Origin of the sequence: Methanoregula sp. (genome assembly GCF_028679125.1) — an archaeon.
Lineage (GTDB): Archaea > Halobacteriota > Methanomicrobia > Methanomicrobiales > Methanospirillaceae > Methanoregula.
The window spans coordinates 1-46785 of the sequence record NZ_JAJRCG010000022.1; the positions used below are offsets into that span (position 1 = coordinate 1).

The 46785-nt window shown below is 54.2% G+C and carries 51 protein-coding genes, 2 tRNA genes and 2 pseudogenes; 43 read left to right on the plus strand and 12 right to left on the minus strand.

The genetic code is table 11. The features are described from left to right. Nucleotides 1-234, minus strand: a pseudogene (locus LUQ43_RS11800) (30S ribosomal protein S7); the annotation flags it as partial. Between the two features lie 6 nt (nucleotides 235-240). Then, nucleotides 241-669, minus strand: coding sequence for a 30S ribosomal protein S12 (locus tag LUQ43_RS11805; protein WP_299967938.1), 429 nt, complete (start codon nucleotides 667-669; stop codon nucleotides 241-243). Between the two features lie 165 nt (nucleotides 670-834). Between LUQ43_RS11805 and LUQ43_RS11810 the strand changes: the two genes are divergently transcribed. Genes LUQ43_RS11810 through sepS form a run of 9 tightly spaced genes read left to right on the plus strand, consistent with a single transcriptional unit; the run spans nucleotide 835 to nucleotide 8984 of the window. Beyond that, on the plus strand, nucleotides 835-1239 hold the full coding sequence (locus LUQ43_RS11810) for a 6-carboxytetrahydropterin synthase (protein WP_299967940.1): 405 nt from the start codon (nucleotides 835-837) through the stop codon (nucleotides 1237-1239). Further along, a complete protein-coding gene (locus LUQ43_RS11815; RefSeq protein WP_299967942.1) occupies nucleotides 1236-1844 on the plus strand; it encodes a radical SAM protein in 609 nt (202 codons plus the stop codon). Before LUQ43_RS11810 ends, LUQ43_RS11815 begins: the two co-directional genes overlap by 4 nt. Continuing rightward, nucleotides 1844-2152, plus strand: coding sequence for a 7-cyano-7-deazaguanine synthase (locus LUQ43_RS11820; protein ID WP_299967944.1), 309 nt, complete (start codon nucleotides 1844-1846; stop codon nucleotides 2150-2152). Before LUQ43_RS11815 ends, LUQ43_RS11820 begins: the two co-directional genes overlap by 1 nt. Nucleotide 2153: 1 nt before the next feature. Then, nucleotides 2154-2651, plus strand: coding sequence for an NUDIX hydrolase (locus LUQ43_RS11825; protein WP_299967947.1), 498 nt, complete (start codon nucleotides 2154-2156; stop codon nucleotides 2649-2651). Nucleotides 2652-2653: 2 nt separating this feature from the next. Beyond that, complete coding sequence (locus LUQ43_RS11830; protein ID WP_299967950.1) at nucleotides 2654-3550, plus strand: alpha/beta hydrolase; 897 nt, start codon at nucleotides 2654-2656, stop codon at nucleotides 3548-3550. 37 nt (nucleotides 3551-3587) lie between these two features. Beyond that, nucleotides 3588-4859 (plus strand): peptide chain release factor aRF-1, encoded by a 1272-nt coding sequence (gene prf1, locus LUQ43_RS11835; RefSeq protein WP_299967952.1) that lies wholly within the window; start codon nucleotides 3588-3590, stop codon nucleotides 4857-4859. Then, the gene (gene argS / locus LUQ43_RS11840) at nucleotides 4860-6524 is read left to right on the plus strand and encodes an arginine--tRNA ligase (RefSeq protein WP_299967955.1); all 1665 of its coding nucleotides are present in this window, start codon (nucleotides 4860-4862) and stop codon (nucleotides 6522-6524) included. It begins immediately after the preceding gene. Further along, nucleotides 6505-7404 (plus strand): 4-demethylwyosine synthase TYW1, encoded by a 900-nt coding sequence (gene twy1, locus LUQ43_RS11845; protein ID WP_299967957.1) that lies wholly within the window; start codon nucleotides 6505-6507, stop codon nucleotides 7402-7404. Before argS ends, twy1 begins: the two co-directional genes overlap by 20 nt. Beyond that, the gene (gene sepS / locus LUQ43_RS11850; RefSeq protein WP_299967959.1) at nucleotides 7401-8984 is read left to right on the plus strand and encodes an O-phosphoserine--tRNA ligase; all 1584 of its coding nucleotides are present in this window, start codon (nucleotides 7401-7403) and stop codon (nucleotides 8982-8984) included. Before twy1 ends, sepS begins: the two co-directional genes overlap by 4 nt. A 2-nt stretch (nucleotides 8985-8986) precedes the next feature. On the opposite strand, the gene LUQ43_RS11855 is transcribed toward sepS, so the two are convergent. Further along, the gene (locus LUQ43_RS11855) at nucleotides 8987-10447 is read right to left on the minus strand and encodes a PAS domain S-box protein (RefSeq protein ID WP_299967960.1); all 1461 of its coding nucleotides are present in this window, start codon (nucleotides 10445-10447) and stop codon (nucleotides 8987-8989) included. Between the two features lie 88 nt (nucleotides 10448-10535). Then, the gene (locus tag LUQ43_RS11860) at nucleotides 10536-11501 is read right to left on the minus strand and encodes a phosphoribulokinase (RefSeq protein WP_299967963.1); all 966 of its coding nucleotides are present in this window, start codon (nucleotides 11499-11501) and stop codon (nucleotides 10536-10538) included. Nucleotides 11502-11673: 172 nt separating this feature from the next. Between LUQ43_RS11860 and LUQ43_RS11865 the strand changes: the two genes are divergently transcribed. Both LUQ43_RS11865 and LUQ43_RS11870 read left to right on the plus strand, forming a co-directional pair. Further along, complete coding sequence (locus tag LUQ43_RS11865) at nucleotides 11674-12060, plus strand: hypothetical protein (RefSeq protein WP_299967965.1); 387 nt, start codon at nucleotides 11674-11676, stop codon at nucleotides 12058-12060. Between the two features lie 74 nt (nucleotides 12061-12134). Then, nucleotides 12135-12368: a helix-turn-helix transcriptional regulator gene (locus tag LUQ43_RS11870; RefSeq protein ID WP_299967967.1), complete on the plus strand. Its 234-nt coding sequence runs from the start codon at nucleotides 12135-12137 to the stop codon at nucleotides 12366-12368. 10 nt (nucleotides 12369-12378) lie between these two features. Here LUQ43_RS11870 and LUQ43_RS11875 read toward each other — a convergent pair whose 3' ends face one another. Both LUQ43_RS11875 and LUQ43_RS11880 read right to left on the minus strand, forming a co-directional pair. Further along, nucleotides 12379-14691, minus strand: coding sequence for a DEAD/DEAH box helicase (locus LUQ43_RS11875; RefSeq protein WP_299967970.1), 2313 nt, complete (start codon nucleotides 14689-14691; stop codon nucleotides 12379-12381). Next, nucleotides 14678-15763 carry a ribonuclease H-like domain-containing protein gene (locus tag LUQ43_RS11880; protein ID WP_299967973.1) on the minus strand — a complete coding sequence of 362 codons (1086 nt, stop codon included), beginning with the start codon at nucleotides 15761-15763 and terminating at the stop codon, nucleotides 14678-14680. Before LUQ43_RS11880 ends, LUQ43_RS11875 begins: the two co-directional genes overlap by 14 nt. A 191-nt stretch (nucleotides 15764-15954) precedes the next feature. On the opposite strand from LUQ43_RS11880, the gene LUQ43_RS11885 reads away from it, so the two are divergent. Continuing rightward, nucleotides 15955-16719: a TIGR01458 family HAD-type hydrolase gene (locus tag LUQ43_RS11885; RefSeq protein WP_299967975.1), complete on the plus strand. Its 765-nt coding sequence runs from the start codon at nucleotides 15955-15957 to the stop codon at nucleotides 16717-16719. A 6-nt stretch (nucleotides 16720-16725) separates the two neighbouring features. Further along, entirely contained in the window at nucleotides 16726-17757 is a 1032-nt protein-coding gene (locus LUQ43_RS11890; RefSeq protein ID WP_299967978.1) for a hypothetical protein, read from the plus strand. Between the two features lie 21 nt (nucleotides 17758-17778). On the opposite strand, the gene LUQ43_RS11895 is transcribed toward LUQ43_RS11890, so the two are convergent. After that, a complete protein-coding gene (locus LUQ43_RS11895) occupies nucleotides 17779-18693 on the minus strand; it encodes a site-specific DNA-methyltransferase (RefSeq protein WP_299967980.1) in 915 nt (304 codons plus the stop codon). 118 nt (nucleotides 18694-18811) lie between these two features. On the opposite strand from LUQ43_RS11895, the gene LUQ43_RS11900 reads away from it, so the two are divergent. The 25 genes and pseudogenes from LUQ43_RS11900 to LUQ43_RS12010 all read left to right on the plus strand — a co-directional run bounded on the left by LUQ43_RS11900 (nucleotide 18812) and on the right by LUQ43_RS12010 (nucleotide 38891). Then, nucleotides 18812-19543, plus strand: a complete 732-nt coding sequence (locus LUQ43_RS11900; protein ID WP_299967982.1) for an ABC transporter ATP-binding protein — start codon at nucleotides 18812-18814, stop codon at nucleotides 19541-19543. Next, on the plus strand, nucleotides 19528-20643 hold the full coding sequence (locus LUQ43_RS11905; RefSeq protein ID WP_299967984.1) for a SufD family Fe-S cluster assembly protein: 1116 nt from the start codon (nucleotides 19528-19530) through the stop codon (nucleotides 20641-20643). The genes LUQ43_RS11900 and LUQ43_RS11905 overlap by 16 nt, the downstream gene beginning before the upstream one ends. 11 nt (nucleotides 20644-20654) lie before the next feature. Beyond that, nucleotides 20655-21308, plus strand: coding sequence for a protein-L-isoaspartate(D-aspartate) O-methyltransferase (locus LUQ43_RS11910; protein WP_299967987.1), 654 nt, complete (start codon nucleotides 20655-20657; stop codon nucleotides 21306-21308). Next, nucleotides 21308-21922, plus strand: a complete 615-nt coding sequence (locus LUQ43_RS11915; protein WP_299967989.1) for a cyclase family protein — start codon at nucleotides 21308-21310, stop codon at nucleotides 21920-21922. The genes LUQ43_RS11910 and LUQ43_RS11915 overlap by 1 nt, the downstream gene beginning before the upstream one ends. Next, entirely contained in the window at nucleotides 21919-22539 is a 621-nt protein-coding gene (locus LUQ43_RS11920) for a hypothetical protein (RefSeq protein ID WP_299967992.1), read from the plus strand. The genes LUQ43_RS11915 and LUQ43_RS11920 overlap by 4 nt, the downstream gene beginning before the upstream one ends. A 69-nt stretch (nucleotides 22540-22608) precedes the next feature. Then, on the plus strand, nucleotides 22609-23859 hold the full coding sequence (locus LUQ43_RS11925; RefSeq protein WP_299967994.1) for a phosphopentomutase/phosphoglucosamine mutase: 1251 nt from the start codon (nucleotides 22609-22611) through the stop codon (nucleotides 23857-23859). 23 nt (nucleotides 23860-23882) lie between these two features. Then, on the plus strand, nucleotides 23883-25082 hold the full coding sequence (glmU, locus tag LUQ43_RS11930; protein WP_299967996.1) for a bifunctional sugar-1-phosphate nucleotidylyltransferase/acetyltransferase: 1200 nt from the start codon (nucleotides 23883-23885) through the stop codon (nucleotides 25080-25082). A 7-nt stretch (nucleotides 25083-25089) separates the two neighbouring features. Next, complete coding sequence (gene glmU, locus LUQ43_RS11935) at nucleotides 25090-26244, plus strand: bifunctional sugar-1-phosphate nucleotidylyltransferase/acetyltransferase (protein WP_299967998.1); 1155 nt, start codon at nucleotides 25090-25092, stop codon at nucleotides 26242-26244. A gap of 1 nt (nucleotide 26245) precedes the next feature. Next, nucleotides 26246-27244 (plus strand): glutamine--fructose-6-phosphate transaminase (isomerizing), encoded by a 999-nt coding sequence (gene glmS, locus LUQ43_RS13405; RefSeq protein ID WP_363318521.1) that lies wholly within the window; start codon nucleotides 26246-26248, stop codon nucleotides 27242-27244. 12 nt (nucleotides 27245-27256) lie between these two features. Next, nucleotides 27257-27433, plus strand: a pseudogene (locus LUQ43_RS13410) (SIS domain-containing protein); the annotation flags it as partial. Further along, nucleotides 27434-27991 carry an SIS domain-containing protein gene (locus LUQ43_RS13415; protein WP_363318522.1) on the plus strand — a complete coding sequence of 186 codons (558 nt, stop codon included), beginning with the start codon at nucleotides 27434-27436 and terminating at the stop codon, nucleotides 27989-27991. It begins immediately after the preceding pseudogene. After that, nucleotides 27988-28587, plus strand: coding sequence for an acyltransferase (locus tag LUQ43_RS11945; RefSeq protein WP_299968000.1), 600 nt, complete (start codon nucleotides 27988-27990; stop codon nucleotides 28585-28587). Before LUQ43_RS13415 ends, LUQ43_RS11945 begins: the two co-directional genes overlap by 4 nt. Nucleotides 28588-28633: 46 nt before the next feature. Further along, nucleotides 28634-29767: a glycosyltransferase gene (locus LUQ43_RS11950; RefSeq protein WP_299968002.1), complete on the plus strand. Its 1134-nt coding sequence runs from the start codon at nucleotides 28634-28636 to the stop codon at nucleotides 29765-29767. A 63-nt stretch (nucleotides 29768-29830) separates the two neighbouring features. Beyond that, complete coding sequence (locus LUQ43_RS11955) at nucleotides 29831-32425, plus strand: oligosaccharyl transferase, archaeosortase A system-associated (protein ID WP_299968004.1); 2595 nt, start codon at nucleotides 29831-29833, stop codon at nucleotides 32423-32425. Nucleotides 32426-32530: 105 nt separating this feature from the next. After that, the gene (locus LUQ43_RS11960; protein ID WP_299968007.1) at nucleotides 32531-32824 is read left to right on the plus strand and encodes a DUF2098 domain-containing protein; all 294 of its coding nucleotides are present in this window, start codon (nucleotides 32531-32533) and stop codon (nucleotides 32822-32824) included. Nucleotides 32825-32996: 172 nt separating this feature from the next. Beyond that, a complete protein-coding gene (locus tag LUQ43_RS11965; protein ID WP_299968010.1) occupies nucleotides 32997-34232 on the plus strand; it encodes a translation initiation factor IF-2 subunit gamma in 1236 nt (411 codons plus the stop codon). Nucleotides 34233-34240: 8 nt separating this feature from the next. Beyond that, the gene (locus LUQ43_RS11970; protein ID WP_299968052.1) at nucleotides 34241-34612 is read left to right on the plus strand and encodes a PIN domain-containing protein; all 372 of its coding nucleotides are present in this window, start codon (nucleotides 34241-34243) and stop codon (nucleotides 34610-34612) included. Nucleotides 34613-34620: 8 nt separating this feature from the next. Beyond that, nucleotides 34621-35262 carry a DNA-directed RNA polymerase gene (locus tag LUQ43_RS11975; RefSeq protein ID WP_299968013.1) on the plus strand — a complete coding sequence of 214 codons (642 nt, stop codon included), beginning with the start codon at nucleotides 34621-34623 and terminating at the stop codon, nucleotides 35260-35262. After that, nucleotides 35246-35452 carry a transcription elongation factor subunit Spt4 gene (spt4, locus tag LUQ43_RS11980; protein ID WP_292415840.1) on the plus strand — a complete coding sequence of 69 codons (207 nt, stop codon included), beginning with the start codon at nucleotides 35246-35248 and terminating at the stop codon, nucleotides 35450-35452. The genes LUQ43_RS11975 and spt4 overlap by 17 nt, the downstream gene beginning before the upstream one ends. Further along, complete coding sequence (locus tag LUQ43_RS11985; RefSeq protein ID WP_299968018.1) at nucleotides 35452-35949, plus strand: GTP-dependent dephospho-CoA kinase family protein; 498 nt, start codon at nucleotides 35452-35454, stop codon at nucleotides 35947-35949. Before spt4 ends, LUQ43_RS11985 begins: the two co-directional genes overlap by 1 nt. A gap of 110 nt (nucleotides 35950-36059) precedes the next feature. Continuing rightward, nucleotides 36060-36356: a 30S ribosomal protein S24e gene (locus LUQ43_RS11990; RefSeq protein ID WP_299968021.1), complete on the plus strand. Its 297-nt coding sequence runs from the start codon at nucleotides 36060-36062 to the stop codon at nucleotides 36354-36356. 2 nt (nucleotides 36357-36358) lie between these two features. Further along, nucleotides 36359-36544 (plus strand): 30S ribosomal protein S27ae, encoded by a 186-nt coding sequence (locus LUQ43_RS11995; protein WP_299968024.1) that lies wholly within the window; start codon nucleotides 36359-36361, stop codon nucleotides 36542-36544. A 6-nt stretch (nucleotides 36545-36550) separates the two neighbouring features. Then, nucleotides 36551-38134, plus strand: a complete 1584-nt coding sequence (locus tag LUQ43_RS12000) for a bifunctional N(6)-L-threonylcarbamoyladenine synthase/serine/threonine protein kinase (protein WP_299968027.1) — start codon at nucleotides 36551-36553, stop codon at nucleotides 38132-38134. Further along, nucleotides 38131-38685 carry an RdgB/HAM1 family non-canonical purine NTP pyrophosphatase gene (rdgB, locus tag LUQ43_RS12005; protein WP_299968054.1) on the plus strand — a complete coding sequence of 185 codons (555 nt, stop codon included), beginning with the start codon at nucleotides 38131-38133 and terminating at the stop codon, nucleotides 38683-38685. The genes LUQ43_RS12000 and rdgB overlap by 4 nt, the downstream gene beginning before the upstream one ends. A gap of 59 nt (nucleotides 38686-38744) precedes the next feature. After that, the gene (locus LUQ43_RS12010) at nucleotides 38745-38891 is read left to right on the plus strand and encodes a 50S ribosomal protein L40e (RefSeq protein ID WP_299968030.1); all 147 of its coding nucleotides are present in this window, start codon (nucleotides 38745-38747) and stop codon (nucleotides 38889-38891) included. Between the two features lie 210 nt (nucleotides 38892-39101). On the opposite strand, the gene LUQ43_RS12015 is transcribed toward LUQ43_RS12010, so the two are convergent. After that, a complete protein-coding gene (locus LUQ43_RS12015) occupies nucleotides 39102-39752 on the minus strand; it encodes a putative phosphothreonine lyase domain-containg protein (protein WP_299968032.1) in 651 nt (216 codons plus the stop codon). Between the two features lie 170 nt (nucleotides 39753-39922). Here LUQ43_RS12015 and htpX point away from each other — a divergent pair, with 170 nt between their 5' ends. From htpX to LUQ43_RS12030, 3 genes are all read left to right on the plus strand, one after another. After that, the gene (gene htpX, locus LUQ43_RS12020; protein WP_299968034.1) at nucleotides 39923-40807 is read left to right on the plus strand and encodes a zinc metalloprotease HtpX; all 885 of its coding nucleotides are present in this window, start codon (nucleotides 39923-39925) and stop codon (nucleotides 40805-40807) included. Nucleotides 40808-40979: 172 nt separating this feature from the next. After that, a tRNA-Gly gene (locus LUQ43_RS12025) sits at nucleotides 40980-41050 on the plus strand. A gap of 2 nt (nucleotides 41051-41052) precedes the next feature. Further along, nucleotides 41053-41126: transfer RNA gene (locus tag LUQ43_RS12030), tRNA-Val, on the plus strand. 181 nt (nucleotides 41127-41307) lie between these two features. Here the strand turns inward: LUQ43_RS12030 and LUQ43_RS12035 are convergent. Beyond that, the gene (locus tag LUQ43_RS12035; RefSeq protein WP_299968037.1) at nucleotides 41308-41937 is read right to left on the minus strand and encodes a TMEM175 family protein; all 630 of its coding nucleotides are present in this window, start codon (nucleotides 41935-41937) and stop codon (nucleotides 41308-41310) included. Between the two features lie 596 nt (nucleotides 41938-42533). Next, nucleotides 42534-44237, minus strand: coding sequence for a solute carrier family 23 protein (locus LUQ43_RS12040; RefSeq protein WP_299968039.1), 1704 nt, complete (start codon nucleotides 44235-44237; stop codon nucleotides 42534-42536). Between the two features lie 176 nt (nucleotides 44238-44413). Between LUQ43_RS12040 and LUQ43_RS12045 the strand changes: the two genes are divergently transcribed. Further along, complete coding sequence (locus LUQ43_RS12045; RefSeq protein ID WP_299968042.1) at nucleotides 44414-45298, plus strand: MBL fold metallo-hydrolase; 885 nt, start codon at nucleotides 44414-44416, stop codon at nucleotides 45296-45298. A gap of 100 nt (nucleotides 45299-45398) precedes the next feature. On the opposite strand, the gene LUQ43_RS12050 is transcribed toward LUQ43_RS12045, so the two are convergent. Further along, on the minus strand, nucleotides 45399-46088 hold the full coding sequence (locus LUQ43_RS12050) for a transglutaminase family protein (protein ID WP_299968045.1): 690 nt from the start codon (nucleotides 46086-46088) through the stop codon (nucleotides 45399-45401). A 132-nt stretch (nucleotides 46089-46220) separates the two neighbouring features. Between LUQ43_RS12050 and LUQ43_RS12055 the strand changes: the two genes are divergently transcribed. Further along, nucleotides 46221-46409 carry a hypothetical protein gene (locus tag LUQ43_RS12055; protein WP_299968048.1) on the plus strand — a complete coding sequence of 63 codons (189 nt, stop codon included), beginning with the start codon at nucleotides 46221-46223 and terminating at the stop codon, nucleotides 46407-46409. A gap of 142 nt (nucleotides 46410-46551) precedes the next feature. Here LUQ43_RS12055 and LUQ43_RS12060 read toward each other — a convergent pair whose 3' ends face one another. Next, nucleotides 46552-46767 carry a hypothetical protein gene (locus LUQ43_RS12060; protein WP_299968050.1) on the minus strand — a complete coding sequence of 72 codons (216 nt, stop codon included), beginning with the start codon at nucleotides 46765-46767 and terminating at the stop codon, nucleotides 46552-46554. Nucleotides 46768-46785: the final 18 nt, after the last annotated feature.

Consider the following 46785-nt stretch of genomic DNA (forward strand, 5'->3'; position numbering starts at 1 on the left):
AAGCTGCTTCTTTCCGGTATTATTCTCGGTCTGCATAAGGCGGTTGATCAACCGCTCAACGATCATCATGTGGCTCTTACCGAATTCCTGGCGGGAAAACTTGCCGCAGGAGTGGGGGATGATCTGGTCGGTGAGAGTGACATAGCGTATAAGGCTCGGGTCGGTGACCTTGACCTCGGATGCGTCCCACTTGTTGAACAGGAGTTTCTTTCCGGCTGCTACTTCTTCTGACATCTAAAATCACCTGCGCGGTTTCTCCTTCCTGCCAATGACCATCTCATGGAGGCAGACGTTGTTCACCTTGGTGACGACATACCGGACGCCGGGGATATCTCCCATGGACCGGCCGAGACGGCCGCCGATACCTTCGATCTCGACTTCATCGTGTTCATCGATAAAGTTGATGGCACCATCGCCAACCGCAAATGCGCTGACCTGCCGGCCGTTCTTGATCAGCTGGACACGGACACACTTCCGGATTGCGGAGTTGGGCTGTTTTGCCTCGACACCGATCTTCTCAAGCACGATACCTCTCGCCTGCGGAGCCCCCTCAAGGGGATCCGACTTTACATCGAGATTGAGTTCGCGGCGTGCGTAGTTCTTGTCCGCCCACCGGAACTTATTTGACTCCCGAACCAGTTTTCTGGCTGCGAATTTACCCTGTCCCATTAAATAGCCTCATGTAAGTTGTTTTTGTGGTTATCGATAACCCACGCTGGGATATGTACTAACGCGGGCGATCGATTTATAAATTGTGGCCTTCCACCTGCCTGTCTTATACTATTGATGCTCAGCCATAATAACATTATATCCTCTCAGGGACAATGATGAGCAATGAAAACCGGGATCTATAAAGAGGTGCAGATTGACACCAGTCATCGCCTGCTCCACTACCAGGGGAAGTGCGCCAACCTCCACGGGCACCGGTGGAAGGTGGAGATCTGGATGGAGGGGGAACCGGACCCGTCAACGCAGATCCTGATCGATTTTGCTATGATCAAGAGAATCGTGGATAAGTACGATCATCAGATCATCTTAAACCAGGATGACCCTATGGTGCCCCGCATCCGGGAATTCAATCCGGTCATCACGACACCCGGGGATCCGACCAGCGAACTGATGGCCTCGATTATCCGAAATGACCTGTATACGTACTGCCGTGAACACGGGATCAAGGCAACCGTCCCTAAGATCCGGATCTGGGAATCCCCTACTGCCTTTGCAGAGCTTTCTGAATGAAGATTGTGGAGATTTTCCGGAGCCTCCAGGGGGAGGGAAAGAACCAGGGGAAGCCCTGTCTCTTTATCCGACTTGCCGGCTGCAACCTGAAATGCCGCTGGTGCGACACGCCAGCCTCCCGCAGTAGCGGGATCGAGATGAGCCTTGACACCGTCATGGAGCAGGTCTGGCGCATCAATCCCCCGTATGTCTGTGTCACGGGAGGCGAACCGCTCCTGCAGGCTGACGAACTGGAGCGTCTCCTTGTATCCATGAAGAAGCGGGGGACGGCAATCGATATCGAGACGAACGGCACCATCGACTTTTCCCGTTTCCAGCCCTGCGCCTCGATCTGCATGGATGTCAAGTGCCCGTCATCAGGAGAGCAGAGCGATCTCTCCCTGCTGGAGAAGATCCGGCCGGAGGACAGCGTGAAGTTCGTGGTGAAGGACGAGGCGGACTGCCGGTATGCACAGGAGGTCCTGAAGACACACCCGATCTCCGGGGAAGTCTTTCTCTCACCGGTATTCGGAGCGGATTACCAACCCCTCGTCAGATTCGTCCTTACGAACACCCTGCCCGTGCGGTTCCAGCTCCAGCTGCACAAGATCCTTGGAGTACAATAATGGAAGCTGTCTGTTCACTCTCAGGGGGAATGGATTCATCGACCCTTGCCGGTGTCACAAAGAGCAAAGGTTACGGTATTTCAGCCCTGCACAGGAACTACGGCCAGCGCATAGAAGGAACCGAACTCGTCTGTGCAAAGAAGATCGCTTCGCTGCTGGTGGCCGGGGCAAGCTGCCTCACCGACAGCCGTATGATTGTGGATGCGTTCAACCCGGAACGCCAGCACATTCCCAACAGGTATGTGCCATGCCGGAAAGAGGCATTCGCTGCGGCAGGTATCCGCGATCCAACCGAGTGCGGGGTGTGACATGGAGATCTTTCGCGGCAGGCGCCTCTGGATAGAGACAAAGACAATCCGGCTCCCGACCGGAATAGAGCGGGAGAAGGTGATCGTCCACCCTTCAAACGCGGTTGCGATCTTTCCGGTTGAGGGGGACCGGTGCAAGCTCCTGAAGCAGTACCGCTATGCGATTGACCAGTACATCATCGAGGCGCCGGCAGGGACGATGGAACAGGGAGAGGTACCGCTCGCCACAGCGGGACGGGAACTGATCGAGGAGACCGGCTTTGCGGCAGAAACGATAGAACCGAGAGGGTTCATCTATACGACCCCGGGGTTCACGGATGAGAAGATCTTCCTGTTCGAGGCCCGGAACCTCATCCCCTCGCAGGAATATGAGAAAGACGAGGATGAGGTGATCGAAGTGATCGATGTTGCCCTCCGCGACCTTCCAACAATGATCCGTGATGGCCGGATCATAGACGGGAAGACGATCTGCCTCATCCAGCGCTGCCTGGGGTGCTGATCGTGCGAGCGCCCCTGGTCCTCGTAGTAATGCTGGTCATGGCAGCAGCTTTCGCAGGATGTACCAATACTCCCGCAAAATCCACGTATTCCGTGGATGACAACGGCGTACTTTCCGTGACCTGCCTGCCGTCAGCCACTAGTGAGGAAGTCCTGTTCACCAACGAGACCTATACGAAATCAAGGATCGTCCTGCATACTCAGAAAGGGGATGTGGTCACGTATCTTGCCGCACCGGAATCACCGAAAGCAGCGATCGTCTACGTGCCGGGTGCCGGGGAGAAACTTGCCGGGCACGAAGAGCGCATGGTGAAGTATGCAGCGGCAGGGTACGCGTTCCTCTTTGTTGACACCCGGGGCAATGGCGGAGAAACTGCCGGCACACCCTTTGGCCAGCAGATGGTCCAGCAGGACTTCAGCGCGTTCGAGTCCGGTGAGTGGCCGCAGTATTATCTCACGATATGCGATCTGGTCAATGCCCGCCAGTTCCTCTCGGGCCGGTTCTCCGTCCCGGTGTATGCGGTGGGATCGAGCAATGGCGGCCGGTACGCGGCGATTGCAGTCGGGGCTGACCCGGCCTTTGCCGGGTATGTGGGGATCTCCACATCAGACTGGGGCGTGCTGGACAGCGTAACCGCAAGCGGCTATACCGGTGACCCGGTACGGTTCGCTGCATCACTGGAACCCAGTACCTCCTTCCAGAAGATCTCCCCGCGCCCGGTCTGGATCTTCCACAGTACGGCCGATCCCATCATCCCCTTTGTAAACGGGAAGGCATTCTATGAACAGGCGAAAAATCCCAAGAATTTCACGGAATTCTCCGGGGAGCACGGCATCAACCCGGATGTGGATGACAGGCTCCTTGTGCAATGGGCGCAAATTTATGCCACCCGCGGGTGAATAGGTACTAGCTTTAAAGAGAGGTTCGAGTCCGGCAATGGCAGAAGAAGTTGAGATGGACGATGCGCGAAAGCGCTATGAATTCAAAAAAGTCCTGGAGAAACTCAAGTCGCAGCAGGGTGACGGGACGGAACTTATCACACTCTACATCCCGCCCGACAAACAGATCTACGATGTGACCAACCAGCTCAAGGATGAGTTCGGGCAGTGCGCCAACATCAAGAGCAAACAGACGCGCACCAATGTCCAGAGCGCCATCTCATCCATCCTCTCGCGTCTTAAATACTACAAGCACCCGCCGGAGAAGGGCCTTGCAGTCTTCTGCGGCACGGTAAAAACGTACGGCGATCGCACCGATCTCCAGTGCACGATCATCGATCCGCCGGAAGCCCTCAACCTGTACATGTACCGGTGCAGCTCCAACTTCGAGCTCCAGCCACTTCTCGACATGCTCGAGGAGAAGTACGTGTACGGCCTGCTCGTTCTCGACAAGCGCGAAGCGTACTGGGGATTTTTGCGCGGCAACCGGATCGAACCGGTAAACGGAGCCAATTCAACGGTTCCGGGTAATATGCGGAAAGGCGGCCAGTCCGCAGCCCGGTTCGGGCGCCTGCGTGAGATCGCCATTGATGAGTTCTATACCAAAGTCGGGGAGCGCTCCAGCGCGATCTACCTCGCCGAAAAGGATTTTTTCCAGAGGTTCAAAGGCGTTCTTATAGGCGGGCCGAGCCCGACAAAAGAGGAGTTCGAGAAAGGGGCATATCTCCACCATGAGGTCCAGAAGCGGATCATCGGACTCTTCGATGTCGCCTATACCAATGAGGACGGACTCGCAGAGCTCGTGGATGCGGCAAAAGATGCACTGTCGGGCATGACGGTCATCAAGGAGAAGGGGTTCATGGAACGCTTCCTCAAGGAGCTCGTCAAGGATGACGGGCTGGCCGCGTATGGTGAGGAGAGCATCCGGCATAACCTTGAGATCGGGGCTGTTGACACCCTCCTTCTCTCGGGTAACCTCCGTAAGTCGCGGCTGAGGATCAAGTGCCAGAGCTGCGACTATACTACGGAGAAGACGATCAATATCGAGCCGGGCAAAACGGTTGCAGACATCGCATTCGGGAACTGCCCGAAGTGTTCAGCCCCGCTCATACTTGAAGAGGAGATCGATATCGTCGACGAACTGACAAAACTGGCCGACCAGAGCAGTTCAAAAGTCGAGATCATCTCCGATGATTTCGAGGAGGGGTCGATCCTCTTCTCGGCATTCGGCGGGATCGCCGCAATTCTCCGCTACAGGACGGGATACTAGATGCCCCACGACATGTTTACCCTCATAGAGACCGCTATAAAAGAAACGTCCGGTGCTGCTGATGCACTGCTTGTTCCGGGCGGAGAGCACGCTGACCTTGCATCGACCGTTGCATTCTCCCTTGCCAAGCAGAAGAGACAGGCACCGGTAAAGATTGCGCAAGATCTCGTCGCAGACCTTCAGAAGCGCCCGGATCTTGCCGGGATCGCCATCGAGGCAAAAGGGCCATACATCAATTTCATCTTCGGCAATGCGTACGTCAGCGAAGTGCTCAAAGCAGCGGTCCGGCCCGGTTACGGCAACCTCGAAAAGAAGACAACGCGGGTTGTTCTCGAACACACCAGCGCCAACCCGAACGGCCCCCTGCATGTCGGGCATATCCGGAACTCAATCATCGGAGACACGCTCGCCCGCGCATTCCGGAAAGCCGGCTACCCGCTCGAAGTGCAGTATTATGTCAATGACATGGGCCGCCAGATAGCGATCGTTGTCTGGGGATTCGACAACCTTGATTCCACCCAGCAGCCGGGAGAGAAAGAGGATGCCCATATCGCCCGGATCTACATTGCGGCGAACCGCGAGATCGAGAAGGACGAAGGGATCACCCAGCAGGTCAATGTCCTGATGCAGCTCGTGGAGAACGGCGACCCGGCCGTTGTCAGAAAGTTCCGGAAAGAAGTCTCCCGCTGCCTTGACGGGTTCAAGGTCACGCTGAAGGATCTCAATGTTGTCCACGACCGTTTCGTCTGGGAGAGCGATTTTATCCGGAACGGGAACACGGAACGGATCATCAACAAACTCAAGCGGATGCCGCAGGCCCACGAAGATGAGACACTCTATCTCGATCTCTCCGAGTTCGGGTTCGAGAACAAGTATGTCATCCGCCGGAGTGACGGCACTTCAGTCTATGCAGCCCGTGACCTCGCGTTCCATGCCTGGAAAGGGGCGAACTTCGATCGGGTCATCGATGTCCTGGGTGCCGACCACAAGCTCATCGGTGCACAGCTCCAGTCAACCATGAAGCTCCTTGGCGAGAAAGTGCCGGAGATCGTCCACTTCGAGTTCGTCTCCCTGCCGGAAGGATCTATGAGCACTCGGGCAGGCAAGTTCGTCTCGGCCGATGACCTCATCACCGAGATTCGCAAACGTGCCTTTGACGAGGTGACCACACGGAGACCGGAACTGGATGTAGAGTCACGAAAGGCAATCGCAGCCTCTGTCGGGCTTGCAGCAATCCGGTACGATATCGTGAAGGTCTCTCCCGAAAAGAGCACGGTCTTTGACTGGAAGGAAGCACTGGACTTCGAACGCCAGAGCGGACCCTACATCCAGTATGCCCATGCCCGCGCCTGCAGCATCATGGAAAAAGCCGGAGCGTTTACCGAGTGTTACGACCTCGAGTCGGAACAGGAGATCGCGCTTGCAAAAGAGATCGCAAAATTCCCCCAGGTCATAGAGCGGGTTGTAGTCGAACTCCGGCCGCACATCCTCGCCACCTACGCCCGGGAGCTTGCGGACACGTTCAACACCTTCTATCACTTCGAGCCGGTGCTGAAGAGCGAGGGGAAAATCCGGGACCGCCGGCTGACGCTGGTAAAAGCGGTGCAGAACACCTTAAAAGAGTCCCTCGAAACGCTCGGGATCGATGCCATCCGATCCATGTAAACCCCTGCAGAAGCAGGGATACCAGTTTTTTTCAAAGACTTCCACAGCCGCGCTCAAGCCCTGCATGTGGTGCAAGCGAGCGCTTGCCGGCGGGGACATGTGCTACAAGCACCAGTTCTACGGGATCGACAGCCACCGCTGTGTCCAGATGACGCCAACACTCCGGTGCAACCAGCGATGTCGCTTCTGCTGGCGATCGTTCGAGCACGAACCTGTTGAGGCAGAGGAGTGTTCACCGGAGATGATCCTTGCCGGAATCCACAAGTACCAGAAGAAGGCGCTCGCCGGCTACAACGCGGTGCTTGACAATACGGTGACAGAAGAAAAGTGGCAGGAAGCGCTGGATCCCCGCCACGTGGCGATATCGCTCTCGGGAGAACCGACGCTCTACTCACGGCTCCCGGAACTGATCGATCTCTTCACCAGTAAGGGGTATACCACATTCCTTGTCAGTAACGGCACAAACCCGGATATGCTCCGGCGCTGCCGCCCGTTCCAGACCTATGTGTCACTGGATGCTCCTGACCGGGAGACCTACCAGAAGGTCTGCCGCCCGCACGGGGATTACTGGGACCGGGTCCGGGAGAGCCTTACCCTGCTGGGATCCCGCAGGTCGGCAATCCGGGTCACGCTGGTCAAAGGTCTCAATGATGTTGCCCCGGAACAGTATGCCGCGATCATGCAGGGTTCGGGCGCAAGATTTGTGGAAATAAAGGGATATATGTATCTGGGATACAGTAGAAACCGTTTGGCAAGAGAGAACATGCCGGAGCACGCGGACGTGCGGGCCTTTGCGGAGAAGGTTGCCGATGCATGCGATTACCGAATCAAGGATGAGAATAAACTGAGCAGAGTGGTAGTGCTGGAGCATATGACATGAGATTTAATCCCGATGACTGGAAACGGAAATCACACGAGAATTTTGAAGGGGCCTGGCATGAGGGACCATCGGTCCTGACACCGGCTGCCCATGCCGAGACCTACCCCTGCCGGGTGTACAAGCGGGCGCAGGCCCACCCGGTCTTTTCGACCATCAACAAGTTGCGGGAGACCTACCTCTCGATGGGTTTCGATGAGGCAGAGGTCCCGGTCATCATCGATGAGAAGGACATATACCGACAGTTCGGGCCTGAAGCAATGGCCGTGCTCGACCGGGTATTCTATCTTGGCGGCCTCCCACGACCGAATGTAGGGATTGCACGCGACCGGCTCGACAAGATCAACGGGATTCTTGGCAAGACGATGGCCACTGCAACCGAGGAGAAGCTGCGCGAGACACTCCATTCCTACAAGAAATCGGAGATCGATGGCGACGAGCTGGCCTTCGAGATCTCAAAAGTGCTCGAAACCGACGACGGGGTTGTTGTCCGCATTCTTGACGAGGTTTTCCCGGAGTTCCGGGAACTGGCTCCCGAGTCTTCGCGCTCAACTCTCCGAAGCCACATGACGAGCGGCTGGTTCATGACGCTCGGGTCTATCTGGGACAAGAGCCCGCTTCCCCTCCGGCTCTTCTCGGTAGACCGCTGTTTCCGGCGCGAACAGGCGGAAGGCCCGACCCGGCTCATGACCTACCACTCCGCGTCCTGTATTGTGGCCGGGGACGATATTACTCTCGATGATGGAAAAGCAGTGAGCGAAGCGCTCCTCTCTGCATTCGGGTACACCGATTTCCGGTTCCAGCCGGATGAGAAACGCTCCAAGTATTACATGCCGGATTCCCAGACAGAAGTATATGCCCGCCACCCGGTCCATGGCTGGGTAGAGGTAGCAACCTTTGGCATGTACTCGCCCTCCGCACTTGCCGAGTACGGGGTCGGTGTCCCGGTCATGAACCTTGGTCTTGGCGTTGAACGCCTTGCGATGATCGCGTACAATGCCAACGATGTCCGGCAGCTCTGCTTCCCGCAGTTCTTCCCCCGGCCCCTGAGCGACCGGGAGATTACCCGGGCCGTGCACCTGCGCGAAGAGCCGGTCTCGGGTGAAGGGAAGGTGCTCGCCGCTGCAATCGCAAAAACCGCTGCTGCAAACGGGACTGCACAGGGCCCGTGTGCCTTCGATGCATGGGAAGGCATGATGGGAGACCTGAAGGTGAAGGTTGTTGTGGAAGAGACAGAGGCCACCGCAAAACTCTGCGGCCCTGCCTGCGCCAACGAGATCTTTGTCCACGATGGCTCGGTTCTCGGGGTTCCGGATGCCGAGAAATGGAAACAGGTGCGGACGGAGGGTGTGCCCACCGGCATCTCGTATCTTTCTGCGGTATCGGCACTTGCAGCAGCACGGATCGAGGAAGCGGCACGATGCGGGAAAGGAACAACGGTCCAGGTGAAGATGGCAAAGCTCCCGAGCGATATCAACCTGAAGATCGAGGAATACGCAATGCGGTTCATCACGGACAACAAGAAAAAAGTCGATGTCCGGGGGCCGGTCTTCCTCTCGGTCCGCTCGACCGTGACACCCTGATCCTATTCCTTTTTTCCTGAACACGGATCAGGTGCAGGATCATCATCAATCCTGAACCCGAAATTCCCGGGAGGGACTTTCATCTCGAATCTCGCCCCGGTCCCGGGTATGCCGCATTCAGAGATCCGGATACCGGTGATCGCCAGGATCTCACGGATAAGATATAAGCCAAGTCCGGTGTTCTGGAAATATTCGCGCCGGAAAATTTTCTCTTTTACTCCCGCCGGAACTCCAACGCCGTTATCCTCGTATACGATCACCAGACCGTCCTTTTCTTCGCGCCAGGAGATCCGGATTTCTGATACCCTCTTACCGTGGCGGAGGGAATTCTCCATCAGGTTGTAGAACACCTTCTCAACAAGAGGGTCCGCAAAGATCCCGAGGTTTTCAAGGTCATAATCGATCCGGATACCGGACAGGTCAAGTTCGGATATCGCTTTTCCGATCAGGTGATCCATGTTCTGCCACTGGGCAGCACTGCAGCCGATCTCCTGGTACTCTTTGGTAAAGGTGATCTGTCCGCGGATGGTCTCTGCCGCATGGTACGCTCTTTTCAGGCATTCATCGATCTTTCCGTCAGCGTTACACTGTCGGGCAATTTCCAGGTAACCGAAGACCCCCGTGAGCTGGTTGAGGATATCGTGGCGGGTGATCGTATTCATGACGCCAAGGTTCCGGTGGGCCTGCACAAGGGCGGACTCTGCATTTTTCTGAGCGGTGATATCGCGTCCCACGGCCTGATATTCCGAGGGAACAGGCTGATCATGGAAGATTGCCCGGTAACTCCACTGCTGCCAGAGGGTGGATCCATCACTGGCAAGCATGCGTGAATCCATGGAACGCACGGGATTCTCACGGGTGAGATCCTGCAACTGGTGGAAAAAGGTATCCCGGTAATCCGGAGAGATGTTGTCCTGAATATTTCTCCCCAGGATCACATTGTGCGGTTTTTTGAAATAGGAACAATACGCATCGTTGGCGAAAACAATCGTGCCATCGGTGAGAAAACGGAAGATAAATTCCGACTGATCCTCGACAACACTGCGGTACTGCTTCTCTTGTTCCCTGAGGGCATATTCAAGCCGGTTCTGCCGGAGGGCCAGGTTGATGTAATGTCTGAGCAGCATGAACTCTTTTTTCGGGGCCCGTCCTTTGAGCACGAAGAAGGTGGCGCCTGCATTCAGGGCATTGATCACAACGGTATTGCCCGCCTTCTTTGCAAAGAAGATGAAGGGCGTGGAAATTTTCCTGTTACGGCGCAGCACTTCAAGAAATGCCTGCCCATCAGTCGAAAGTAACTTGTATTCTGATACAATGATGTCGAACTGTGTTGTCCGGAGCAGGTCAAGGGCTTCGCTGGCCGATCTGATCGACACAACTGATATTCCCCCGCCGCGCTCCAGGTACTCTTTTAAAGATACCTGGAGCGCTGTATCGGAATCAACATGTAGTAACGATATCATGAGATAATTGCGGAAAGGTACGCTGTGCGATCTCAACAATATATTGATTTGATCAGGTATTTCCTGACACCGGTAGACGTTAGTGAGATCAGGCCCGTTCCCCTGTGAATATCCGGCGATGGATGATGCGCCAGGAAAGAATGAGCTGGACGATATCCGTGGCCGTGACCGTTTCACGACCCTCAAACATGGCGATCGGGTGGATACCGGTCTGCTGCTCGATACTCTTCTCAAGTTTCCGGATAGTGTCGTAATTCATCTCGCCATCGAACGTGAGCACCCGCATCTTTGCGCAGTCCACAAACTGCGTGGAGAACTCGATTAAAAAATCCCGGTCATGGAACGAAAGGAGTGAATTCAGATCGATGTTGAGATCGACATCGGCAATCCGGTGGTTCATCCGGTTCTGCATGAGAGAGATGTTGTAGACATTCCTCTCGGGACCGTTCTCCTTCCCGTATTTTGAATGGGCAATTCGGATGATGGCATCCGCATCGCACCGCTGCGGCGCAATGTACATATCATAATCCTTCTCGCGCCGCACGATCTCCTCTGTCACTTCCGTGGAACTGTAGCCCCGGCGCCCCATGTCGCGGACCCGTTTCCACGCGTACTTCACCTCCTTCTCCGGGTCGACAAAGATGGAGAAGTCCATCAAGTCCCGGAGGCGCGGGGTAAAGAGCGTGTGCAGCCCTTCGAGAATCAGGATCTTCCCCGGGGTGAACGGAACCGGAGGATCGAACCGGCCGGTGGCATGGTTGTACACCGGTTTTTCAATAGACAGTCCCTGTTTCAGCCGGGCCACGTCAATTTCAAGCTGCGCGATATTGTTAGCATCCGGATGAAGCGGTGTAATGTCACGCTGCTTTCGTTCCTCCCGGTCGTACTTATGGTAATCATCCAGCGTGATGGTGGAGACGAGATGCGGCCCGAATATCTGCCGGATCGCGTTCGTGAACGTTGTCTTTCCCGACCCGCTGTCCCCGGCAACGCCGATAGTGAAGACGATGGGGGAACGGGCAATGATCTCCTTGAAGTTGGGCGGGTGATCCATACGATGAGTACCTGTGGAGTGCAGAACCCTATTAAAATGGTGTGAGAACTGGAGATGAGGGGGATGTTCGAAAAATATAACCTAATTAACAAGAATTAACAAATTTTTGTTAGATATAGATAACATTAATAAGGTTCTATGTTAGAAATAGATAACATAGCGATGTGATGCCATGAAGCCCAGAAACATGTACCGGATTATTATCGGAATTCTGATGGTTGCATACGGCCTGGCAGTCCTCCTTATGAGCGGAGGCGATGCTGTCATCGGGACAGTTCTTCTCTGTGCCGGCCTTGCCTTTCTTATCACCGGGCTCATCCGCCACCGAAAGTATGGTGATGATCCGGAATCGGACGAGCGGTCGAAGAAGATCGGGGCGTACGGAATAACGTATGCCTGGCTCACCGGCCTCTTCTTCATGACAATGCTCTTCTGGCTCGACTACGGCGGTTACCTCAGACTAACTACCCAGAACGCGCTGGCCATATCTGTCGTTGTCCTTGCACTTTCGGCAGTGGTCTACCAGGAGTGGCTCTTCCGGAAAGGGGATGTTGAGTGACAGGGTATTGTCCCTGCATCACTGAGGATATCTATGAAAACGACCAGACCGGGATTACAGGTTCCGGGGATCCTATGCAGACACGGATAAAGGAATACCGCAACCGCATATCGCTGACCCAGGACGACCTGGCAAAAAAAGTCGGCGTGCGCCGGGAGACGATCGTCTTCCTGGAGCAGGGTAAATACAATCCCTCACTCAAACTTGCCCACGATGTGGCGACAACACTGAACGCGACCATCGATGAACTGTTCATCTTCGATGACGATCTGATGACGCCACAGAGCCGAGTCGTGCTGGTGGATTGACGGAACTGATTCAGGGTGCCGTAATTTTCAGTCCTGTCGGGCAGGGATGACAGGATCCATTCTTCTCAGGCTCCCTGCACAGTTCCCCCAGAATGAGAATCGTTGCTTCCTTGTCCAGGGGCTGGTTGTCATTCCCGCATTTTGGTGAGTAGATACAGGAGGGGCACCCGCTCTCGCACGGGCAGTCCCTCACCAGTTCATATGCGCTTGTGAACAGGGCAGGTAAAATCCCGAATGCCTTCTCCGCAAGCCCGATGCCGCCTTCATACCCATCGTAGACAAAAACAACGGGTTCGCCAGTCTCACCAAACACAGGTGAAGACAGTCCGCCAATATCCCACCGGTCGCACATCACGTGCAGGGGCATGAGTCCGATGATCGCGTGTTCCGCGCCGTGCAGTCCCCCGGCAAGGTCAAGACCGGCATCGGTCACCTTATGTTCAACAGAATCCGGTGGAATAAACCAGAATGCCTTCGTCCTGAACGTGAGAGCGGGGAGAGAGAGTGGTTCCATGCCGATGATCGTATCGCCCCGCTTGATCTTGTAGCCGGTATACTGCTCCGTCACGTCCACTTCACCGTAGGCGCATTTGATACCATTGACTGTCCGGGTCTCCAGGGTTTCAATGATGGACAGGTCCACTTCTTTTTGCGGCTGGGTATAGTAATCCACATCGGTCTCGGTCACCCGGATCGTATGTGTCTCAAGGTCCATCTCGTTGACCACAAATGTCTCGCCCTGGTGGAGCATGATCGCACCCTTATGGGCCTCGCGATATGCCTGCCCGCGATCCAGGGTCTCGAGCAGCCTGCCATGGCACATGATCCGGAAGGTCTCGCCGGGAACTCCATCCAGTCTCACGGCCTCCGCAGCCCGGCCGCGCCCGGTATAAACCCACCCGCGGGAGGTTCTCCGCAAAAGGTCATCAGATGCAAGTTCCGAAAGGAATCCCGATACAGGTTCGCCAAAAAACTCCCGGTCGGTCTCTTCATTCAGGGGCAGTTCAGCAGCCGCACAGAGGAGATGTCCGGATAGGATATACGGATTTGCGGTATCGACGATCGCATGTTCATGGGAGCGATCGAAGAACTGGTCCGGGTGGTGCATGAAGTACTGGTCAAGGGGGTTTGCCTGTGCAACAAGGATTGCAAGCGATTCATCTCCTTTCCTCCCGGCCCGCCCGGCCTGCTGGCGGGTTGACATCATCGTTCCGGGATACCCGGAGATGATCACCGCATCCAGCGAACCGACATCGATGCCCAGTTCAAGGGCATTTGTTGAGACGACTCCCTTCAGGGTCCCTCCCTTGAGTTGTCGCTCGATTGCCCGCCGTTCTTCCGGCAGAAAACCCGCACGGTATGCCGAGATCGAATCGGCGAGCCCGGGAGATAACCGCCGGACATCATCCCTCGCCCACACCGTAACGAGCTCTGCCATCTTCCGGGACCCGGTGAAACAGAGGGTCTGGAGATTCTCTTTCACGCAGGAGACCAGGAGATCCTTTGTCTCCTGGTGCATGGAACGTTCGCTGATGCCATCGTAAAACGGATTGTATAAGACGAAATTTTTCCTGCCGTGGGGCGAGCCATCATTATCAACAAGCTCGAACTCCTGCCCGGTGAGATGATGTGCAAACTCACGGGGGTTTGCAAGCGTTGCCGTTGAGAGGACGAACCGGGGATCTGATCCATAATGCCGACAAAGGCGCAGGAGCCGCCGTATCACGAATGCAATATGCGATCCGAATACCCCCCGGTACCGGTGCGCTTCATCGATAACGATAAACTGCAGGTTTGACAGGAACGGCTGCCACTTTGCATGCCACGAAAGTACCTGGTGTAATTCATGGGGATTGGAGATGATGATACGCGAATGTTCGCGGATCGCGGCTCTCTTTGACTGGGGTGTATCCCCATCATAGAGAGCGGGTTTTACAGCAATGCCGGTGAATTTTGCCATCTGATCGAGGGAGAGCAGCTGGTCATTCGAAAGGGCTTTTGTTGGATAGAGGTAGAGTGCGCGTGCATCCTTATTTATTTCAAGATTGCTGTAAACAGGAATATTGAACGCAAGAGTCTTGCCGCTCGCCGTTGAGGTGGTAAGGATCACGTTTTTACCAGCCCGTACATGATTAATCGCTTCACACTGGTGCGAATAGAGCCGGATACCCATCTGATCAAGATATGCAGCAAGTGATGGCGACAGGGGCAATTCAAGGGACCCAACCCGGGCAGGTTTTGGTTCTATTGATCGTACATGAACCACCCTGGTGCGGTATACCGGGTTCACTTCAAGGAGCCGGATCAGATCATTGACAGCCATATGATTCCTCCAGAAGATAGAAGAAAATCCGGGCCAGCGAGATCACATCCTGACGGTTATGTTCGACAATCGGCACAAGCGGACCGATGTTTCTGGACCTGAGATATGTTTCGTAAAATTCCGGCACCATCGCACCAGGGACATCATCGTTCCGGCAGACTCCGAGAACTTCGCGTTCCAGGGTTGCCAGGCGCATGGAAGAGAACCGGTCCTTCCACCGGCGGCGGCTGAAATGAAGGACATCGAAGTGAGGCATCCTCACAGGAGACTTCATGCCATAGTACGCGAGACGATCGATAATATAGGGCAGATCAAACGATTTGCCATTGAACGTCACCAGCGCCACCCGGTTTCCGGATAAGTGGTAAACCGTCTCCACAAGCGCTGCCTGCTCTTCAGCAATATCGCGCAACAGGTACTGGTGAACAGCAAACTGTCCGTTATCGATCACCCCAATCCCAAAGAGGATGACAGGGCGTGAAAACATCCCGAGGGTCTCGATATCCAGGAACACAAAGTCTTCCGGTTCATGTAACTCTGCAGTACCCAGCATAGTTGCGTGGGATTTCGGGTAACGAGTGCCGATCAATTCCATTATTGACAGGGTCTTTCCCTCTGACAGGCAGGTAAGAACCTGGCGGGCACGGTTTTTCAGTACAGGATGCTGCAACAGATCGGGAATCGAACGATATCCCCGGGATTCAAGATTCCTCCGGGTCACCGGACCAACGCCATGAACAAGGGTCATATCCCCCATGAGATGAGTCATAAAACGATCGCGATCAACAGCAGGATGAGAGAGATCCTGCCGGTATTCAAGGGTAAAACAGGTACCGCCTTCATTGAAGACTTCACGGCCCTGGAACTGTGCATCAAAGCGGGTATCCTGATACCGGGAAAGGAGTGTTTCGAGATAGCGCCGGGCCTGCTCGTATTCAGTGGAGAATACCATGGAATTTGAAAAACCGGCACCGAATACATTCCCGTCGCGGATGACCTCGTACTCCTGCAGTCCCTGTATCCGCTGCTGCCAGAGTGCACCGATACGTGCGGGAACCGGGATGACAGACATGTTCGTACTACAGCATCCCGGTACAGCTCTTTAAATATCCGGGCGGGCGGGGTGAAAGTGATAATGGATTGAGTCGGGAAAGTGAGACGTTTAATCTCCAAAGCAATGCAACTATTCAAGCATATGCAGAAAACCGGCACGGTGCAGGAATCGGTTTTCGGATACCATGTGCGGTGTATGAGAGGGGATACATGAAAGTCCGGGGTCTGCTCATCGATCTTGACGGCGTCCTGTACACGGGGGGAAAAGCCATACCTGGTGCCCGGACGGCTATTGAACACCTGACTGAAAGCGGGGTGCCGTTCCGGTGTATCTCAAATACAACGCGTAAATGCCGGAGAACGATTGCCTCACAAGTATCTGCAATGGGCTTTGCAATTCCCGAAGAATACATTTTCACTCCGCCACGGGCAGCGATCACCTATATGAAAAAAACCGGAAAGACCCGGTTCCATCTCCTGACAACCGGGGATGTGGACCGGGACTTTGCTGATGCCGGGACCCGCGATGCTGAAAACACGGATTATGTCATTGTCGGGGATGCCGGGGAGGCACTGACCTACACCAGCCTTAACACCGCGTTCAGGCTTCTCATGGAGGGCGCGGAATTGATCGCCCTTGAAAAGGATCGGTACTGGATGGCGCAGGACGGTCTCTCCCTCTCTGCGGGCCCTGTTGTATCCGCACTTGAATTCGCAACAGGAAAGACCGCCATTGTCATGGGAAAACCTTCTGAATCCTTCTTTTTCCAGGCGCTTGATGATATGCAGTTATCTCGGGACGAGGTCGCGATGATCGGTGACGATCTCTTCACGGATATTGCCGGTGCACAACAGGCGGGTATGGCAGGTATCCTCGTCAAAACGGGAAAGTTCCGCGAGGAGATCCTGCAAGCGTCCGTTGTGAAACCGGATGTGATCCTCAATTCCATTGCTGATATTGACACGATCCTGTGATTGATCATGACGTTCCTGAACCGGATAGCCAAATATGCCCTCCTGATCACGATCGTCATGCTCGTGGTCACCATCAGCGCCTGCCTGACGATCAATCGCGACCCGGTCACCCCGCCTCACATAGATCCCCTGCAAACAAATCTCACACTCCCTGACCCGGTCCATGTATTCCCGTTCGAACAGGCAATTATCACTATCTCAAGCCCTGTGGATTCTTCCGTGTATGCAGGTGCAAAGGCTGCGGACAAGGAAACCATTATCCGGGGAAATATTTCCAGTGAGGTATGGATCCAGGACACCTACCTGGCGATGATCCATGATCCGAACCAGGAGCAGTTCTATACCCACCTGATCAGCGCAATGAGAACGATCCGGGACAAAGAAAACCTCAACGATGATGAATATCTCGAACTCATGACTGTATTAGTCCAGTCAATCCGGTACGAGACCTCAACAGAGAATCCGCCGAAATTCCCCGTGGAGACCTATGTTGATAAATCCGGGGACTGCGACGACAAGAGCCTGCTCCTTGCAGGCCTTCTGTCCCGGGAAGGGTATAACGTCTCCCTGCTCTCATTCACCCCTGAGTCGCATATGGCTGTCGGGGTTGTATGCCCTGAAGGAGAATATCGACAGACTGGATATACGTATATCGAAACCACCAACTTCTCCTTTGTGGGAGTTGCCCCGGAAACCCTCAACGGTGGGATCGGGATTAACTCAGATCCTCTGGTTATTCATGTAGGAAACGGTACGAAGACCTTCGGGAGCTGCTCGGAGTCATTGTACCTGAACTCTGTATACAAATCTTCTGAACAGAACGTGAAGGATCTCACGGTCCGAATTGATACACTCATGACTGAAATGGATGGCTATTACGCGAAACGTGATGCGAATAATTACAACCAGCGGGTCCCCATCTTCAATGATCTGCAGCGCAAACGGCTGCAGTTTGCAGAGGTCCACAATTATATTCTCCAGCACCAGTTTGATCGGAAGGGTGCCGGGCAGTACGTGAAAGCGAACCTGCCGACGTAAAATTCATACACGCCATTACAGTCAACGTTCATCAGAAGAGAGCAGTTGAGGGGCGGGGTAGGACTCTGACTCGAACCCGTTGTGTCCCGCGGCCTCCAGGCGGGCCATTGCCCGGGCCGAATACTGTTCCGATATGTCGATACCGATAAACCGACGCCCGCATTTCCATGCCACAAGAGAGGTTGTTCCTGCACCATTGAACGGATCGAGCACGATGTCGTTCCTGTACGAGAAGAGTTTCATGAGCCGCCGGGGCAGTTCTTCGGGGAACATGGCAGGGTGATCATAGTCTTTCATCCGCGTTTCCGGAGGAAACGTCCACCTGCCCAGCACCCATTCCTTGAACTCATCGGCCGAGATGTCGATATCCTCTTTTTGACCGGCCTTTTTATGCGACTCCTTGTCAAAAACCTCGATATATTCCCACGTGTATTTGATGTAGGGCATGGATGGGGATTTCCAGCTTCCCCATGCCGTGTATTTCGCATTGTAATTGTTCTTCTCCCAGAGCAGTTCCGCCCTCCAGAGCAGACCAAGACCTGCCAGTTGCCGTGAGATGATGTGGTGGGTGGGAACGTAATCCGAGAAGAGGGGCTGGACGTTTATCGCGATCCTGCCTCCCGGCTTCAGTACTCTTTCACATTCACGCCAGACGCCGAGCAGTTTCTCAAAATACTCGTTCCACTCATGCGTGTCATCGTGGGGATCCTGGGCATAGGAATGGCCGAAATTGTAGGGAGGGGACGTGATGATAAGGTCAATACTCCGGTCAGGAATCCGGGAAAGGGTATCATGGGCATCCCCGCAGATTAACCGGTTGATGAACGGAAGAATTGCTGGGGGTTCATCAGAGTGGAGGTTCTGCTGTGCATCCTGCGATCCCCTGCGGATCCGGGCTTTCCCTTCCTTATCCCTGACTTTCTCCGATCTCATCATACTGAACCTTTAATAGATCGTATACGTCTGGATGAGTAAAAGATGCCGACTCTGCTGCAACGATGTCAACGAGAAAAGCGTTTAATGCAGCAATGGACATATTGTCTACGATTATCTTATGCTGGATATCAGAGACCTGCATGTGAAGGTCGGCGACAAGGAAGTGTTGCACGACATCAATCTCCACATCGGTGAGGGGGAGACCCATGTGCTCCTTGGCCCCAATGGTTCGGGAAAGACAACGCTCCTGATGACAATCATGGGGTACTCAAATTATACCATCACTGAAGGGAAGATTACATTCAAAGGGGAGGATGTGACCAACATGAAGGCCCACGAACGGGCCGAGAGGGGCATAGGCATGCTCTTCCAGCGCCCCCCGACGATATCCGGTCTGAAACTGGGAAAACTCCTCACCGCAATTTCCCGGACCAAGACGGAGGATATTCCTGAGTTGGCCAAGTCACTCCACATGGACAAATTCCTTGAGAGAGATATCAACAAGGGGTTCTCCGGGGGTGAGATAAAGCGCAGTGAAGTGCTCCAGCTGATGATCCAGAACCCGGACTTCATCATGCTCGATGAGCCGGAGAGCGGGGTCGATATCGAGAACATATCCCTCATCGGGACCGCGATTGGATCGCTTCTTGAAAAAGACAAGCATATCGTCAAGCGCCAGAAGAGCGGTCTCGTCATTACTCACACCGGCTACATCCTTGACTATCTCGAAACCGATCGCGGCCATGTGATGTGCGACGGGCAGATCAGGTGTCACGGAAATCCCCGCGAGATCTTAAAAGATATCAAAAAGCACGGTTACAAGGAGTGTCTCGAATGCCGCAACCCGTAAAAGAGCATGAGATCTCAAAAGCAGACCGGGAGAGGATGGCCCAGACCGGTATTGATTTTGAGATGAAGAACCGGTGCGGCAGTTATCTCCAGATGGACCAGGATGTCGTCCATTCGGAATGTGCAGAGGCAGGCATCGAGGTCCTCCCCTACAAGAAAGCGATGGAGAAATACGACTGGCTCAAGGAATATGCCTGGAACGTGGTATCACCGGAAAAAGACGAGGTCACAAAATATGTAGCAGCACAAAAAGAGCCAAAAGGCTACGTGATCATCGCCCATAAGGGCACCAACAACATCTACCCAATCCAGGCCTGCCTGTTTCTCGGGAGGGAACTGATCCAGCATGTTCACAACATCATCATTGCCGAAGAAGGGGCGGAGCTTCACATTATATCCGGCTGTTCAAGCGGGGAGCACGTAGGCAAAGGCGGGATGCACTACGGGGTTTCCGAGTTTTACGTCAAAAAGAACGCAAAGATCAGTTTCACGATGATCCATAACTGGAGCGAGAATATTGAGGTATACCCGCGGAGCGCTTCAATAGTTGAGGAAAACGGTGTGTTCCTCTCCAATTATGTCTGCATGCAGCCCGTGAAAAAGATCCAGATGTACCCGACGGCGACCCTGAAAGGAGCCAACTCGGTGGCCCGGTTCAGCAGTGTTGTTATCGCAACTCCCGGTTCGTACATGGATCTGGGCTCACGCGCAATCCTCGTAGGCCCCGGTTCCAGCGCCGAACTGATAACCCGTGCCATCACGAAAGGCGGCACCATCATGTCCCGGGGTCACATCGCCGGAAAAACCGCCGGGACCCGGGGGCACCTCGAATGCAAAGGTCTCATCCTCAAGGACGGGATCATCTATGCGGTTCCGGAGATCGAGGGATCGGTTGTCGGGACCGAACTCTCGCATGAGGCTGCCGTAGGGAAACTCGCCCAGGAAGAGATCGAATACCTTATGGCCCGCGGACTTGATGAAGACGAGGCCACAGCAACGATCATCCGCGGGTTCCTCGATGTAAAGATCTCCGGTCTTCCCGAAGCCCTGCAAAAGCAGATCGATGCTTCCATTGATGAGGCAGAAAAAACAGGGTTCTGAACAGATCCTTTATGGATACCAATCCCCGGGCCTACGAACGTTCCAGAATGGTGGAGCTGCAGATCCGATCCCGGGGAATATCCAATCCCCGCATACTCGCAGCAATGCGCGACATTCCCCGTCATCTCTTCATCCCCCCGCCGTATAACACGTCAGCATACGAGGACGCCCCGCTCCCCATAGGAAACGGCCAGACGATATCACAACCCTATATCGTGGCTCTCATGACTGAACTGCTTGACCCCCGCCCCGGAGATCGTGTCCTCGAGATCGGTGCCGGAAGCGGTTACCAGGCTGCGATACTCTCGATGCTCGTGCAGCACGTAACAACAATCGAACGTATTCCAGCCGTAGCGGACCTGGCAAGGGCAAACCTCGCAGAACTTGGATTTAACAATGTCAGCGTCATTGTCGGCGACGGGACACAGGGATACCCGGAAGATGCACCCTATGATGGAATCATGATTACGGCAGCAACACCGGAAATTCCCCAACCCCTCATCGATCAACTTGCAGATGGGGGAAGGCTTGTCGCACCAGTGGGAGGTCGGGAAATACAGGAACTGATCACACTTGCCAGAAAAGGAGATAGCATGGAACGTTCCTCGCACGGGGGAGTCCGCTTTGTCCCCTTGATTGGTGAGTTCGGCTGGGGGAACACCTGATGACGATTATTGATATTACCCGTCCTCTTGCCGGCAATTCCCTTGCCTATCCCGGTGATACAGCCCCGCATTTTATCCAGAGCGATGCCGGCCTGTATCTGGTCTCCGATATCCGGATGAGCAGCCATTCCGGGACGCACATTGATGCTCCAGTCCATTACCTGAAGACGGGTCTGACCGTTGATGAACTCCCCCTTTCCCACCTGATCGGGCCCTGCCGCGTGCTCGACGTATCCGGTGCCGGCCCACTCATCGATGTTTCATGGATCAAAAACAGAACAGACGGAGTTCCACGTATCCTGTTAAAGACGGTATTTTCCACGTGTACTTCGTTCAGCGAGGAGTATCCCTCGCTGACTCTCGATGCAGCAAAGTATCTGACATCAACCGGGACGCTCTGTATCGGCATTGATTCCTTCTCAATAGAAAAATTTGACTGCGATGGATCGGTGCACCGCGAATTACTCCACCATGGCTGTCTCATTATCGAACTTCTCGATCTCTCGCACGTCCCGGAGGGTGATTACACGATTTTTGCACTCCCGCTTCGTCTCGCAGGTCTGGACGGGGCTCCGGCCCGGGTTATTCTGGTAACCAATGATGGAGGAAAATGATGGATATTGTTATCGAATCCGTAAAAAAAATCCAAGTGCTCCTCGAAGACAGTGGCTGTACTGATGCCGGGGTAGTGCTTGATGTCGACACCGATGCTGATACCTGCCAGTTCGAGAGCGGTGCCACCATGTCGGCTACGTTTGGCGGGAGGAGTGCGGATTTCGCAACGCATGATCCCATACGTGCCCCGACAAAGATCTCCTTCATGTTCGGTGAATCGCTGGACACCCCCCCGGTCCGTGGCGCTGCGTGTGCAATTATTAATGTCGTGCTGGGTTTCCTCTGTATGTCCCGTATACTGCATGCATGCCCGGAATCCTGTCATGCCTCCTGCCGAAACCGGATTCACCAGGAGATTGCCGGAAAGATGCTCTTCTGTATCGGTTCTCTGGGGAAAACGGAGCGGGATTTTTCCCGCCACGTCACCGGTAACCTGTCAGATGCAGAGATCATTCTCATCACCGGCGATGGGATCATTGCGAAGGGAACCGGTGACATTATTGAAAATTATAAAAACACTAAACGAATCATTTGTATCGGTCCTTCAACAGCCGGGATCGCACGGCTCTATGAGATAGAGCACTGGTGCCCGTTCGGAAGAAGTGGCATTGACTGATTCCCCTCTTTCCCGATTGTACCCGATGGAAGTAAACTCTTTTTAATATACACTTCATAAGATAGTACCATGCTTTTCGGATCATCCGGAATACGAAGGACATTTGATCAGACGCTTGTCGATACGGCACTGAAAATCGGAAACGTTCTCGCTTCCGGATCGTCCGATGTCCTTGTAGGGATGGACACCCGCACAACAAGCCCTCTTCTTTCGCACCTGGTTGTTTCCGGCATCATGAGCAATGGCGGAACCGCGTTCCTTGCGGGAATTGTCCCGACACCCACGGTAGCATACAATACACGGTCCAAGAAGGCCGGGTGCATGATCACGGCCTCGCATAACCCAGAGGAGTACAATGGGCTCAAACTCTTCAATCCTGACGGGTCTTCGTTTACCCGGGCACAGCAGCAGGAGACCGAAGAGCAACTCATTAACCTGAACTATACTGACTGGCAGAATCTGGGGAAGGAATCAATTATCGATGCACTGACGCCCCATAAGGATGCAATTTTAAAGAACGTGCACATTGGCCGGGAGATCTCCGTGATCATCGATTGCGGTAACGGGGCCGGATGCACGCTGACACCGAACCTTCTGTCAGATGCAGGAATCAGAACAACAACCATCAACTGCAATCCATCAGGACATTTTGCCCGACCTTCAGAACCATTACCGGAATATCTCGGCTATGTTGGGGAGATGGTGAAAAAAACAGGCGCAGACTGTGCCGTGGTTCATGACGGGGATGCAGATCGCATGATGGCATTTGACAACCGGGGACGGTATATCGATGGCGACCACCTCCTCATGATCTTTGCAAAATATACTGGTGCAAAACAGGTTGTCACCACCAGCGATGCATCAATGATCATCGATGAGATCGCCGATGTCCGAAGGACACCGGTTGGCGATGCATACGTATCTGAGGAATTGATGAAAGGAGGTGATTTCGGCGGGGAGCCTTCGGGTGCCTGGATATTCCCGAAGATCTCGCTCTGTCCCGATGGTCCGTATGCTGCTGCTCTTTTCTGTGAGATCGCATCAGAATGGGATGTTGCAGGAGAGATCGATGCAATGCCACATTATCCTGTACTCCGGGAATCGTTCCCTACAAGTGCTGCACGGGAGATTCTCACGGGTCTTGGGGCATCAAGCCCCACGGATGGGATACGTATTACTGAAGAGGACGGATGGTGCCTGATCCGGGCCAGCGGCACTGAACCGAAGATCCGTATCACCGCAGAAGGAAAAGATCCAGCAAAGGCTAAGACAATGCTTGCAAAGGGAAAGGAACTCGTCCGGCAGGGGAAAACTGCTTAACCATTGTAAGGAGAGGTGTACGTATGGAATGCGTCGTTCTCGCGGCAGGAGAGGGAAAACGGATGCGACCCCTGACTGCGAAGCGCCCGAAAGTCATGCTCCCTCTCGCCAACCGGCCGATGATGGAGCACCTTGTTCTTGCGACCCGGGATGCCGGGATCACCGATTTTGTCTTTATTGTCGGGTATGGTGAACGGGAGATACGCAAACATTTTGGCGACGGGTCAGAATTCGGAATCCATATTGCCTATGCCACCCAGCGGCACCAGCGGGGTACTGCGGATGCAGTAAGTGCTGCACGGGATCTGGTCACCGGCCCATTTATTGTCCTGAACGGGGATATGGTTCTCAAACGGGAAGATATCGCAGAACTGTGCAGGAAGAAACCGGCTTGCATGTGTATAAGCTCCACGGATCATCCCGGGGATTATGGTGTGGTACTGACCGAGAACGGGATGATTACATCCCTTGAAGAGAAATCGAAAATACCGAAATCGAATCTCATCAATGCCGGGGCATACCTTTTTTCACCGGATATCTTTGATCTCATCGATAATGTCCACCCTTCACCAAGGGGAGAGCTGGAGCTTACCGATGCGCTTGCAGTGCTGGTGGAGAAACGGCAATTATGCGCACACCATCTCTCGTACTGGATGGATGTTGGCCATCCATGGGACATGCTCGATGCGAATGCTGCTCTTATGGAGACCACAAAACCGGCAAATCATGGGGTGGTCGAGGAAGGTGTGACCCTGCAAAACAGTGTCATCATTGGCGAGGGAACCGTGATCAAATCCGGAACCTATATCGAGGGCCCCTGCATCATCGGGAAAAACTGTCGTATCGGACCCCATGCGTACATTCGCGGCGCCACCAGTATCGGAGACGATTGCCACGTCGGGCATTGTTCCGAACTCAAGAACTCGATCATCATGGCAGGGACAAAAATCCCGCATTTCAACTATGTCGGGGATTCCGTTGTCGGGGCGGGATGCAATTTCGGTGCGGGCACAAAGATTGCCAACCTCAGAAACGATCATGCGACCATCCGGGTATGCGGGAAGGATACGCGACGGAAAAAGTTTGGTGCGGTGATTGGTGATGATGTCAGGTTTGGCATCAACTGTTCCATCAATGTCGGTACCATGATCGGGAGTGAGGCGAAGTTTGCGCCAAATACAGTCATTGAGGGCTGTATCGGGGAAAAAGCAGTTATACGGTAGGTGAACTATGCAGGCGGTAATTCTTGCAGCAGGTGAGGGGAGGCGGGTGCGACCCCTGACAAGAAGCAGGCCCAAGGCAATGATCCCGGTGGCCAATCGTCCGATTATCGAATACGTGATCGAAGCGCTGGTAAAAAACGGTATCCGGGATATCATCGTTGTTGTGGGATACCGGAAGGAGCAGGTGACACGATACCTGAACCAGATGGATATTCCCGTTGATGTAGTTGTCCAGAACAAGCAGCTGGGAACCGGGCACGCCCTCCTTTCAGCGGAATCTAAAATTCATGATAATTTTCTGGTGCTTCCCGGGGACAACTATATCGATCCATCATCTATTGCCCGGATCAAAGATATTCCCAACGCCATGCTGGTAAAAGAACACCAGAATCCCTCGAACTTCGGGGTTGTGATGCTCCACGAAGATCACGTCACCAATATTGTCGAGAAGCCTGCCCATGCCCCCAGTTTCATGGTAAGTACCGGGATCTATTCCCTGACAAGGGAGGTCTTTGGTCATATCCGGGAAAACAATCTGACCGATGCCATCTCCTCCCTCATCAAAAGCGGTGTGAAGATACAGGGCATCCCTGCCGATGACTGGCAGGATGCAATCTTTGCCTGGGACCTGCTCAAGATGAACCGCCGGTTGTTACCCACCATATCCCCGTCACGCGATGGTTCCGCAAGCAGGCAGACCATCATCCAGGGGGCAGTCAGGATTGGTAAAGGGACGACCATCGGCCCGAATACCGTCATTACCGGACCGGTTGTGATAGGAAATGACTGCGTTATCGGGCCAAACTGCTGCATCCTGCCAAACACCAGTATCGGATCACGGGTAAAAATTGAACCGTTTACAATTATCGGGGAGTCGATTATCATGGATGATACCGTAATCGGATCTCATTCACGGATCATCGATACCGTGACGGGCGAGCGGTGCATCCTTGCTGACCATACATCGACATGGACAACCTCAGGAATCCTTGATTTCGAGGGTTTGGCAGTACGATCTGAATTCGGTGCAATTCTCGGGGACAGTATAACCTGCGGGCCGTTCTCCATAATGAAAAATTCGATGATCGGAAACAGTGTCACCATCGAAGGCCGTGCCAGTCTGTCCTCACGATATATTCCGGATAATTCCACGGTGATATGACGTGTGCGGCATTGTAGGGTACATCGGCCGCAGAGATGCTGCACCCCTGATCGTGGAGGGATTGAAAAAACTCGAATACCGGGGGTATGACTCGTTTGGTGTGGCCACGGTGGAAGAAGATATCACCCTTGCAAAACACCAGGGCAGGATATCAGAAAATGCCGGTTCTGCAGCCCACCTGAAAGGGAAGACCGGCATAGGACATACACGATGGGCAACCCATGGGGTTCCCAGCGATAAGAATGCCCATCCCCATACCGATTGCAACAATACGATTGCACTGGTCCATAATGGCATTATCGAGAATTATTCCCAACTGCGACGGCAGCTTGAGGGGAGGGGGCACACGTTCCGTTCAGAAACGGATACCGAGGTTATTGTCCATCTTGTTGAAGAAGAATATGCTGTAAAAAAGGATCTGCTTGCAGCAGTACAGGCAACAACTCCCAAGCTCAAGGGATCCTTTGCCATCCTTGTGATCGCCGCAGGAGAGGAACGGATCATTGCAGCAAGGAACGCAAGCCCGCTGGTCCTGGGTATCGGCGATGGGGAGATCTTTGTCGCGTCCGATATGACTCCTATGCTCGAATACACGGAGCGAGCGATCTTTCTTGAGGACGGGGATGTGGTATCTCTGACCAGGGATACTGCCGATATTTTCAATAAGGGCGTTCAGGTCACCCGTCCGGTTGAACTGATCGACTGGTCTGTTGAGGATGTAAAAAAGGGCGGTTTTCCGCACTACATGCTTAAAGAGATATTCGAACAACCCCTGGCATTCTATAATACCATCTCAGCAATAAATCCAGACAGCCTGAAAAAAATTATTGGTAGTCCTGATTCCATAACGATCGTTGCATGTGGATCTTCATATCACACGGGTCTTATCTTCAAATACCTGCTTGAGGCGACCTGCGGGATACCTGCCCGTCTGGAATTTGCATCTGAATTCCGGTATTATCCTCCGCCGGTGAGCGGGCTCGTTATCGGTATCACGTAGTCCGGGGAGACTGCAGATACCCTCACAGCGCTGCGTCTGGCAAAAACCCACAACTGCAGGACACTGGCGATCACGAACGTACTTGGGAGTACCGTGACAAGGACGGCGGATGTTACGCTCTTCATGCGGGCCGGCCCGGAGATCAGTGTAGCAGCAACAAAATCGTTCATCACTCAACTGGCAGTACTCATGCAGATTATCAACTGCCTGTCCGGAGGAAAAGAAGGGGAGGTACTCTTACAGGCCCACAAGGCAATAGAGGAAGTTCTCCTGATGGATCTTACTGAATGTGTAACGTTTTGCGAAAACGCCCAAAGTATCTTTTATGTCGGGCGGGGACCGTTCTACGCAGTATCTCTTGAGGGGGCCCTGAAGATGAAAGAGATCTCCTATATTCATGCAGAGGGATATGCCGCAGGGGAGATCAAGCACGGCCCATTTGCCCTCCTGTCCAAGGATACCCCGATAATCGCACTCTGCATGCCCGGGGAAACCTATGATGTGATGGTCTCGAATATCAAGGAGATGAAAGCACGCGGTGCACCCGTCATTGTAGTCGGATGCAAAGAGGATACTGAACTGGGGGATATTGCAGATTACTTCATTCCCCTTCCGCAGACAGATCTGTTTATTCAGGTCCTGACCACCATTGTTGTGCTCCAGCTCATTGCCTATCATACTGCAGAGAAGTTGGGCCGCGACATCGACAAGCCGAGAAATCTTGCAAAGAGCGTGACAGTTGAATGATTGAATATGGAATTAATTCAGTGGGGCCAGACGCGAGGATCTTTGAGCCGGTCACGCTTGGTTTCCCTTCACGGGAGAACATGACAAAGAAGGGTTTCCCGGGTACTACGATAGGAAAAAACGCAATACTTCGATCCGGCACGATCTTGTACTGCGATGTCATTATCGGAAATGACTTCCAGACGGGGCACAATGTCATGATCCGCGAAAAGACCCGGATCGGTGACCGGGTTGCTGTGGGAACCGGGACCGTGATCGAGGGATACACTACGATCGGGAACGATGTGAGCATCCAAAGTATGGCATTCATCCCAACGGAAACACAGATCGGCGATCATGTATTTATCGGCCCGAATGCGGTCCTGACCAACGATCGGTATCCCCCGACAAGGATAGGGGGATTAAAAGGGCCGGTCATCAAGAATGGCGCGGCAATCGGGGCAAATACCACGCTGATTCCCGGGGTCTGTATCGGAGAAGGGGCTCTTGTCGCTGCCGGCGCCATCGTGACCCGGGATGTTCCGGATCACATGCTCGCGATCGGATCGCCAGCAAAAATCCGGAGCCTCCCAAAGGAAATAACCTCAAAAGAATGAACAACGGGATTTAATCCAGATCAGGAACAATACTTTTTCTTGGCGTATGAAGATCCTCCTTGTTTCCACCCAGGATTATATTCACCATCCCATACCGTCGCGGCACCACTATATCTTTGAAGATATGGCAAAGCGGCATGACGTGCATGTGGCGCATTTTCACGTCAGCAGGGGTTCGCCCCGTCCCACCGGACTGGTTATGGAAGAGGCGACAGTATTCCCCCTGAAAAAACCCCTTTTTCACTATACGTTCAATACCCCCTATCACTACTATATTTTTGACCGTATCCTCCGTACGGGGGGCTATGATGTGGTTGTTGCCGCGAATGTGCTGGCCGGAAGCGCAGTAATCCGTGCAGCAAAAAAATACCACGTTCCCGTTGTTTTTGATCTCAAGGACTGGTTCCCGGACTCCGCTGCCGCCTATTTCAAGAACCCCACACTTCAGGAGATCGTGCGCCGGTGTGTCTGGGCCATCACCCGACACAACCTCCTGAATTGTGACAAAATTACCACGGTCTCCCCGTCGCTTGCCGGAAAACTCGCCGGGTTCGGGTTTCATGCAGATGTCATCACCAATGGAGTGGACACGGATCTCTTCAAACCCATGAGCGGAATCCCGGCACGGCAGGAACTTGGGATTGATGCTGATGACTTTGTTATCGGTTTTTCTGGAAGTGTCGAACGGTGGTACGCAATTGACGAATTGATCAGATCACTCCCCGCACTTATTCACCACCATCCCAAGACCAAACTCCTGATCATCGGTGGATCGCTCTTCACCGATTACCAGCAGGAATTGTCAGCGCTTACCCGGGATCTCGGTATTTCAGAGCACACGATATTCACGGGAACCAAACCATACCATGAACTCCCGCGGTATATTGCATGTATGGATGCCTGTACCATCCCGTTGTTGCCACCCCAGTGGGGGGATATTGCGCTCCCGAATAAATTCTTTGAGTACTCAGCCTGCGGGAAGTCAATTGTCATGCGCCCTATGCAGGATGTGGAAAAAATCGGCGGCCCAAACCTGCATGTTTACCGCACCCGTGACGAATATACCGCTATCATAAAAACACTGATGGAAACCCGTGAAACATTTTCCTTAAATCTTGAAAATTACAGCTGGAAAGAGAAATCACGCCAATTCGAGGCGATTTTAAAAAGCCTCACCTGATACAGTCATCCAAATTTATTAATGGTCTCCCCCGAAACCAAGTACAAACGACAGGATGATTGCATGATATCTCTGGATCTGAAAAACCGCATGACCTGGCTGGTCATTGCACTCGTGGCATTTTTTTCTCTCTTCGCCCTCTGGCTCCGCCTCATTCCCATGTTCAATATGGGAAATACAGATATCCTTTCCATGGTGGGAAGCGATGATCCGCTCTATAACCTCCGGCAGGTGGAATTTTTACTCTCGAACAACCTGCACTACGAATGGTTCGACCCGATGAGCCAATACCCGGGGGGTTCAAGTATTTACTGGGGACCCCTCTTCCCCCTCATCGTTGCACTCGGGTGCCTCATCACCGGTGCTGCCACCCGTCCCGAGATTATCGGGATCCTCCTGCTGGTCCCACCCCTCATGGGTGCTGCAGCAGTGGCCGTCATGTATTATGTCGGGAAGTTATGCGGGGACTGGAAGACCGGCCTGCTCGCGTCGGGTTTTACCGCGGTTGTCACCGGCCAGTTTTATTACCGGTCAATGTACGGGTATGCCGACCACCATATCGCTGAAGTCTTTTTTTCAACGATCTTCTGCCTGTTCTACATGTATGTTGTCCTCTCCGAGAAGGATACCAGGATCGTCTTCAAAGACATTAATACCTATAAGAATGTACTCCTGATCTCGGTCCTCGCAGGTATCGCATACCTCCTTGGCCTCTTCGTGATGCCCACGATGATCCTTTTTGCGATGATCGTGGGAGTTTTTACTGTCATCCAGTTCATCATCGATTCATTCCGTGGAAAGACCAGCGAATACCTCGTTGTCATCAACCTTGCTATCTTCAGCATCGCCATCATCGGTCTCCTGGCCTTCGGTCTGAAAAGCCCTGGTCTTGATCTCTCCAGTTACTCCCTCGGGCACATCTTTGCCTACCTTGGCCTGATCGGAGGATCCATTTTCCTCTACCTCCTCCAGCAGGGTCTCAAGACAAAAGAATGGTATTACTATCCTGTTGCCATCATTGTCTCGACAATTGTGGTTGTAACCGTGCTGTTTTTTGCCAGCCCGGATTTATACTCGCTTTTCGTCTCTGCTCTCTTTGCATTCTTCGGCCAGGCCGCGATTACCGAGACCGTCCAGGAAGCCCGTGCATGGAGCATGGCCCTTGCATGGCAGACGTTCAGTTACGGGCTCATCCTGATGGCCATCGGATTCCTCGTCATGATATACAATAATATTCGCGACGAGCGTCCCGAGCAGGTTTTTGCCCTTGTCTGGTCAGGGATAATCCTGTTCTCCGCATGGCAGCATGTCCGGTACGAGTATTATCTTGCGATCAATGTCGCATTGCTTGCCGCGATCTGTGTCAGTTTTATTCTCGGTCATGCATGGTCGGATATCCGAAAGTTTACCACGGGGTTTTCATCCAGGCAGGAGGTAACATCGGAAACCGGAGATGCTGATGAGACCCCGGCAAAACGGAGAAAACAGAAGAAGCCGGTCAAGGGTGCATCATCCGGACGCTCCGGGACGCAGAACCTCACGATTATCGGTTCTGTCCTGGTTATTGGTCTCGCCCTCATGTTTGCCTACACCTCCCTTTCCTACAGTTACATCAACGGATCTGCCAGCCCGACGCTGATGAATCCTGACTGGAAGGAGACCGCTGAATGGATGCAGAACAGTACCCCGGAAACAGGTGTTGGTTACACCACCATGTATGACAAAGATACCTTTACGTTCCCGAAGGGATCGTATGGTGTGATGTCCTGGTGGGACTATGGACATATCATCACCACCATAGCAAAACGAATCCCCAATTCCAACCCGTTCCAGCATGGCGTGTCCGGGAGCAATGGATCTGCTGCATATTTCATGTCCACTTCGGAGGATACCGCAAACACCCTCCTTGACAACGTCGGGACCCGGTATATTATAACCGATGTCGAGATGGACCAGGGAAAATTCTGGGCGATGTCAACATGGTATAATGCAACGGAAGCAACGGACCCGTATTACGATACCGTCCTCCTCCCCGGGCAGAACAATGCTCTCACATCGGCTATCCTCAACAAACAGGCATATTACCTGACCATGATCTCCCGGCTCCATAACTTTGACGGATCAATGAACTCCGCCACAGATAATGTGTACTATGTGGTGTATGCGGATTCCTCAGTAACCGGGTATTCAGCGCCGTTGATTACCGGTGCTGAGCTCATGAATTATTCTGCCGCATCGCAGAAGGCAGACCAGTATAACCTTGACGCTGCATCAGGGTACCATGCTGCAGTTTACAGTGCAAGTATCATCTCACCCGTGGATACGGTCCCGGCACTCCAGCACTACCGGCTTGTTCATGAATCCCCAACGAATGCATTCAATTCAGCTACGGTTGACCTGAAATATGTCAAGGTCTTCGAATACGTGAAAGGCGCCCATATCAAAGGAGAGGGTATCATCGAAGTACCGGTGGTCACCAACACCGGACGGAATTTCACGTACCGGCAGGCCAGCGTGAACGGGGGGTTCATTGTACCGTACTCCACCTCAGATAATCCCTATGAGGTGAAAACAACCGGGAAATACAAGATTGTCGGGACGACCCGGGAATATGATGTTCCGGAATCTGCTGTCATGCAGGGACTCACCATCCCGTAAGTCCTGAACAGGGGAATTTACCTTTCACTCTTTTTCATGATCCTTTGAAACTTCCAGAAACGACAGGGAAAACCTTATAGTGCCGGACACTTACCCTTCACACATATGCTGGCAGGAGAGATCACCCTCGGCATGCGGGTGAGGTACCCGCGAACCGGAACAATGGGTAACATACTCCGTATCGATGAGATCGGGGGAATTACCTTTGCTGAACTGGATACAACAAACCTCCTGTACCGTATCGATCACTTGATCCCGGCAACTGCAACAGCCACCACATCAACAACGATTGTTGAGGATGCAAAAGAGGTCATTTCCCGCGAGCGGGAGTTTGCCGCAGGGAGTGGACTGCAGGACGCGCTGAAGAATATCGATCAGAGCTGCGAGGGCGGGGGATAACCATTTCCCGGTAACCCTGGACACATGCAGGAACGAGACGGATGTCCCTCTTTCTGGTACCGTGTTGCAGTGAGTAAATTCGTAAAAAAGATACGTACTCCGCCGGATTTCACCATTACTGGTTACGTATAAGTAGGATCGTTATAAATACAATAGGGAGGTTCGATTTCATTTGCATGATGTGACAGTTCCCAGTGTCAATATCGGGGTTGTGGGCCATGTTGACCATGGTAAGACCACCCTCGTCAACGCGCTCACCGGGGCATGGACAGACCGACATTCCGAGGAGGTGAAGCGGGGCATCTCAATAAGGCTCGGGTATGCCGATGCAACATTTTACCGGTGTGATCGGTGCGAAGGTACTGACGCGTTCTCAACCCACATCGAATGTCCGGTTTGTGGGGGAACGGGAACACCTTTCCGCTCCGTCTCGTTTGTCGATGCGCCGGGACACGAGACCCTGATGGCAACGATGCTCTCGGGTTCTGCACTGATGGACGGGGCAATGCTGGTCATCGCAGCAAGCGAGAAATGCCCGCAGCCGCAGACCAAAGAGCACCTGATGGCGCTGGAACTGGTCGGCATCAAGAAAATTGTCATCGTCCAGAGCAAGATCGATGTGGTCAGCCAAAAAGAGGCGATGGACAACTATCTTGAGATCAAGAAATTTGTCAAGGGGACGATTGCTGAAAACGCACCCATCATCCCGGTCTCCTCGCAGAAGGGGATCAACATGGGGGCACTCGTCCAGGCTCTGGATACCGTGGTCCCGGAACCGGAGCGCGATCCCGCTGCCGAACCGGTGATGCTGATCGCCCGCTCATTCGATGTGAACAAACCCGGCTGCAACTGGAAGGACGTGAAAGGCGGAGTCGTTGGAGGGTCTCTTATTCGGGGCATCCTCCACGCAGATGAAAAGATCGAGATCCGTCCAGGCAGGCAGACCCAGGTTGAGAACAGGATCAAGTGGATTCCCATCATCACCACCGTCACGTCAATCAATGCCGGTTCGAAGGTCGTTGAGACGGCAACACCCGGCGGACTGCTCGGTGTCGGGACAAAACTGGATCCCGCACTCACAAAAAGTGATGCACTTGCCGGCCAGGTGCTGGGCCACGAGGGAAAACTACCCCCGGTCTGGGACAAAATCCGGTGCAAGGTGACCCTGATGGAACGCGTGGTGGGAGCTACCAGCGAACTCGTCATCGAGCCGCTGAAACATTCCGAGCCCCTGATGCTCTCCGTAGGTACCGCGGTGACCGTCGGGGTTGTCACGAACACCAAGAAAGACAGTGTTGAGATACAGCTGAAACGGCCCGTGTGTGCTGAAATCGGCTCACGGATCGCCATCAGCCGGCAGGTGGGAGCACGCTGGCGCCTGATCGGGATGGGTGTACTGGGAGAGTAAAGGTTCTCCTGGATGCCAATGCCCTGATGATGCCAGCCCAGTTCCATATCGATCTCTTCGATGAACTGCGGAACCTTCTTGGGGGGTTCGAACCTATCGTACTCTCATCCGTGATCCACGAGCTTGAAGGCCTCACCCGGGCAAAAGGCCGGAACGGGGCCGCAGCCCGTCTGGGTCTTACACTGGGTGAGAAGTGCACAATCGCAGAGAGCCGGGATGCATCGGCAAGAACCGTTGACGATCAGGTTATCGATTATGCAGTACAGAACATCTGTCTGGTAGTAACGAACGACCGGCGTGTCAGGGATGCATTGTTTGAACGCGGTATCGGGGTAATATCCATGAGAAAACAGCAGAAACTGGAACTATTGCGGAGATGAAGTGAAGTATGTATCATAAACTGATGCTTGAGGACAAAGTCCGGGTACCTCCCCAGCGGCTGGGAGAGAAACTTGAGAAAGTGATCCTCGATGTCCTTCAGGAGCAGCTCGAAGGAAGTATCGACAAGGAGATCGGGATCTTTATCTGCGTCACGAAAGTGCAGGATGTCGGCGAAGGCGAACTCGTTCCCGGCGATGGCGGAGTCTATTACGACGTAAAGTTCGAAGCTATGGTCCTGCGGCTCGCCCTTCAGGAAGTTATTGAAGGCGTGGTCGTGGAGACGACCAGTTTTGGCGCGTTTGTCAGCCTTGGCCCCATCGATGCAATGCTGCATGTCAGCCAGATCTCTGACGAGTATATCAACTATGATGAGAAGAACGCCCGGCTCATCTGCCAGGAGTCCAAACGCTTCATCGGAGTGGGAGACATTGTCCGGGTCCGGGTAGTCACGTTATCCTTAAACGAACGCGAACCCCGGGACAGCAAGATCGGGCTTACCATGCGACAGGCAGGTCTCGGTACAGCCCTCTGGCTTGAAGAGGAGATAGCAAAGGAGAAAGAGAAAGCCGGGCAGTCGGCCGAAGCCGGTAAGGAAAAGGCCCCTGAGAAGACAAAGGGCAAGAGGAAGGAGCATGCCTCCGGCGAATAAGAAGAAACAGGGAAAGGTATGCCGTGACTGCCATCGCGTTGTCGACGGCGAGAGCTGTGTCATCTGCGGCACATCCAACCTGAGCGATGACTGGTCCGGGTACCTGGTCATTATCGACCCGGAGAATTCCGAAGTGGCAAAACGGATGAATATCAAACTGCCTGGCCGTTATGCGCTGAAGGTCCGCTGATGCTCACTCTCCCGGAAGAGCACCGGAAGCTCTTCAAGGAACCGTTCGGAGAACTGTACCGGGAGATCGCAGAGATTTTTCCCCGGCTCTCTGGTACCCCTGTCTATAGTGTCGGGGATGTTGTCACCCACAACCTCCATAAGGCAGGCATCAAACCTGCGGTTGCGGTGGTTGACGGATATACCATGCGATCCCCGTGCCGCAAACTGCCACCGGTCCATGGGAACTGTATTCGGGTCAAAAACCCGGCCGGTTCACTGACCGAGGACCTGATTTCAGCGATCAACTGTGCCGTAGCCAACCCGCCCGCAACCATCATCGTGGACGGGGAGGAAGATCTCGCTGTCATACCGATGGTGATCGCAGCACCGCTGGGATCGATTGTTCTCTACGGCCAGCCCCATGAGGGGGTTGTCCTACGGACGGTAACTCCCGAAGCACAGGTGACTGCACGGCAGTTCCTCGAGCGGTTCTGCCCGGTTCATAAAGATCATTAGACGTATAACAGCCGCACTCCACTCCCGCACGTATCAATCCCTCTTTTTTTCAGATGCCGAACGAAGGTCATGCTTTAAATAAACCGGTTCCCAATAATTACAGGATATCGATGGACTTTGAGATCACCAGCGATAAAAGGAATGAACTTTTATCCAGAAGAGAGGTTCAGTTTACCCTCAAATACGATGGAGCGACCCCCTCCCGCATGCAGATCATCGGCAAACTCTGCGCACTGCTCAATGTAAAAGAGCACCAGGTAACCCTTGACACCCTGCACAGCAGCTTCGGCAAGACAGAACTCACCGGGTCTGCCCGCATCTACGAGAGCGAAGAGAGCAGGAACAAGACCGAGCGCCCGCACCTTGCAGCGCGCGGTATGCCCAAACCCAAGGAAGAGGCGGCATAACCATGGCAGCAGCAAAGAAAGCCGCAGTCGCGAAGGGCCCCCAGAGAGGCGCATACTTCAAGGTCGAGGGTGCAACAGTCACCACCACAAAGAAATACTGTCCGCGCTGCGGACCCGGTGTCATGATGGCGGACCACAAGGACCGGATGACCTGCGGCAAGTGCGGATATACTGAATTCAGAAAATAACTACCAATGCCTGTTTTTGGGCAGATACTGGGGATTGAGGGCACGGCCTGGAACCTCAGTGCCGCTCTTTTTGATCGCGATCTGGTGTCCCTGGCTTCACGGCCTTACAGCCCAGTACAGGGAGGTATCCACCCGCGTGAAGCTGCGCAGCACCACGCATCGGCAATGAAGGAACTTATCGGCTCAGTTCTCACAGAGCCGGAGAACGTGGAGGGAATCGCATTCTCGCAGGGTCCAGGCCTTGGCCCCTGTCTCAGGACCGTTGCCACCGCAGCCCGCTCGCTTGCCCTTGCCCTGGATGTCCCGCTCGTGGGGGTGAACCATTGTGTTGCCCATGTCGAGATAGGCTGTTTTGCCACCGGATGCAAAGATCCGATCGTGCTCTATGCCAGCGGGGCGAACACGCAGATTATCGGGTACCTGAACGGACGGTACCGGATTTTCGGGGAGACACTAGACGTCGGGATTGGCAATGCACTCGATAAGTTTGCCCGGTCAAAGAATTTCCCGCATCCGGGCGGCCCGCTGATTGAGTCCCAGGCAAAAGACGGGCAGTACGTGGAGCTGCCCTACACGGTGAAAGGGATGGACCTGGCCTTCTCAGGGCTCGTCTCCGCGGCAAAAGACCACAAGGCCCCCTTACCCGATGTCTGTTACAGCCTGCAGGAGACCGCCTTTGCCATGTGCGTGGAAGTGACCGAGCGGGCAATGTCCCTTGCCGGCAAGAACGAGGTGCTCCTGGTCGGGGGTGTCGGGGCGAACCACCGGTTGCAGGCAATGCTCCGTGCCATGTGCGAGGACCGCGGGGCGGAGTTCTTTGTTCCCGAGAAGAAATACCTCGGGGATAACGGGGCAATGATCGCGTACACGGGAAAACTGATGCTGGAAAGCGGTGTCACGCTCCCGGTGGAATCCTCCCGGATCAATCCCTCGTTCCGATCCGATGAGGTGGAGGTTACCTGGAAGCACGATGCGCCGGCCAGTACAGTGCCAGTTCATCCTTCCGGTGGGACACAACGACGCGGTGCCGAGGCGATCATCACATTCCGGAACGGTAACGCAGAGAAAAACCGGGTCTCCAAGCGCTACCGGGTGCCTGCCCTTGATAAACGCCTGATCACTGAGCGGACCCGGGCTGAGGCACGGCTCATCCATGCTGCACGCAGGGGCGGCGTGCCCACACCGGTGATGAGCGATATCACCGGGGATACGATCGTCATGGAGCAGGTGCAGGGGACCCTGCTCACCGATGATCTCTCGGAAAAGAATGTCCGGGAGGCCGGGCGCATGGTGGGCCTGCTCCATGCAGCAGGGATCATGCACGGCGACCTCACCACCAGCAACCTGATTGTGCGCGGGAGCGACGGGAAGTGTGTACTGATCGACTTCGGGCTGGCACTGGTGACGCAGGAGATCGAACAGCGGGGCGTGGACATCCATGTCCTCTTCCAGACCATCGAGAGCACGGCACCAGGCCGTTCGGACAGCCTGAAAGCTGCATTCATCGAAGGATACGAGAAGACATTCCCCTGTGCAGGAGAGGTCATTGCCCGCGAACACGAGATTGAATTGCGGGGGCGGTACCTCTGAAGATCACGGTCGTGACCGGCAATGCCCACAAAGCCGAGGAAGTTGCCTCTTTCTTCAAAGGAACGGCCGATGTGACGCACATCTCCCTCGACCTGCCCGAGTACCGTTCCGAAGACGTGGGCGAGATCGCCCGGGGCAAAGCGCAATACGCCTATGCGCAGCTCACGTCCCCGCTCATCGTTGACGACACCGGTTTCTTCATTGACGCACTCCGCGGGTTCCCCGGCCCCTATGCCGCATATGTCCTGAAATCCATAGGCAATACCGGCATCCTGAGACTGATGGAGGGGAGGCCGGACCGGGGCGCACGGTTCATCACGGCCATCGCGTTTGCGGATGCGGGAGGAGTTCATGTCTTTAAGGGTACCATCGAGGGGCAGATCACCACTGCTCCACGGGGCGATGGCGGGTTTGGTTATGACCCCATCTTCGATACCGGGGGAAAGACGCTTGCCGAGATTCCCCTTGAAGAGAAGAGCCGGATCTCCCACCGGGCACGAGCCCTCACTGCATTTCACGACTGGTTCATCACGGCATACCAACCCCGCTAACGCAAACGGTTAAGAAGTCCTACAGCTTTGTTATAAGGGCAGACAAGGAGTGTTCATTAATGGTAAAGTTTCCAGAAGCCGAAGCACGGCTGCTCAACGTCAAAATATGCATGCACTGTAACGCACGCAACGCAATTCGCGCAACCAGCTGCCGCAAGTGCGGTTACCAGAACCTGCGCCCCAAGAACAAGGAACGCAAGGCGTAATCCTTTTCTTATACAGTGCTCATTTTTGGTTTTTTTATCGATCCCTGTTTCAGAGATCGATGGACTCTACATCCATGGGGATTCGCTCATCACAGCGATACGACAGGTATCGCCCTGCCAGTCCTGATGGGAATTGCCAGTTAAAATCGCAGCCGTCATCGAAAAGAGGTATGAAACCCTGTAGGAAAAACGGATCGGCAGGTTGTTCATTCACGCTGAATAATAGGTGACCCGCTTACCTTTCTTGGCGTATTCCCCGGCAAAGGTCTCAATATTGCGCTTGTACCCGATACGGTCGACAAAACCCAGTTCACGAAGTTTCTCCCGCACGCGCATCACGTCAGCCTCATCCGCCCAGTCTTTCGTGTACACGTAAATCACCTTCCGGTTGTCGCGGGATTCCGGATTGGGTTTGGCCGTGCTCACTTTTGTCGAGATGCCCAAATCACGAGTAACCGTTGCATCCCGCACTTTCTTCCATGCCGCATCCACGACATCGGGATCCTGGAAGATGAGCCACTTCCCCGCATTCTCATCCTCGATCGCCTCGGGTGCACTGCCGGGAGCGTCCAGCACAATCCAGTACATCTGGGTGGTCTTTGTCGGGAGTACCCCCTCCCCCTCGCAGAGCATCCGGTAGATCGTATCGATACTGGTGAACCGGACCAGCATCGCTTCCGCAAGCTGCGGATATTCCTCGCGGAACCTGTCAAAGATCGCAGTCAGATCTGCCTTAAAATCCGTACCGCTCTCCACCAGCGCATACAGGTACTTCTCCTGTTCCTGCAGTCCGCGGTTCAGCAGGTGCTCGAAGATACCATATGCCACATCGCCAAGTGCCTCGGGATCTGCTTCAGCCATTGGTACCACAAACGATGTTGGCAAAAAAATAGTTTATGCATTGATCCTACGATCTGCTGCACATTGTAAGCGCGTTGTATCTGGATGGAAAGGGGTACGATTATGCGATCCCCGCCACGACTTGCACATGTCGATTGATTTAAGAGTGCAGGGCAGAAATGTGTACTCACATGGAATGGAAACGTGACTGGGGCCTTACGGCCAGGGTCTGGTTTACAGGACTTTTATTGCTCCTGCTCTACCTCGTATTCATGACCATCCTCTTGACACTCGGAGTAAGTGCCTGGTTTATCGTTATCCTTGCCGTCGGCATGGGTCTGGTCCAGTACTTCTTCTCTGACAAGATGGTGCTCTGGAGTACCGGGGCAAAGGTCGTTGAAGCGGACGAGCAGCCGGAATTGCACATGATGGTCCAGAAGCTCTGTACCGAGGCCGGTCTCCCGATGCCGAGGATCGCAATCATGCAGAGCCCGGTACCGAACGCTTTTGCTACCGGCAGAAGCCCGAAGCATGCGGTTGTCGCATGTACGGACTCCATCATGCGCCTGTTAACAAAGGACGAACTTGAAGCGGTGCTCGCCCACGAACTCTCGCATGTCAAGAACCGCGACATCCTGACGATGACGCTCGCCAGTTTCATCGCGATGATCGCATCCATGATCATGCAGAGTTTCTTCTTCTCTGCGCTCTTCGGGGGCAATGACCGGGAGAATGGCGGGGCATGGATCCTTGTCTGGGTCGTCTCGATCATTGTGTACGCGATCAGCACGCTGTTGATCCTCGCGCTCTCGCGTTACCGGGAGTTTGCTGCCGACCGTGGCAGCGCACAAATAACCCGGAACCCGCGGGCGCTCATCTCAGCCCTGAACAAGATCAGCGGGAGGATCGACGTCATCCCTCCGCAGGCAAAGGCAAAGGTTGAAGGGGCAAACGCGTTCTTCATCATCCCGGCACTCTCCGGCAACTCCATCATGGAGCTGCTCTCCACCCACCCGCCGCTCGAGAAGCGGATCGCTAACCTTGAGAAAGTCGAGGCGGAACTCCGCGGATATTAATCTTCAATACTCTTTTTCTCCGGTTTTGTCACGGATCCGTTGTTCTGCGTGGGTCGTGCCCGCGTTCCGGTGCCTGCTCACTACCCTTGTCCGTCCTGCCGGCAAAAACGGGGAGATGACAAACCAGTGACAATCATTAATACACCTCCCGGCCAAAATTGTAGAGCACAGTGCACCGATGGTCTAGAGGCATGACTTAGGCCTTCCAAGCCTATAGCCCGGGTTCGATTCCCGGTCGGTGCATAGGGCTCGTGGTCTAGTTGGCTATGACGTCGCCTTCACACGGCGAAGATCTCGAGTTCGAATCTCGACGGGCCCACTTTCTGGTTATTCCTGTTTTCCCGGGATTTTTGGACACACCTTAAGAGCCCCTGTACTGCATTCTCCACTGGAAATGAAGGGGTCAATAGAGGGGGGTAATATCGCTCAATAGGTTGCATGTGCATTGCACATGCAATCTGGTGCAGTGAAGATCGCCACAGGGTTGAATGGGCGAATCCTCACGCGGCGTCTTCCTGTACGCCCGGGTAGTGGCGGAAGAAGATCGCCAGGATGACAAACGGGAGGAGGTAGAGGATATCATAGAACGGCAATCCAAATACCAGAATGACAACCCCCAGCACGGCAACCGCTACGGGAACAAGGAATTTTTTCTGGAGAAACGATGCCTCTGCATCCGTCAGTTCCGGTACGAGCAGGGACGGCCGGGCCCGACAGGCATAGTACCACGCATAGGCAAGCAGTACAGCGAGGGCAAGGTAATTGAACTGGAACAGGATATCGGTAAACGAGTATCCGTCACCAGAGGTGAATGCCTCCGTAAACGGGACGAAGACAACCACCATGAGGGAGAGGAGGTGGATGTACAGGAACCGGTAATCGAAGGTTTTCATGCGGTGGAACATCTGGTAATAGAAGAGCCAGAACATGCCAAGGATGAGAAATGCACCGATAAAGTCGAGAGCGGCACTGATCGTGGTATCGATGTAGGCAACCGCGGACACGGCGTTGTCGAACACGCCGGCAGCCGGGAGCTGGATGTTCCGGATCATCAGCGTCATAGTGAAGGCGTAGATGCCGTTGGTGAGACGTTCAAGGTTTACTTTGTTGATGGGTTCTGCAACGGTCATGCCGGACTGCTCCGTGTATCCACATTTTGTTCCCGGTACTATTCTTCTTTTAGGTTCATGCGGGCCTGACCGGGCAGGCCGAAACCTTGTTGGCAGAGATCAGGGTATTTTTTCAACCAGACCCTGATTCAGATTTTCTCATCGCGATCACGATCGCGATTGAAAACCGTTCGCAGATCAATCAGGGTTTGATTTTTATTTTTCAAGCAGACCCTGATGAAAAAAATTCAGGCAGACCTTGCTTGATTTTTTTTTAGCAGACTCTGGTTGAAAAACCACCCCCGCGATCCAATATCCGTCGTAAACAAGGTATCTGGACGAGTGCAGATCTGTTTAACTTTTAACAACCAGACCTTGATTAGAAATTTTCCAGCAGACCTTGCCTGAAATTTTTTCATCAAACCTTGATTTCAAAATTTTCATCGCGATCATGATCGTGATTGAAAACGTGAGTCGGATCAATCAGACTCTGCCGGAAAATTTTCAACCAGACCCTGATGAAAAGGTGGACCTGCCATTCCGGTTATTCCGGTTCCTGATTATGTGCCGGAACTGGCTCCTGGCAATCCCGGGTTGTTCTCTGCCATAATACCCGGTTAGTGTTCCATGTGGATCTTCAGTACAGACAGCCCGCCCGATGCCACCGTGCACACCCGGTCGGCATGTCCGCGGATCAAAAATCCCCCGAGCCGGAGCATCGCCGAGGGATCGCTGAGGATCTCCTCTTCTCCCGGACGCGTCTCGGGGAGCGGGAGGGGTGCTCCGGCATACGAGATTTCGGCATCGAGATTATACTCATCGAACGACACCGCAACCGTCACCGGGCCGGAAACGGAGACCTGATCGGTAACGAGCTCGCAGGCTTCCGTCAGCGCCATCGCCATCCGCTGGATCACTTCACGCCGGGCCGCCCACGCCTCACCCTGCCGCTCCATCAGGGCAAATACCTGCTCCGAGATGCTGGATGATCGATCGAGGGCCAGGGACACCTTCTTCCTGATTCCAATCCGCATAACAAGGTTCAGCACAATGGCAATCACCGTCGTTAAGGAGAGCGCCGAATCAAAGAGCGGCCGGATGAGCGCGGGAACACCTGCATAGGCATTGGGGATGAGGTAAACGCTGATCCCGAAGATAAACGAGATCCCAATCACAAAGATCTTCCGCGAATCCAGCATCCTGGTCGTAATCGTCTGGAACCCGCCCACGATGATGAAACCCGCTACGTAAATGAGCGTCCCGCCGATCACCGGGCCCGGCATGATGATAAAGACCGTGGCGAGAAACGGCAGGAAGGCGAGCAGGATCAGGAGCGCACCGGTCATATACCCGATATACCTGCTCGTTGCCCTAGTTGCAATCGAAAGACCGATGTTCGACGATGAACCGGTCTGACCCATTCCGCCGAACAGGCCACCGAAAAAAGAGGCGATCCCGTCCGCAAACAGCCCGGACCGGATGTTCATCATATCCGGCCGTTTCCATTCCGTGTCGTTGATGCGCTGGCAGATCGAGAACTCGCCCACACTCTTCACAAAGGTCACGATACCGGCAATCCCGAACGGGATGATGAGGATCGGATCGAACGAGAGTCCGAAATACCGCACGTCGGGAAGGGCTACCAGCGGCGATGCCATGATCCGGCCCAGCGGATCGGCACCGGCAAGCCCGACCACAATACAGAGCGCGTACCCGACTGCCATCCCGACAATCACCGGGAAGAGCTTGAGCTGCCCCCTTCCCCAGACCGTGATCCCGACCGTGACGGCAAGGGTGATCACCGCAATCGCGGTTGCCGTCATCGAGGGTGTCCCGGTCGTTCCCTCCATGCCAAAGAAGTTCGGCAGGGCATAGGGCACGACCGCGACCCCGAGCATCATGATCACAAGACCGGTCACTTCAACAGGGAAGAGAACACGAAGCCGGTGCACGACCCGGGAGAGGGCGGCCTGCAATGCCCCGGAGAAGGCCGTCATCCCGCACAGGAGGGCAAGCCCCCCTGACTGGAGGGCGAGGACTGAGGCCGAGACATAATTGGGCCCGGCCACGCGGGGAATGAGATACCCCGACCCGAACTCCGGGTATTTGATGGCCTGGCATATCGTGGAGATGCCGTTTGCGAGCATCGACATCGAGACAAAGAACGCCGCGGCACCGGCTTCGATGCCGGCCGCCCGGGCAACAAGGATCGGGAAGATGAACGCGGTGGCAACAATCCCCGTATGCTGGAGCCCGAGTAAAAAAACAGTGGGGAGCGGGACCTTGTCATCTGCAGCATATTCGAGATCCGGAGGCCGCATGGTGACACGGATCGTCGCTGTTTAAATATTAAAACGGTTCGAAATACACTGCTTGGGTTCTCACGCGATCTGCCGATCACCCCCTCTATCATCCGGCCCGGCATTCCGCTCCCGCTCGTCACCTCCCTCACCAATATACCCTTCCCGGCCCAATACTCCTGCATACAGGAGATCATATGCTGATCACACCCTCCATCCATGCGCTCAGGCACACGTTCAAAATCCCGGTAGCACCCGGTATAACACTCAACCGGTTCGTGTACTCGTATCTCGTCTTTGGTGAGACGATCATTCTCATCGATACAGGGGTAGCCGGATGCGAGAAGCAGATCTTCGATTATATCCGGTCCACCGGCCGCGACCCGTCAGAGATTGCGCTGATCGTCCTGACCCATGCACACCCCGACCATATCGGAGCGGCCCGGGCCATCCAGGGAGCAACCGGGTGCAGCATTGCTGCACACCCGGCCGAGCGGGCATGGATCGAGGATGTGGAACTGCAGAACCGCGAGCGGCCGGTGCCAGGATTTACCACGCTGGTTGGCGGACCGGTGCAGCTGGATTTCGAACTCGTGAACGGGGATTCCATAGAGACCGATGAGACCCGTGCCGGGGAGCTGCAGGTGTTGCACACACCGGGCCACTCGCCAGGTTCCATCTCCCTTTTCATGCACAGTGAAGGCGCGCTCATCTCCGGCGATGCAATACCGGTAGTCGGCGACCTGCCGATCTATGATGATGCCCCTGCATCCGTGCTGTCGATAAAACGGCTCCGGGGACTGACCGGTATCGGAGTTCTTCTCTCAGCATGGGATGAGCCGAGGAAAGGAGAGGAGGCATACCGCCAGATGGACCGGGCGCTGGAATATCTCCGTAAGATCCACGAGACCGTGCTTGCCAGTGCAGGTGACGGTTCTCCGGATATCATGGAACTGACGCGGACAACCGCCGCTGCCCTTGGATTGCCCCCACAAGCAGCAAATCCCCTGCTCGCCCGTACCATTGCAGCAAACCTGCGGGCACGGGATGTGCCGGACCTGTTCTCTGGCCCGTCAGACTGATCCCCGTCTGGTCAGCCGGTTCTCTGAATTCTCCTGCTGATAACCATGTTCACTGCCGGGAGGTGGATTATGGGCAGGTGGCCGTCAGCGACCGCACACATCACTCTCTCAATTTGGTGAGCCACGCATCGAATGCCGGATAGAACCGGGCAATCTGTCCGATCTGTTCAGAGGTACGCATCCCGGTTTTCCCGCGATAGTACTGCATATGATCCTCCTCATCCCCATGGTCCTGTTCTCCGTCAAGAGGGTGCAGACCCGCATCCTGGCTGTCACGACAGGGCTCGTTCGTTGCCGTACGGCAATATGCCGTCATCACAGCAGATCGGAGCGGTGTTACTGCGCACCGCATCTCAGCAAAGCCATCCCAGTGCTCGTTGACCGGGAATCCCGCTTTTGCCAGCGGCCGGTCCCATGTAGCATCCACCAGTACCCAGCGGCCATTGATCCGGACGCGGCAGGCAAGGTGGTAGGCAACCGGCATTGCTGCGGACAACCTGCGGAGTTCCGGGGGGTACGGAAGATCCGGATCATTCCAGAGAAACGGGAACGTAGCATACACCACGTCAAGATCCAGTTTACGGTACATTGCCGCGAGCAGGTAATGTTTCGGGCCGCAATATCCCTTTCCAAGAGAGAGAATCTGTTCCGGGGAGGTCTTCGGATCCGTCATGGAAACCGAAAGCGAGTACGGGATGTCACGGATATGTTCAAATACCGCGATCCGACCCTGCCGGGGATCAAGCCCCCCGGTCCATTCCTGGAAAAACCTGCTGACAAGCGATGCCATGATACCTCGCGGGGATATCCATGACTTCCGCTTTGTTCCAGATAAAACCCATAGCCCCAAAGAACCCGATCCTGACAAAAAGGAGGCTTTATAGTATCCGGTTCCCTACAGCCCGGTAAGAAGAATTATACCATGCGGGGATCTCTTTCGTTCCGGATCAACTGGGGAGTGATCTACCATCTCCTTGCGTATCTTGCCGCCCTGGTCGCATTTGTGACGGTAATGGTTTTTACCGAAGAGTTCCCGTACGCTCTCATCTCTGCGGCAACCGCGTATTTCCTAGTACGGGTAATCGTATATTTCAGGTGCAGGACTGACTGACACGCTGCCAGCATCAGCCTGCCATAGCGTCAGGGAAAGGGAACTCAAGGACGGGAATGCGAAACTCCGCCACAGGGAAAAAAAACAGTATGCAGGACCGCCGGGATTCCGGTGGTCCTGCGTGCAATAGGAAAAAGTGAGATTATGCGTTCTTCATCTTGGCTTTTGCGACGAATCCGTCTTTGCCAATGTAGTACATGAAGCCCTTTTCCTTGGCAATCTTTTCAGTACCGACTTTCTTCTTCTTGCCGGTCTTGTTGTGCTTCATCGGGGCTGCCCAGACATACCCGTCCTTGCCAATGAAGTAGAGGTATCCCTTTTCGCGCTGAATCTTTTCTTTTCCAATTTTGGTTCCCATTTAAACACCTCAAAACCG

Coding starts and splice junctions, on each gene's coding strand:
- glmU (WP_299967996.1), top strand. CDS start 23,883: ATGGAATGCGTCGTTCTCGCGGCAGGAGAGGGAAAACGGATGCGACCC.
- LUQ43_RS13415 (WP_363318522.1), top strand. CDS start 27,434: ATGCAGATTATCAACTGCCTGTCCGGAGGAAAAGAAGGGGAGGTACTC.
- LUQ43_RS11900 (WP_299967982.1), top strand. CDS start 18,812: ATGCTGGATATCAGAGACCTGCATGTGAAGGTCGGCGACAAGGAAGTG.
- LUQ43_RS12060 (WP_299968050.1), bottom strand. CDS start 46,767: ATGGGAACCAAAATTGGAAAAGAAAAGATTCAGCGCGAAAAGGGATAC.
- LUQ43_RS11865 (WP_299967965.1), top strand. CDS start 11,674: ATGAAGCCCAGAAACATGTACCGGATTATTATCGGAATTCTGATGGTT.
- LUQ43_RS11960 (WP_299968007.1), top strand. CDS start 32,531: ATGCTGGCAGGAGAGATCACCCTCGGCATGCGGGTGAGGTACCCGCGA.
- LUQ43_RS12050 (WP_299968045.1), bottom strand. CDS start 46,088: ATGGCATCGCTTGTCAGCAGGTTTTTCCAGGAATGGACCGGGGGGCTT.
- LUQ43_RS12015 (WP_299968032.1), bottom strand. CDS start 39,752: ATGGCTGAAGCAGATCCCGAGGCACTTGGCGATGTGGCATATGGTATC.
- LUQ43_RS11815 (WP_299967942.1), top strand. CDS start 1,236: ATGAAGATTGTGGAGATTTTCCGGAGCCTCCAGGGGGAGGGAAAGAAC.
- LUQ43_RS11945 (WP_299968000.1), top strand. CDS start 27,988: ATGATTGAATATGGAATTAATTCAGTGGGGCCAGACGCGAGGATCTTT.
- LUQ43_RS11985 (WP_299968018.1), top strand. CDS start 35,452: ATGCTCACTCTCCCGGAAGAGCACCGGAAGCTCTTCAAGGAACCGTTC.
- LUQ43_RS11880 (WP_299967973.1), bottom strand. CDS start 15,763: ATGTCTGTCATCCCGGTTCCCGCACGTATCGGTGCACTCTGGCAGCAG.
- LUQ43_RS11955 (WP_299968004.1), top strand. CDS start 29,831: ATGATATCTCTGGATCTGAAAAACCGCATGACCTGGCTGGTCATTGCA.
- LUQ43_RS11915 (WP_299967989.1), top strand. CDS start 21,308: ATGACGATTATTGATATTACCCGTCCTCTTGCCGGCAATTCCCTTGCC.
- LUQ43_RS12000 (WP_299968027.1), top strand. CDS start 36,551: ATGCCTGTTTTTGGGCAGATACTGGGGATTGAGGGCACGGCCTGGAAC.
- glmU (WP_299967998.1), top strand. CDS start 25,090: ATGCAGGCGGTAATTCTTGCAGCAGGTGAGGGGAGGCGGGTGCGACCC.
- LUQ43_RS11950 (WP_299968002.1), top strand. CDS start 28,634: ATGAAGATCCTCCTTGTTTCCACCCAGGATTATATTCACCATCCCATA.
- LUQ43_RS11925 (WP_299967994.1), top strand. CDS start 22,609: ATGCTTTTCGGATCATCCGGAATACGAAGGACATTTGATCAGACGCTT.
- LUQ43_RS11875 (WP_299967970.1), bottom strand. CDS start 14,691: ATGGCTGTCAATGATCTGATCCGGCTCCTTGAAGTGAACCCGGTATAC.
- LUQ43_RS11920 (WP_299967992.1), top strand. CDS start 21,919: ATGATGGATATTGTTATCGAATCCGTAAAAAAAATCCAAGTGCTCCTC.
- LUQ43_RS11855 (WP_299967960.1), bottom strand. CDS start 10,447: ATGATATCGTTACTACATGTTGATTCCGATACAGCGCTCCAGGTATCT.
- argS (WP_299967955.1), top strand. CDS start 4,860: ATGCCCCACGACATGTTTACCCTCATAGAGACCGCTATAAAAGAAACG.
- LUQ43_RS12040 (WP_299968039.1), bottom strand. CDS start 44,237: ATGCGGCCTCCGGATCTCGAATATGCTGCAGATGACAAGGTCCCGCTC.
- LUQ43_RS11990 (WP_299968021.1), top strand. CDS start 36,060: ATGGACTTTGAGATCACCAGCGATAAAAGGAATGAACTTTTATCCAGA.
- LUQ43_RS11885 (WP_299967975.1), top strand. CDS start 15,955: ATGAAAGTCCGGGGTCTGCTCATCGATCTTGACGGCGTCCTGTACACG.
- LUQ43_RS11805 (WP_299967938.1), bottom strand. CDS start 669: ATGGGACAGGGTAAATTCGCAGCCAGAAAACTGGTTCGGGAGTCAAAT.
- LUQ43_RS12055 (WP_299968048.1), top strand. CDS start 46,221: ATGCGGGGATCTCTTTCGTTCCGGATCAACTGGGGAGTGATCTACCAT.
- LUQ43_RS11820 (WP_299967944.1), top strand. CDS start 1,844: ATGGAAGCTGTCTGTTCACTCTCAGGGGGAATGGATTCATCGACCCTT.
- htpX (WP_299968034.1), top strand. CDS start 39,923: ATGGAATGGAAACGTGACTGGGGCCTTACGGCCAGGGTCTGGTTTACA.
- prf1 (WP_299967952.1), top strand. CDS start 3,588: ATGGCAGAAGAAGTTGAGATGGACGATGCGCGAAAGCGCTATGAATTC.
- spt4 (WP_292415840.1), top strand. CDS start 35,246: ATGCCTCCGGCGAATAAGAAGAAACAGGGAAAGGTATGCCGTGACTGC.
- LUQ43_RS12035 (WP_299968037.1), bottom strand. CDS start 41,937: ATGACCGTTGCAGAACCCATCAACAAAGTAAACCTTGAACGTCTCACC.
- LUQ43_RS11890 (WP_299967978.1), top strand. CDS start 16,726: ATGACGTTCCTGAACCGGATAGCCAAATATGCCCTCCTGATCACGATC.
- LUQ43_RS11810 (WP_299967940.1), top strand. CDS start 835: ATGAAAACCGGGATCTATAAAGAGGTGCAGATTGACACCAGTCATCGC.
- LUQ43_RS11905 (WP_299967984.1), top strand. CDS start 19,528: ATGCCGCAACCCGTAAAAGAGCATGAGATCTCAAAAGCAGACCGGGAG.
- LUQ43_RS11895 (WP_299967980.1), bottom strand. CDS start 18,693: ATGATGAGATCGGAGAAAGTCAGGGATAAGGAAGGGAAAGCCCGGATC.
- LUQ43_RS12010 (WP_299968030.1), top strand. CDS start 38,745: ATGGTAAAGTTTCCAGAAGCCGAAGCACGGCTGCTCAACGTCAAAATA.
- LUQ43_RS11860 (WP_299967963.1), bottom strand. CDS start 11,501: ATGGATCACCCGCCCAACTTCAAGGAGATCATTGCCCGTTCCCCCATC.
- sepS (WP_299967959.1), top strand. CDS start 7,401: ATGAGATTTAATCCCGATGACTGGAAACGGAAATCACACGAGAATTTT.
- LUQ43_RS11870 (WP_299967967.1), top strand. CDS start 12,135: ATGCAGACACGGATAAAGGAATACCGCAACCGCATATCGCTGACCCAG.
- LUQ43_RS11975 (WP_299968013.1), top strand. CDS start 34,621: ATGTATCATAAACTGATGCTTGAGGACAAAGTCCGGGTACCTCCCCAG.
- LUQ43_RS11910 (WP_299967987.1), top strand. CDS start 20,655: ATGGATACCAATCCCCGGGCCTACGAACGTTCCAGAATGGTGGAGCTG.
- LUQ43_RS11825 (WP_299967947.1), top strand. CDS start 2,154: ATGGAGATCTTTCGCGGCAGGCGCCTCTGGATAGAGACAAAGACAATC.
- LUQ43_RS11995 (WP_299968024.1), top strand. CDS start 36,359: ATGGCAGCAGCAAAGAAAGCCGCAGTCGCGAAGGGCCCCCAGAGAGGC.
- twy1 (WP_299967957.1), top strand. CDS start 6,505: ATGCCATCCGATCCATGTAAACCCCTGCAGAAGCAGGGATACCAGTTT.
- LUQ43_RS12045 (WP_299968042.1), top strand. CDS start 44,414: ATGCTGATCACACCCTCCATCCATGCGCTCAGGCACACGTTCAAAATC.